The following is a 57671-nucleotide window of genomic DNA, read 5'->3' as shown; positions in this document are numbered from 1 at the left end:
CATGGTCGTCGAGCCGATCGGTCCCCCTTGCGTCATGACGGCAATGATATCAAAGACCTTGAACGTGGAGATAATCCCCGTTACCAGCAGGAAAAATGACGTCGGCGACAGCAGGGGCAGCGTAATGCGCCTGAACTTGGTCCAGCCGTTGGCTCCATCGATGTCCGCCGCCTCGTACAGATCCTTCGGAATGGATTGCAGGCCGGCGATATAAATAATCAGATTGAAGCCGATGGAGATCCAGATCGATATCAGCATGATGGAAATCAGCGCGAAATTGGGATCCGCGATCCACTTGGGCGGATTGGACATCCCGAGCGTCCGGAGTATTTCGTTGATCGGACCGTAGGACGGCTGGAACAGTACCTGCCATACGACGGCTACTGCCACGATGTTGGATATGTAGGGCATGAAGTAAGCCACTTTAAAATAGCCCTTCATATAGACAAACCGGTCGATCAAAATGGCCAGCGTCATCGAGATCATCATGTAGACCGGAACCGTCAGGAGAAACAAGATGTTGTTGCGTACCGACTTGATAAACATGTCATCCTCCAGCAGCTGGCGGAAATTCTGAAACCCGACCCACTGGATGCCGTCCCAGCCCTGCACGAAATTCCAATCGGCAAAACCCAGCACGAGCGTAGCCAATATCGGAAACAGCACCAAAATGATAACGCCGATCAGCATCGGGCTTACGAATGCGATCCCCCATAGGTTCTCTCCCCGCTGCAAGGATCCCCTGGACTTGTCCTCCCGAGTCGGCTGGGCGCCAGGCTTCTTCATCGTCTCCATTGTCTGTGCCATGTCGGACCCCCTCGATTCTTATTCGATGGGTTAAGTATAAAAAAAATACCGCCAACGTATTGACGGTATTTTGATCATATTCGCTTTCATTTTTACTTGATTAGACAGGGAACGCATCATGGAACTTGGCATGCCCGGTATTACAGGAACTTCTCCTTAAACCAGGCAGCGGCCATCCCGACCTCTGCACGGCTGAGCTGATGTCCCCCGTTCTCCCAATGCAGCTTCACGTCCGCGCCTGCCCCGCTCAATAGTTCGTTCAGATCCTCGCTCTCCTGCGGCGTACACATCGGATCGCGCCGGCCTGCCGCGATAAAGACCGGAACGCCGGTCAAATCCGGCAAGGTTTTATCCCGCATCGGAACCATCGGATGGTGGAGGATGGCCCCTTGCAGCGCGTCCCCTTCGTGGAACAGCAGGCTGGCGGCAATATTGGCGCCGTTTGAATACCCGACGGCCACGATGCGGCTGCGGTCAAAATCATACTCGGCGGCTGCCCAGTTCAGAAATTCATTCAGATCGTGCGTGCGTTTCACGAGATCCTCTACATCAAACACTCCTTCGGCCAGACGGCGGAAAAATCTCGGCATGCCGTTCTCCAGCACGTTCCCGCGGACGCCGAGCACATTCGACGTGGGCGAGATCATCTCGGCCAGCGGCAGCAAATCCTCCTCGTTCCCCCCGGTGCCGTGCAGCAATAGTAAGGTTGGTGCCTCCGGAGAGGTGCCCTGGCGGTAAATATGCATATGTTCCATATACTTATAGTCTCCCTTCGATTGGTGATATGGTTCAATTTCGAATCCGTTTGACACCATTAATGTTCGTTAGAATGCCCTGGAATAGCTCAATAGGACCAAAGACTGCCCTGAAAAACACATCATAAACTAGGCGGGAATCCCATCATAGGCTGCCCTAAAACCCGCCTAAATATCTTTAATTTAAGATTCTTTAAATACATCATACCATGGATTTTGAAAAATGCAACAGCTGCCCTTCTGCCTCGCCTTCCCGCCAGAGCTGCATTCGGAAACGCTATGTCCCCATTCTTCGCAATTCTTGACGAAACGAAAAGAGAGGAAGCCTCCACTATGGAAGACTTCCTCTCCTGTTTGTATTCTCTATATATGATTCCGTACGTGTTCCCCCGTAACATCACTCATTATATCAAAAGATAGGTATAATGTCAGTGGATGTTTTGGTATTTCTCACAATTTTTTTGTGAGAATGTTAGCGATTATTCCAGTTGATTGGATGAAAAACCATATATTTAGAAAAATTGTAACCGTTTGGTCAACGCGCCTCTCGGAACAGCGAAGGCCTGCGCGCGCTTGAAGTTCATTGGCGCTCCCCGTACGATCGTGAGCGCCTTGTAGTATTCAATGAACGGGAAGCCGTAGGTTTCCCCGCGCGCATAAGCGTACACGTTCATGGCTCTCACCCACGTTTCATAGGCTTCGTCCGGAATGTCGATGAAGACCTCGGGATGAAAATCGTACGGATCCTCCCAATTGTCCGCATAGTATAAATGCTGGGCATAGTGGGACGGAAGCTCGCGCTCAATCGTCTTCAAGCCCGCGTAGAAGCGGGCGTCCTCCACGATATAATGCGTATTGGAATGATCCTTATGAATGCTCTCCTTCCAATGCGTAATGATGATATCCGGCTTCACTTCCCGTATGACGTCGGCGACCTGATACTTCACTTCCTCGTCCAGCGGAAGCTCGGCATCCTTGTAAGCAAGGAACCGCACATCCGCGCCGACGATATCGGCAAATTGGTGAGCTTCGTCAATCTTTTGCTTTGCGTATTCCTCCGGCGTCAGACGGGGATGTCCCTTCTCTCCCGGCGTTAGATGAAGAAACGTCGCTTTGTGGCCAGCCTGCGTGTATTTGGCGATCACGGCCCCTGCCGTAAGATCCATGTCGCCCGCATGCCCGCCAATCGCCAAAATGTGATGCTGCTTTGCTTCCGTCAATATAATCTCTCCTTTGTATATCCATGTAGTCGAAGCTATCTATTGAAGCGGCTTGCTCATAATATCGAACCGGCGCGTCACGTCGAAGCCGGCTTTGCGGTACAGATGGCCTGCGGGACTCTGCTCGCCCGTCCAGAGGAACCAGGCACCGTGAAGTCCTTGAGCACGCATAAGGGCAAGGCAGTCATACAAGAGAATTTTTCCGAGACCCTTCCCTTGCATCGACGGATCCACGCCAAACGGACCGAATCGTTCAGCTACGCCCTCATATCCGCCATGCAGGCAGAAGCCCACCAGCTTCCCTTGATCGCGCGCGATCAGAATCTGATCCGTTGTTAATCGCTGCAGCAATCCTTCGCGAATCGCCCGGCCCCAATCCGGGTTAAACACGTCCGTCGCGAACTCGATCAGCTCCACTAGATCGCCGTCCTGAGCCGGCTTGAAAGCAAAGCCTTCATGCTCCCGCTGCCGCTTCAGCTCCGCAACCTCCGGCGGCATATGGAAACCAACCAGGGAGCGGTCCATCGCAACCGCCGTGTAATTGCGGGTAAACCCGCTGGCCGCAAGCCATGCCAAGCCCTCCGGATAGCGCTCCCCATCAATGCCCGGAACGATATAATTCGGGGCATACGAGGAGAAAAAGACTTTGCTGCGCCCATGATGACGAAGATAATCTTCGCCTTCCTGCAGCAACCGCGACGCGACCCCCGATCTTCGAACCGATGGATCGGTATAGAAGAAGGTGATCCAGCCGTGATCCGGGTCCAGCTCGGTACCGATCATCGGCAATCTCCGGCGCACCGCATACAGGACGCCCACTATGCGGCCCTCCTGCTCCGCGATCCGCAGTCCCTGCGGATCAAAGTTCGGGTCGAGCAGCACCAGATTTCGAAAACGAAGCCGGGTGACGGGATCTCCCGGCAGACAGGCGTTCCACAGAGCCGTTATCCCTTCCTCGTCTCCAGGCCGGTAAGACCTGTAGGTTAAACTCGCCATTGCGTTATCCCTCCTTATAGTCGTAAATCTTGGATCGGCAGCGATTGCCGCTTAACGGCATGCGACCGGTTGATCTCCACTCACCAATCCTCCAGGCTGGACGGAATATCTATGCAGCAGCTACCATAACTGTACCGACATCAGGTGGTGTTGCTTAATGTCCATCCGGCGTTAGCTCGGCTTCGGATTGCTGCCGCTGCGGAATCGAACGACACATATTTTGTACATCGTGCGCACTGCTCTCTATGCAAACGGTACGTCAGTCGGGGCATGCTTGGATGGCTGGACAACCATATGCCGTATTCCAGTCTTACCATGACACGGCTCCCTTCAAAGCGTTGTGGACCTGTGCGCGCAGCTGAGCCACGCTGCTGCTTCGCCCCCCATATACGCGGTTGGTCAGCAGAACGACCGCAAGATCAGACTCGGGATCGATCCACAGGCTGGTTCCGGTAAAGCCGGTATGCCCGTAACAGTATGGGCTCATCCAATCTCCCGAGGCGTCCATCTTATCCCCTTTCAGCACCCATCCCAAACCACGGCTCGAGCCCTGAATATGACTCGTATGGGGACGGGTGGCCGTAGCCGCCGCAGCCCGAGATAGGAGCCTCGGTTCGCCGGCTTTCGCCTTCGCAGCTTCCACCGCCGGAACCGCGCCCTGTGCAAGCCACATTCGGGCATACTGCAGCAGGTCCCCTGCCGTGGCAAACAATCCCGCATGGCCGCACACGCCGCCCAAAGCCCGCGCCTTCTCGTCATGGACGATCCCGCACAGATGATCCTGGATGGATTCATCATGCTCCGTTGCGGCATAACGGTGCGCCTGACCCGGCGAAGGAGTCAGCGTTGCGTGATGCATGCCCAGCGGATCCGCCACCCATCGCTTAAACGCTTGGTCCAAGGGCAGTTCGAGCGACCGTTCTATGATGCGACCAAGCGTCAGATATCCCAAGTCGCTGTAAATCACTTCGGTATTCGGCTTGGCTGCAAGCGGCGCTGAAAAAACGGCATCCCACATCTGCTCCCTGTCCCAGCCATGGGAATGCAGGTTCATATCCGCCTGGAGCCCGGAAGTATGCGTCAGCAGCTGGCCTACCGTTATCTCTTCTTTGCCTGCCGTTCCGAATGAAGGCAGCATATCGCTCGCTTTTGTGCTCAAGGTCAGAACTCCATCATCGATCAATTGCAGAATCAACGGGAGCGTGACCGCCACCTTGGTCAAGGATGCACAGTCGTACAACGTATCCTCGCTAACAGGCACAGGCTGGCCCTGCACCGGATTAGGATTGGCATAACCTGCTGTGTAGAACCATGTCCTGCCTTCATGCAGAACGCCCAGTACGGCACCCGGCATCGTACCCGCGGCTATTTCGCGTTCAATGGCGGCGCACGCCGCTCTCACTCCCTTGATTCCCAAGCCCAGCTGCTCTGCACCGGCCTTCACATGAGTCTCCACTGAACTTCCCCTCCTTTGCTTCCAGGCCTTGAGTTGGATCAACTGAACAACAAACACGCCATTTTGCATGAACATAATCTTCAAATTGTAAACGCTTGCTAAACCTATTATATGGCCTGTAAAATTTTGTTTCAATAATAAATAAGAACTATAAAATTTAATTTCATGTCATAAAATATTAATTTCCTTTTATTTGGATATTACATATTGACACCTGAATGCGCTTTCATTTACAATATTGTTGAAATCAAACACTCGCATAATTTAAGGGCCATGCATTCTATCACCGCACACCCGGTATGGAACAACCCCGGTTTCTCTTCAGGAGATGCCGGGGTTTTTTGTTGCCCTATCTTTGGTACAGGAGGTGATTCCCCGCAGCTTCGGTTTGCTCATTGAACCACCCCCCATTCAATAACTGTTACATAGGAGGAATACGATGAAAAAATTCTACAAACTGACAACCGCCCTTGCCCTTAGCTTGTCCCTGGCGCTGAGCTTGCTCGGCCCAGCCCATGCAGCTCCGGATACCTCTGTATCCAACAAGCAAAATTTCAGCACGGATGTCATTTATCAAATCTTTACGGACCGTTTCTCCGACGGCAATCCTGCCAACAACCCGACCGGCCCGGCCTTTGACGGTACCTGCACCAACCTGCGGCTGTACTGCGGCGGCGACTGGCAAGGGATCATCAACAAAATCAACGACGGCTACCTGACCGGCATGGGCGTTACCGCCATCTGGATCTCCCAGCCGGTCGAGAACATCTACAGCGTCATCAACTATTCCGGCGTGAACAACACCGCATACCACGGCTATTGGGCTAGAGACTTCAAAAAAACGAACCCGGCGTATGGCACAATCGCCGACTTCCAGAATCTCATCGCTGCCGCCCATGCCAAGAACATCAAAGTCATCATCGACTTCGCGCCGAACCACACGTCTCCCGCTTCCTCGGACCAGCCGTCGTTCGCGGAGAACGGCAAGCTGTACAACAACGGCACCCTCCTCGGCGGATACACGGGCGATACGCAGAATTTGTTCCATCATAACGGGGGAACCGATTTCTCGACGACAGAGAACGGGATTTACAAAAACCTGTACGATCTTGCCGATCTGAACCACAACAACAGCACGGTGGATACCTACCTGAAGGATGCCATTAAAATGTGGCTTGATCTAGGCATTGACGGCATTCGGATGGATGCGGTAAAACATATGCCGTTCGGCTGGCAGAAGAGCTTCATGGCCACCGTCAACAATTACAAGCCGGTCTTCACCTTCGGCGAATGGTTCCTCGGGGTGAACGAAGTGAGTGCCGAGAACCATAAGTTCGCCAATGAATCCGGCATGAGCCTGCTGGATTTCCGTTTCGCGCAGAAGGTTCGCCAGGTATTCAGGGACAACACCGACAATATGTACGGACTGAAATCCATGCTGGAGGGCTCTGCAGCCGATTACCTCCAGGTGGAGGATCAGGTCACGTTCATCGATAACCATGACATGGAACGTTTCCACAATAACAGCGCCAACCGCCGGAAGCTGGAGCAAGCGCTCGCCTTCACGCTCACTTCCCGCGGCGTGCCAGCCATCTATTATGGAACCGAGCAATACATGTCCGGCGGGAACGATCCCGACAACCGGGCCCGAATTCCTTCTTTCTCTACCTCGACTACGGCTTATCAGGTAATTAAAAAGCTGGCGCCTCTGCGCAAATCCAATCCGGCCATTGCCTATGGAACGACGCAGGAGCGCTGGATCAACAACGACGTGCTGATCTACGAGCGCAAGTTCGGCAACAACGTGGCCGTCATCGCCGTCAACCGCAACGTGAACACGCCGGCTTCCATTACGGGATTGGTAACCTCACTGCCGGCCGGCAGCTACACCGACGTGCTGGGCGGCCTCCTGAACGGTAACAGCCTGACCGTCGGCTCCGGCGGATCCGCTTCCAACTTTACGCTGGCAGCGGGCGGTACGGCCGTATGGCAGTACACCACGGCCGTGACTACGCCAACCATCGGGCACGTAGGACCGATGATGGCTAAACCGGGCGCAACCGTCACCATTGACGGCCGCGGTTTCGGAGCAACCAAAGGCACGGTATACTTTGGCACGACGGCAGTTACCGGCGCTAACATTACGGCTTGGGAAGACATGCAGATCAAAGTGAAAATCCCTGCCGTTGCCGGAGGCATATATAACATCAAAATCACCAACAGCGCCGGTGTTTCAAGCAATGTGCATGACAACTTCGAAGTGCTGACAGGGGATCAAGTCAGCGTGCGCTTTGTGGTGAACAACGCCACCACCGCGCTCGGCCAGAACGTGTACCTGGCAGGCAGCGTAAGCGAGCTCGGCAACTGGGACCCGGCCAAAGCCATCGGTCCGTTGTACAACCAGGTCATCTACCAATACCCAACCTGGTACTATGACGTCAGCGTTCCCGCCGGCAAAACCATCGAATTCAAATTCCTGAAAAAACAGGGCTCGACGGTAACATGGGAAGGCGGCTCGAACCATACCTTCACCGCACCAACGAGCGGCACGGCCACCATTAACGTAAACTGGCAGCCATAAGTACAAGAACATCTAGCTCTTATAGAAGAGCGGCACCTAAACAAAACCAGCTCCGGAGATGATCCCGGAGCTGGTTTTTATTCATGCAGTTCATAATTCCAGCAGGCAGTAGCTCGTTACGCACAAAGCACCTCAACATTTCCTCTGCACTGCATGAGCGATTCCCAAAGGGAGAGCGTGCTCAGCAGGCAGTAACTCACCAAGCAGATGGGGCAAAACTCAATGATCCTGTACTTGCGCTCCCGAGTAACACACCACCAGCAAAAAAGCCGATGAAGATGTTCCCCTTCATCGGCTTTTTTCCATCCCCCAACTATAGCGTAAATGGTTGTTCGCAAAGCACGACTTAGCGGAGAGGACGAATCGATTCCGGAAAAACGATAGTGGTCGCCTTTGCCCCCGATTTTCTACCGAAAAATCAACGTTCAAAGAAAATTGGGGGCAACAGCGATTGGAGGAACGATACGTACTCGCAGCGTCTCACTATAGAGAAAACCATTTACGTCCTAAACATCACCAAAGACTTACGCAAGCCCTCCGACAGCTCCTCCAATCGCGACGACAGGCCGACCAGCTTCTCGCTCACCTTGAACTGCTCGGACGACATCGAAGCGACCTCCTCCGTGGCGGCGCTGGTTTCCTGGACAATCGAGCTCGCCTCCGAGATGGAGTCGGTCAGCGCCAGCTGGGAATCGATCAGAACCTCCACCGCATGGGTAGACTCGCTGATCTCGGTTAAGAGCGCATCCATCTCGTGACGCACGTTATCAAAGACGCCCTGAGCTTCCTGCACCGAATGCAGCTGCTCGTCAAAGAGCGGCGATGCCGACGTCAAAGCATCCACGGAGCCCTGCACCTCGTGCCGAATGTCCAGAATCATCGCGCCTACGGTCTGGATCGACTCCTTGGAACGATCCGCGAGGCTCCGCACTTCATTGGCAACCACCATGAAGCCGCTGCCTGCCGCTCCGGCGCGGGCCGCTTCAATCGTCGCGTTAATGGACAGCACGTTGGTCTGATGCGTGATCTCCGACATCAGCTCCAATATTTTGTGAATCGATGCGGTATTATCCTTCAGCTTCTCCGCATTCTGGACGATCGCCCGGTTCACCTGGTTAATCCGCGTCGATTTCTCCACCAGGCTGTCCATATGCTGCGCACCTTCCCCCGTTACCCGGAGCACGCGATCCGCCGCGGCCGCAATCACCTGATTCGTATCGGACACCTTGCTCATCCGGACGCCGATGTTCTCGGCCAGCTGGTTCTCGCGTTCGGCCTCCATGGCCAGGCTTCCGCTTCCCTGGGCAATCTGTTCCATGGCGGCCGCGATTTCGCCGGCCGTAAGCGACGTTCCTCTTGAGGCTTCGGCCAATTCCTCGGCCGTAACCAGCACTTCCTTCGCCGACGCATTCGTCTGATCGACCAAAGCGGAGATTTGCCCCATCATCCGGTTGAAGCTCTGACCCAGACGGCCAATCTCATCGGCACGGCGGAATTCCGTCCGCACCCTTAAGTTCCCCTGCTCTCCCTCTTCCATCAGGCTGCACATCTGGTTCAGCGGTCGGCCGACGGTACGCATCATATAGTAGCCGATCAGAACAGCAACCAGAACCGCTGCCACAATGACCGCAAGCGTCACGGCAAGCAATTTGTCAGTGGCCTGCACGAAATCGCTAACGGGAGCAAAGCCGACCATATGCCATGGGGCAGTCTTCAAAGGCGTATATACCACCATCTGCTCGTCGGCGGTATAATAGATCCCCCCTTCCTCGGCATCTGAAGGAACCGTAATGACGGACGGCAGCATCAGCTGGGCCGGGTCCATGTCGTGCACGATCCGGTTATCCTCGGCCACGATCCGCATCTGTCCGTTATTCCCTATTTTTAGATTCGCCAGCACCTCGCCGACCGCCTCATCCTTGACATCCATCAGCAGGACGTACTGCGCATTCGGATTTTTCAGGTTTTTCAGCAATCTCCCCATCGTCATGGTGGCGGTATTCTCATTCTCCATAAAACCCTTGATCTCTGTCGGGAACCATACCGGTTCGCCATCGGCCTGAATAATCCGGTCGATCTTCGCCTTCACCCCGTCCGAAGAAGACATTCCGGAATAGCCCGTGGAGTTATAGGAGCTTTGAGCCTGAAGATTGGGCGCGACCAGACGCATGCCCTGCAGACGTTTATCCGAAGATGCCATCCCGTTCAGCTTCTCACGGATCCGGTTCTCGGCCTGGGTTTTGTCCCGAATGCCGATATCCGCCGTGCTGACCGTCACCAGATCTTCGCGAAGCACCGTGTCCAGCGCCCACTGGCGAGAGGCGGCTTCATACTGGGCTAACAGAAAATCCAGCTTGTCCGCCGCCTGCTTCATCTGCCCCGAGGTCGCTTCGGATACCTGATCCATTACCGTGTCCTTGGAGATCGAATACGACAATAACCCCAGCGCCGAAGATAACAGCACGATCGTTGTAAAAAAGATAACAAACAGCTTCATGCCGACCGCCTTGAATTGAAAACGCTTTGTCATGTTCATGTTATGTACCCCCTGATTGCATGCATACATGCAAAAAGACACAGCAAGGCAATTACCGGCTGTGTCTCTTCGCTGTTCTCTCTATCTATGTGTCTTATGATGAAATCGTGTGTTTGGCTATCCGTTTGTTGGCTTACCCTTTGCTTGCGCCGGCCGTCATGCCGTCGACCAGCAAACGCTGCAGGAACACAAACAGCAGGGTGATCGGCAGTGCGATCAGCACCGATGCCGCCGCGAATAACGTAAAGTTGCTGTCCTGGGTGGAGTTGACGAGATCCCACAGACCGACGGCAAGCGTCCAGTTTTCCTTCGTCCGGAGCACGAGCCGGGCGAAGATAAAGTCTACCCATGGGCCGACGAACAGCGTCAGGCCCATATACGTGATCATCGGCTTCGACAACGGCAGAATGATTTTGCGGAAGATCTGGAAGTTGGTGGCTCCGTCAATCTTCGCCGCTTCATCCAAGCTTCGCGGTATCGTATCCAGGAAACCCTTCATGATGAGGGTTCCGCCAAGCGGCGCCCCGGCCGCATACACGATGATCATCGCGGCATGCGTATTCAGCAGGTCGAGGGAGTTCAACAGGATATACAGGGCGATCATGCTCATGAAGCCCGGGAACATCCCCAGCACGAGAATGACCGATAGCGCATTCTGACGGCCTTTGAACCGGAAGCGGGATACCGCATAACTAGTAAGCAGGACAAGAATGGTCCCGATAATCATGGAGAACACCGCAATTTTCAACGTGTTCATGTACCATGTGCCAAACAGGAAGCTTTGGGACGTAAACAGCTCTTTATAATGACTGAGCGTGAAGGATTCTGGAATCAAGGATTTGCTGTACAACGACTTTCCGGGACGGAAAGAGGCCAGAACAATCCAGAGCGCCGGGTAAATACAGCCGATCGCGATGATGACAAGCGTGATGTAGCTTGCCGTCAGGCGGATCGCGTTTCTCATTTTAATTCCCATTATTGGATCATATCCTCCTCTTTGAATGATCTGGTACGACGATAATTGTAAATCGAGAAGGTCGCAATAATCATGAAGATGATAATACCGATGGCCGATGCCATGCTGTAACGCTGCTGATCCAGCGTCAGTTTATAGAGCCAGGTGACGAGCAGGTCCGTCGCTCCCGCGTATTGATAGTCGCCCACCACCGGGTTACCGTTCGTCAGGAGGAAAATCAAGTTAAAGTTGTTGATGTTACCGGCAAATTGCGTAATCAGCACCGGTGCCGTCGAGAACAAAATCATCGGCAGGGTAATGATCTTGAACTTCTGGAAGCCGGTCGCTCCATCCACGTCCGCCGCTTCATAGAGATCCTTCGGAATCGTGGTCAGAACGCTCATCACGAGAAGCATGGATACAGGGATACCGACCCACATATTAACGACAATAACGGTCACTTTAGCCCAGACCGGATCGGTCAGCCAAGGCAGTCCTTCCAAACCGAAGTACCTTAAATACTGGTTGATCGGGCCGAACTGTCCGTTAAACATATTACGCATGACAAGCAGCGAGATCAGCTGCGGGATCGCATATGGAATGATCAGGATGACGCGCCATACGCCTTTGAAGCGAATTCCTTTTTGTTGGATAAGCAGCGCCACGAGCACGCCGCCGAAATACGTGGTAACCGTTGCGAGCACCGCCCAGATGATCGTCCAGGTCAGAACTCCGAAAAAGGTGTGGCTCCACGATTTTAGTGCAACGAGATTGGTAAAGGTTTTGAAGCCAACCCAATCCACCAGGCTTGCAGGCGGCAGATTGTTTGGAGCGGAATAGTTCGTAAACGCCAGCAGGACCATGAAGATGATCGGCATGACCGTAAAAAACAAAATACCGATTGCCGGCAGTGTCAGGAAAGATTGCGCAAATTTCCATTCGAAAATATAGTAAAGGGTCTGTCTGAAATTGTTGGGCGTTACACCCTTTTCCCTTAGTTTTCCAGCGTTATATGCGTTTTTGATATTGGCATAGTAGCCAATAAGAAAGAGCGCAAACATAATTAAGGTGATAAGTCCTTCAATCAGGAGATTGATGGAATGGTCACCCGCTACCATTTGGGTCAAGCCGTTGACTTTTTCTAAATGGCTCCCCTGTTCTCCCAATGTTACCATTCCCCAGATGGCATCACCCAGGTTGTTAATGAAGTAATACAGACTGAATACGCCTACGATAAGTAAAATAACGCCTTTGATCCATTGCCGATTGTAAAGCTGACCCAGACCCATGCAGATGGCTGATAATACGGCCGCTGTGATACGATGTTGACGCATGCTCCCTCCATTCTCCTCTCCGTATAATCGAGGAATCACCCGCCGGTTGTTCGGCGGGTGAACTTCTTCATCTGTCTCGTATTATATAAGAACGCTATTACTCGCCAGCTCCACCACTGTTGAGGTCTTTCACTTGAGTTACAGCTTTATCCAGCGTTTCTTTCACGTCTTTGTTGTTGTCCCAGATCTCAGCCAGCGCAGCGCCTACAGGAGACCATACGTTAGCCATTTCTGGAACGGATGGCATCGGTTGGGAAGATTTGAACTGCTCCGTGAATGCCGATACATACTCGTCGTTCTTGATTTGATCGTCTTCTTGAGCTTCGTTGTTGGTCGGAACCGAACCAACCAATGCGCTCAATTGCAATTGTGCTTCTTTGGACGTTGCGAAGTCGGCGAACAGACGAGCTGCTTGCGGATACTTCGTGAACGAGCTTACGTACCAAGCTTTGATACCGGAGAACGATACGGCAGGCTGACCGCCGATCGTCGGGATTGGAGCAACGCCGAGCTTGTCGCCAAGCGCTTCTTTGTATCCGCCAAGCTCCCATGGTCCGTTAATGTCCATCGCCAGATCGCCGGCCGTGAACAATCCGCGTTTGATATCAGGCGTAATATCGCCGGATTTAACCGGAAGGATTTCCTTAAGGCTTGCATATACTTCCATGCTCTTCACTGCGCCTTCGTTGTTCAAGCCGATATCGTTGACGTCGGCACCGCCGTTACCGAAGATGTATCCACCGTTGGAAGCAAGGAACGGATAAGCGAAGTACAGGTTGCCTGTCTCGAACATGAATCCATACTTGTTCTTGGATTTGTCGGTGAAGGTTTTGCTGAATTCGATAACCTCTTCCATCGTTGTCGGAACTTCTTTTACCAAGTCCTTGTTGTAGTACATCAGGTAAGTTTCCGCAGCGCGAGGGTATCCGTACAGAACGCCGTCATAGCTTACGCCTTGGATGGCAGCTTCCGTGTTGTTGCTTTTCGTTTTTTCTTCATAAAAATCGTTAGGCAGAACCAGGTTTGTCGCTACGGCTTTACCCAGGTTATCGTGAGGGAACAGTACGACGTCGGCAGCCAAGCCGGATGGTCCGTCTTGCGCAAGCTTGGTTACTTGATCAGTTGGGGACAATTCTTCAATGGTCACTTCAACGCCGTATTTCTCGGTAAATTCTTTGGCGACCGCATCGGTGTAAGCTCTTTCGTCCCGGCTTTCCCATACGACCAATTTCGCGCCTTCTTCTGGCTTAAGTTCCTGTGTCTCTGTATTTTCGGCCGGCGTTTCCTGTGCTGGCGGAGTCTCAGCAGGTGCCTCCGTAGCTGGAGCGGCCGTATTTCCTCCGCACGCTGTAATGGAGAACGCCAACGTGAAGGTTGCAGCTAGCGTAAGTAACTTCTTCATCTTCATTCCATGATTACCCCTCTCAATAAATGATCAGAAAATGTTGGAAATCTGCGCAAACGATTTCAGAAAATTTTCAGCGTCTCTTTTTCTATGTAGCATCTGGCGAGATACTTAGGAAAAATCTCGTTGAGAAAGCGCTTCATTCACTGAAAACATCATACAACATTTAATATCGAATGTAAAAACGTTTGCACAGATCATTTTTCCCCGTTTTAGGCATATAATCTTCTATTACCTTCGGTATTCACTGTATTTCGTAAGTTATCATAAAAATAGTTGTGCAGATACTGTGCAATCCGGTCATTCTGCACGTTATTTGAGACAAGAAGCCATCATAAATGCCTGCTTGTTGAACAAACGTTTGCACAATAGTGGGAAATAGAAACAGATGTGCCCGGGTCTGCCATGAGCGGATCTTGCCTCTAAGCTTGGCTTCCCCATGCATTTCCGATAACAGCAAGAAAGGACTACCGCTTGTGATCTTTAGAAACCGATCTGCGGCAGTCCTTTATTTTTACGTATGGTTGTTAGTGAATGAGCTTGCTTATTGCAGTGCTTTCAGTGCAATATCCGTCCGGTTAAACTTGCCTTCGAACGCAATCGCTTCTGCCCGTTCATAGGCTTTCGCGCGTGCCGCAGCGATATCTGCGCCTAAACCGACAACGCCCAGGACACGTCCCCCGTTCGTTCTCCAGGTTCCATCAGCATCACGAGAAGTGCCCGCGTGAAATACGATCGTCCCGTCCTGCTCATTGTCCAGACCAGTGATCGCGATTCCTTTCGGATACGATGCAGGGTAACCGCCGGAAGCCAAAATGACGCATACGGCTGCTTCATCGCCCCACTCCAACTCAAGATCAGCCAGGGTTCCGTTCACGGCAGCAAGGAAAACGTCAAGCAGATCGGTCTTCAGGCGCGGCAATACAACCTGCGCTTCCGGATCGCCGAATCTGGCATTGAATTCAATGGTCTTCGGTCTGCCGTCCGGCGTGATCATCAATCCGGCAAACAGAACGCCGCGGAACGGACGTCCTTCGGCAACCATCGCTTTTGCCGTAGGCTTGATGATCGTCTCAATGGCCTCTTCGATGATGGACGGCTGAATATGAGGCAATGGAGAATACGTTCCCATTCCTCCGGTATTTGGCCCCTGGTCCCCGTCATAGGCCGGCTTGTGATCCTGCGCGGCTGACATCGGCTTCACGGTTTCTCCGTCCACAAAGGCGAGGATCGACATTTCCTGGCCTTCCAGGAACTCCTCGATAACTACGCGGCTTCCGGCATCGCCAAACACCTTCGATTGCATGATGTCGCTGAGTGCCTGCTCGGCTTCCTCGATGGTCCGCGCAACGGTAACGCCCTTGCCTGCTGCGAGCCCGTCCGCTTTCACGACGATCGGCGCGCCTTGCTGGCGCAAGTAAGCAAGCGCCTCTTCGTAATTGTCGAACTTCGCGTAAGCCGCTGTCGGTATGCTATATTTATTGAGCAGATCCTTCATGAAGGTTTTGCTGCCCTCGATTTCGGCCGCGTTTTTGCGCGGACCGAATACCGGGATACCCGTAGCGTCAAACGCATCCACGATGCCTTCCGCCAGCGGATCATCCGGACCGACAACAATGAGACCCACCTGCTTCTCTACGGCGAAAGCCGCCAGCTTATCAAATTCCGATACCGCAATCGGCACGTTTTCGGCCAGCTGCCCGATTCCGGCATTGCCCGGCGCACAGTAAATGGTGCCTGCTTTCGGGCTCTTTGCCAGTGCCCATACGATGGCATGCTCTCTTCCGCCGCCTCCGATAACCAAAATATCCATGGTTTACCCCTCCCGAATCATTTCATATTGCCCGCGATATCGTTTCACCACATGAAATCATTTACGGGGCAAAGCGATAAGTCGACCTTTCGCCCCTTAAACGTAAAGGCGGCGCGCGCTAAGCGCGGCGTCGCCTCTATATGTTGCTGAATCAAAGGTGATCCTTCAGCAGCAGCCTGACGGCTGTAGCAAAGCTCCCTTTATATGCTCATGAATTAGTGCTTGAAATGTCTCACGCCGGTAAAGACCATGGCGATCCCGTATTCGTTGGCAGCCTTAATGGATTCCTCATCCTTAATGGAGCCGCCCGGCTGAATGATGGCGGTAATGCCGGCTTTCGCCGCAAGCTCCACCGTATCGCCCATTGGGAAGAAGGCATCGGAAGCGAGAACCGCGCCTTTGGCTTTCTCTCCCGCCTGCTCCACCGCAATGCGCGCGGAACCGACACGGTTCATTTGACCTGCGCCTACGCCAACGGTCATGTCGTCAGCCGCCAATATGATTGCGTTCGACTTGACGTGCTTAACCACCTTCCAGCCGAAGAGCAGCTGCTTCAGCTCGGCTTCGGTCGGCTCGCGGTCCGTCACGACCTTCAGGTCAGCCGCATCGAGGGAATGCACATCGCTTTCCTGCACGATCATGCCGCCTTCGATGGTTGTTACGGCAAGCGTGCTTTGGCGCTCCTTGGCCGAGCCGAACTCGCCCATCTTCAGCAGACGGATGTTTTTCTTTTTCGTCAGAATCTCCAGTGCCTCCGGCGTGAAGTCCGGTGCCAGGATAATTTCAAGGAAAATATCCTTCAGCAGATCGGCCGTCGGAGCGTCAATCGTCCGGTTTGCGGCCACGATGCCGCCGAAGATGGACGTCGGATCCGCATTGTAAGCTTTTTGATAAGCTTCCAATACATTCGTCCCGATGCCGACGCCGCAAGGATTCATATGCTTCACGGCCACCACGGTCGGCTCGTCGAATTCCTTCACGATCTGCAGAGCCGCGTTTGCGTCATTGATATTGTTGTAGGAGAGCTCTTTGCCGTGCAGCTGCTCGGCGGTCGTCAACGTTCCCGCAGGAGCCAGCGGCTTCCGGTAAAATGCCGCCTTTTGATGCGGATTTTCGCCATAGCGAAGATCCTGGATCTTCTCGTAGGTGACGCTAAAGCGCTCAGGAAGCGGATCCCCTGTCACATTCGACAAATAATCGGAAATGAGCGTATCGTAGGCAGCCGTATGACGGAATACCTTGGCTGCAAGGCGCTTCCGGGTTTCCAGCGTCGTATCGCCGCCGCCGCGGATTTCCTCGATCACGCTGCCGTAATCCGCCGCATCGACAACCACGCTCACAAAAGCATGGTTTTTCGCAGCCGAACGCAGCATCGTCGGCCCGCCGATGTCGATATTTTCGATCGCGTCTTCATACTCGACATCCGGCTTCGCGATCGTTTCCTGGAACGGGTACAGGTTCACCACGACCAGATCGATGTAATCGAGGCCCAGCTCCTGCATTTGACGCTGATGCTCCTTGCTGTCGCGAATGGCAAGCAAGCCGCTGTGCACCGCTGGATGAAGGGTTTTGACGCGTCCGTCCAGAATTTCCGGGAATCCGGTCACATCGGAAATGCCGATGACAGGAACGCCTTCTTTTGCAAGGAGATTCTTCGTCCCTCCTGTCGAAATGATCTCTACACCCAATGAAGACAACTCGCGGCAAAATTCCACGACGCCGGTTTTGTCCGACACGCTGACCAAAGCTCTTTTGATACCCACGTTCATACCCCCTATTTTGAATGAAAATCTACTAAGTTAGGCCTGTCTTGATACCGTAGATGCTGTCGAAGATCCATAATTGCAAATTATTTCCCGAGAAATATCGAACATGTCGATTCACTGTAAGACCTTGTCCGCTTTTATTACAAAAGCCTATTGGGCAATCGTCACATTCCGCCCGTTCAGCGAAATCCGCCCCTGGGCAAACCAGGAAACGACTTCAGAGTATAACTTCTGCTCCACGGCGTGAATGCGTTCTGCCAGCGTTTCCGCCGTATCGCCGTCCTTGATTTCAACGGCCTTCTGAGCGATAACCGGCCCGGTATCCATGCCGCCATCCACGAAATGCACCGTGACGCCGGTCATCTTCACGCCATACGCAAGCGCTTGGCCGATCGCGTCTTTGCCTGGAAAAGCAGGCAGGAGCGAAGGATGAATATTGATAATCCGTCCGTTATAGAACTCGACAAAGGAAGGACTCAATAGCCGCATATATCCTGCAAGGACAATTAATTCGACACCGCGCTGCTGAAGCTCTGCCGCAATTTCCCGTTCGTAATCTTCCTTTGAGGCATATTCCTTCGGCTGAAAGGCGAATACATCCACATTCGCTGCTTTAGCCAGCTCCACTACGGGAGCCTGAGGCTTGTCGCATACCAGAATGCTGATCTCGCCACCCATGGCTCCGCTTTGCTGCGCATCGACCAAAGCCTGAAAGTTGCTGCCTCTTCCGGAAGCGAACACCGCCATCCGAAACGCTCTCATTACACCTCAGCTCCCGTGAAGGTTACGATGCGCTCGCCTTCGGTCACGCGGCCGATCGCATAAGCCTCTTCGCCTGCGGAGCGGAGGAATTGAAGCACCCCGTCTGCATCCTGCTCCTTAACGACAAGCACCATGCCGATCCCCATATTAAATGTCGTAAACATGTCCTTGTTCGAAATGTCGCCTTTTTCCTGCATCAGCTTAAAAATCGGCAGAATCGGCCAAGAGCCGTATTCGATATCGACGTTGACGCCATCCGGCAGCATGCGCGGAATATTTTCGATAAATCCGCCACCCGTGATATGCGCCATGCCCTTTACTTCGATCTCTTTCAGCAGTTCGAGCAGCGGCTTCACATAAATCTTGGTTGGTGCGAGCAGTACGTCGCCAAGACGTCCGCCCAGTTCCGGGAGTTCCTGCTGCAGCGAGTAGCCGGCATCCTCCAGAAGCAGCTTGCGGACGAGCGAGAAGCCGTTGCTGTGCACGCCGCTGGATGCTAAGCCAATCACCGTGTCGCCTGCCGCGATATTCGACCCGTTGATCATTTTGCTTTTGTCGACAATGCCCACGGTAAAGCCCGCGATGTCATACTCGCCTTCGCTGTACATGCCCGGCATCTCCGCCGTCTCCCCGCCGATCAGGGAACAGCCCGCTTGATTGCATCCGTCGGCGATCCCTTTGACGATGGATTCGATTTTGGACGGAATGACCTTGTCGCACGCTAAATAGTCGAGAAAAAAGAGCGGTTCTGCGCCCTGCACCACGATATCGTTCACGCACATCGCTACCGCATCGATGCCGATGGTATCATGTTGGTCCATCGCGAATGCAAGCTTCAGCTTTGTGCCGACGCCATCCGTGCCTGAGACGAGTACCGGCTCTTCATATTGGTCTTTATTCAGCTTGAACAGTGCGCCAAAACCACCGAGGTCCGTCATGACTTCCGGTCTGAAAGTCGTTTTGACATGCTTTTTCATCCGCTCTACCGCTTCGTTGCCTGCAGCGATATCCACGCCTGCTTGTTTGTAAGTATCAGACACGCGCTCAACACTCCTTTTTCGTTATGACGAAAGTATCAGTTCAGTTCACACATCATTTATGGGCTTAATCAATAATCAGCTTAAAGAGGTTGTTCAAACCAACCTTCTCGGTGCTGAAAACCGACCTTTTTGAACACGCACTTAATGGGTGTATCCGAGAAAAAATGGCTGTCCGCTGCAGAATCAGCAGCTGCAGCCCATCTTCTCTTCCCCGTTGAAATCAATCTGCGTCGGGTATTCATTATCAAAGCATGCCATGCACAAGCCGCCTTTAGGGCTGTGCTCATCATAACCGCCAATGGCGGATATCAGTCCCTCCGGACTCAGGAACGACAGGGAATCCGCATTGATCTCACGGCAGATTTCCTCGACGCTTTTCTCGGAGGCGATCAGCTCCCTGCGGTCCGGCGTATCGATGCCGTAGAAGCATGGGTTCTTGAACGGCGGCGACGTAATCCGCACATGCACTTCGGTCGCGCCCGCTTCCCGAAGCAGATTGACGATCCGGCGGGACGTGGTTCCCCGTACGATGGAATCATCGATCATGACCACCCGTTTGCCTTCGACCACGCGTCGTACCGCGCTCAGCTTCATCTTCACGCCCTGCTCGCGCAGCTCCTGGCTCGGCTGAATGAACGTCCGGCCCGTGTATTTGTTCTTGATCAATCCCAGCTCGTAAGGAATGCCCGTCTGTTCGGCATAACCGATGGCGGCCGAGATGCTGGAATCCGGTACGCCCGTGACCACATCTGCATCCACGAACGATTCCAGGGCCATTTTGCTGCCCATCCGTTTGCGGGCCGAATGCAGGTTGGAGCCGTTCAGATCGCTGTCCGGACGGGAAAAATAAATATATTCCATTGCGCACAACGCTTTGCGTCCCGCTTCCGTGTAACGCTCTTCCCGAAGCCCGTTCCGATCGAGGATCAGCAGCTCCCCAGGAGCGACGTCGCGAATCGCCTCAGCTCCGATAACTTCAAGCGCACAGGTCTCGGAGGTGAAGATGTACGCATCGCCCAGACGACCCATCGTGAGCGGACGGAGTCCGTTCGGGTCCGAGGCGACGAGCAGCTTGTCATTGGTCATGAGCAGAAACGCAAAGCCGCCCACCAGGCGCTGCAAGGCATCCTTGGCAGCCTCGACAAAATCCTTCGGCGAACGCGCGATCAGATGCGCAATGACCTCCGTATCGCTAGTCGTTTGGAAAATGGAGCCTTCCATCTCCAGCTCGCGCCGAAGCTTCGGCTCGTTTACGATGTTGCCGTTCGTAGCAATCGCCAGATTGCCCTCACGATATTTAAAGACGAGCGGCTGCGCATTCGTCAGCCTGCTGTCCCCGCTGGTCGAATACCGGACATGCCCGATCGACATGCTGCCCTGCAGCGATTCCAGCTTGTCTTTATCAAACACTTCTTTTACCAGCCCCATACCGCGGTGATAATTGAAATTCTCGCCGTCGGCCACGCAGATTCCCGCGCTCTCCTCGCCGCGGTGCTGGAGGGCGTGAAGCCCGTAATAGGAAAGGGAGGCGGCATCGGGATGCCCAAACACCCCGAATACGCCGCACTCTTCTTTTAAAGTATCGAAAATATCGCTCTGACCTGTTCCCTCATTGTAGTAATCCCCTGTCCACAGTCCTTCGGGTATCAGTTCATGAGACATGGAATGGCATCCTCCCAGACGGATTTCAAAGCCTCCACGGATTCTTCCAACGCAGAAGCACCGTTAATGTTAATGCTAAGCTTGTTTCCGCCGACTACGCCAAGCGCGGTAAATGGAACGCCCGCTTCTTGCAGGAGCTTCTCCAGCGCATTCTTGTGATCAGGAGACGCGGACAGCACGATCCGGGATTGGCTCTCGCTGAACAGCGCCACGTCGTTGCGCAGATCGGTTGCCCATTTCACGCTCGCGCCGATGCCGCCGCTGATGCAGCTCTCCGCCAGCGCGGCTGCAAGTCCGCCCTCTGACACGTCATGCGCCGATTGGACCAGACCCGATTGGATGGCTTTCAGTACGCCGCCCAGCAGTTTCTTCTCGATATCCAGGTTGAGCTCCGGCGGTCTGCCTTCCGACACCCCGTGAATAATCGCTTGGAACTCGCTGCCTCCCAGTTCGGCAAGGGTATCGCCCAGCACATAGATGGCATCGCCCTCCGCCTTGAAGGCTTGCGTCGTAATATGATCCGTATCATGGATCAGGCCGACCATGCCGACAACCGGCGTCGGATAAATCGCGCCTTTGGCATTCTCGTTGTAGAGGCTGACGTTTCCGCCGATGACCGGCGTTTCAAGCTCACGGCAAGCTTCCGCCATGCCGTCCACGGCTTTTTCCATCTGCCAGAAAATTTCCGGCTTCTCCGGGCTTCCGAAGTTCAGGTTATCCGTAATTGCCAGCGGTTCGGCACCGGAGCACACGATATTGCGCGCCGCTTCGCTGACCGCGATTCTGCCGCCGAGCTCAGGGTCGAGGTAGACGTAACGTCCGTTGCAGTCCGTTGTCATCGCCAGGGCTTTACGCGTTCCATGCACCGTTACGACGGCTGCATCCGAGCCCGGACGAACGGCCGTGCTGGTGCGAACCATATAATCGTATTGGTTGTAGACCCATGCTTTGCTCGCTAGGCTTGGCGAAGCGAGCACCTTCTTGAGGGCGCCGCCCAAGTCCTTCACTTCTTCATAACGGAGCGTATCCACCGCAGCCTGCTCTTGATAATAAGCCGGTTCTTGGGATGGTTTGTTATAAATCGGGCACTCGTCGACGAGCGCTTTAACCGGCATGTCGCCAACCACCTCGCCGTGGTGGATCAGCTTCAGGCGGCCATCGTCCGTTACCTTGCCGACTTTGGCGCAGATAACGCCCCAGCGCTCGAAGATTTCGCGCGCTTGCGCTTCATGTTTCGGCTCAACGACGAACAGCATGCGCTCCTGGGATTCCGACAGCATCATTTCATAAGGGGTCATACCCTCTTCGCGCTGAGGCACCTGATCCAGGTACAGCTCCAGGCCATTGCCTGCTTTGCTTGCCATCTCGGCACTGGAGCAAGTCAGTCCGGCTGCGCCCATATCCTGAATGCCCAGCACGATGCCGGAATCGATCAGCTCGAGGCAGGATTCCATCACGAGTTTCTCCATGAACGGATCGCCGACCTGAACGGCCGTACGGTTCGCTTCGGATTCCTCCGTCAGCTCAACGGAAGCGAAGGTTGCTCCATGAATGCCGTCTCGGCCTGTCGGAGGCCCGACATAAAAGACCGGATTGCCTACCCCTTTTGCAACGCCGCGCTGAATCTTGTCATGGTCGATAACGCCTACGCACATCGCATTGACCAGCGGATTGCCTTCGTAGCTCTCGTCGAATACCACCTCGCCGCCTACCGTCGGGATTCCGATGCAGTTTCCGTAGCCGGCTATGCCGGATACCACGTGTTCAAACAAATATTTAACGCGATCGCTCTCCAGCTTGCCGAAACGAAGCGAGTTCAGAATCGCTACCGGTCTTGCCCCCATGGAGAATATATCGCGGATTATGCCGCCTACGCCCGTAGCTGCGCCTTGGTAAGGCTCTACAGCGGAAGGGTGGTTATGGCTTTCGATTTTGAATACGACCGCTTGGTTGTCGCCGATATCGACGATCCCTGCGCCTTCGCCCGGTCCCATCAGGACCCGTGGGCCGCTTGTCGGGAAGCCGCGAAGCAGGGGCTTGGAGTTTTTGTAGGCGCAGTGCTCGGACCACATGACGCTGAATACGCCGATTTCCGTGTAATTCGGCTTGCGTCCCATGAAGGAACAGATCAGCTCATACTCGCTGTCCGAAACTCCCATCTGCTTGTAAATCTGATGCTCTGCGATCTGTTCTGCCGTCGGTTCCTTAACGGACGTTTGCTGCGCCATGAGTATCCCTCCATGCCTGTAATATGGATGTAAACATTGCTTTACCGTCATCCGAGCCGAGCAGGCTGCTCACCGCGCGCTCCGGATGCGGCATCATGCCGATCACGTTGCCGCGCTCGTTGCAGATGCCCGCGATATCCTCGATCGAGCCGTTCGGATTGTCTTGATACGTAAATACGATTTGCCGGTTGTCCCGGAGCTTTTGAAGCGTTTCTTCATCACAGTAATAGTTGCCTTCGCCATGCGCGATCGGAATGACAATCTCTTGTCCCTCCGCGTAATCGCGGGTAAACGGCGTTGTATTATTGTTCACTTTAAGCACCGTGTCATGGCAGCGGAATTTCATCGAATCATTGCGCCGCAGGGCTCCCGGAAGAAGTCCGGCTTCCGTCAAGATCTGAAATCCGTTGCAAATGCCCAGAATATACTTGCCCTCTTCCGCCGCTTTCGCCACTTCGTTCATGACCGGGGCGAACCGGGAAATCGCACCACACCGCAGATAGTCTCCATAGGAGAATCCGCCGGGCACCAAAATACAATCGTATGGGGAAAGGTCCGTTGCCGTATGCCATACATAATCCACCGGCTGACCGATCGTCTCTTCTACCGCCTTATAGCAGTCAATGTCACAGTTGGAGCCAGGAAAGACCAGCACTGCAAATCTCATTGGTTTAGCCCTCCAATTCATAACGGTAGTTCTCTACCACCGTATTGGCCAGAAGCTTCTCGCACATTTCTTTCACTCGCAGCTCGGCTTCCTCACGGTTGTCCGTACCCAGCTCAAGTTCCATATATTTACCGATCCGCAGACTCTCCACTTCTTTGTACCCAATCGAATGAAGCGCCCCCTGCACCGCTACCCCTTGAGGGTCCAATACGCTCTGCTTAATCGTGACGTAGACCTTTGCTTTCAACATTGTATCCTGTTCCTCCTCGGTATATATGAATGAAATGGTTTATCAAAGCTTACAGGCTAACACCCGTGATTCGGCTGTAAATATCGCTGTAGCGGCGCGTCGTCTCCTCCACCACGGCTTGCGGCAGCGGATCCGGCTCACTGTTCTTATCCCAGTCGGACGAAGCAAGATACGTGCGTACCGGCTCCTTATCCATACTGTCGATCTCAATGTCGAGCGCATAATTCTTCTCATCCCAGAAACGGGAGGAATCCGGCGTGAAGATCTCGTCGATCAGAACGATCTCTCCGTTGATCAATCCGAACTCAAACTTGCAATCGGCCAAAATAATGCCTTGTTTGCGGCAGTAATCGCGGGCAAACTTGTACAGCATCAGGCTTTTGTCCTGCAGCTGCAATGCCAGTTCCTCGCCGACAAGCTCCTTCATGCGGGAAAGCGGGATGTCCTCGTCATGACCGACATCGTTCTTGGCCGCCGGCGTGAAGATCGGCTCCGGAAAAGCCTCGTTCTTGCGCAGGCCCTCCGGCAGCTGAATGCCGTTGACCTCCCCCGACGACTGATACTGCCTCCAGCCTCCGCCGGTGATGTACCCGCGCACCACGCATTCGATATCGATGCGCTCGGCCCTCCGGCACACCATGATGCGTCCGTCCAGCAGGTCCTTGTCCTTGACGGCATCGCCCAGCAGGTTCACGTCGGTATGCACGACATGATTGCGGATGAGCTGCTCCGTTTGTTCGAACCAGAAGGCGCTCAGCTTGTTCAGCACGGTTCCTTTAGCCGGCACGGGCGGCTCCAGCACATAGTCAAAAGCGGAAATGCGGTCGGTTACTACAATGAGTACGTGCTCGCCCAGGTCGTACAGTTCACGAACCTTGCCCTTGTACAGCAGCGGTACGTTGACCAGATGAGTGGCGGTCGATAATGCCGGTAATGTCATGAGTTCCTCCCCTTAGACTAGAGATTGTCTGCATATCATCACTACGAATGCGGATTATTTATCCGATCCCTGTTGCCCCCAGATTCCCTTGAAAATATGATTCAAAGGTTGAAATCCGGGGGCAAAGGGGACCGCTAACGCTTCTACAAAATAATTCCGCCTTCTCCGTTGCAGAAAATGATCTTCTCAAGATCTTTTATGAATGCGGATTTATCCGTTTCTAACCCTACTCCAACCCCAGCTTGGCAAAAATCGTATCCACATGCTTCAGGTGCCAGCTTGGATTGAAGGCATCTTCGATCTCTTCGGCGCTGAGCACCTCGGTGATCTCAGGCGTGGATTCCACGATCTCGCGGAATTGACGCTGCTCTTCCCATGCCTGCATGGCGCGTGGCTGAACGGTGTCGTACGCTTGCTCGCGGCTGAAGCCCTTGTCGATCAGCTTCGTCAGGATCCGGCCGGAGAAAGGAACACCATATGTGCGGGCCATGTTGCGCTTCATGTTCTCCGGGAAGACAGTCAGGTTCTTCACGATGTTTCCGAAGCGGTTCAGCATGTAGTTCAGCAGCATCGTAGCGTCCGGCAGGATGATACGTTCTACCGAGGAGTGGGAAATATCCCGCTCATGCCAGAGCGACACGTTCTCGTAAGCGGAAACCATGTGGCCGCGAATGACGCGGGCAAGGCCCGAGATGTTCTCCGAACCGATCGGATTCCGTTTATGCGGCATCGCGGAGGAACCCTTTTGTCCTTTGGCGAATGCCTCTTCTACTTCGCGAACCTCACTCTTCTGGAGCGCGCGTACTTCGGTAGCGAATTTCTCGAGCGAAGTAGCGATAAGGGCAAGCGTCGCCATATATTCCGCGTGACGGTCACGCTGCAGCGTCTGGGTCGAGATCGGCGCCGCCTTCGTGCCGAGTTTGCGGCAAACGAATTCTTCGACCGAAGGATCGATATTGGCATACGTGCCGACAGCACCCGAAATTTTGCCGTACTGCACGCCGTCAGCCGCATGGCGGAAACGCTCCAGGTTGCGGATCATTTCTTCATGCCACAGCGCCATTTTCAGACCGAAGGTCGTCGGCTCTGCATGCACGCCATGCGTTCTGCCCATCATCGGGGTATGCTTGTAAGCCAATGCCTTCTCTTTCAAAATACCGATAAAGCGCAGGATGTCCTGCTCCAGAATATCGTTGGCTTGCTTGAGCAGATATCCCATCGCGGTATCCACCACATCCGTCGAAGTCAAGCCGTAGTGGACCCATTTGCGCTCTTCGCCAAGGCTTTCCGACACGGCGCGGGTAAAAGCGATGACATCATGGCGGGTTTCCTGCTCGATTTCATAAATCCGATCTATATTGAAGGTCGCATTCTGGCGAAGCTTAACGGTGTCCTCCTTCGGAATGACGCCAAGGTCGGCCCATGCCTCGCATGCGCACAATTCCACTTCCAGCCATGCTCTGAACTTGTTCTCCTCGGTCCAAATCGCCCGCATTTCCGGTCTGCTGTAACGTTCAATCATCGTTTAATCCTGCCTCCAAATATTCATTTTCTCTACCCATTCGAGCGCGTCATCGACGTCCCCGCACAAGAGGTTGATATGTCCCATCTTGCGGTTAGCCTTCGCCTCGCTCTTGCCGTAAAGATGAAGCTTTGGCACAACGCCGAGAGACTCTGCAAGCGCGTCGTGCTCTCCAAAACGCCATACCGCTTCCTCCAGATGCTGCCCCAGGAGGTTCACCATGACGACCGGGCTCAGCAGCGTCGTGTCCCCGAGCGGCAGATCGCAAATCGCTCTCACATGCTGCTCGAATTGAGAGGTTGAGCATGCCTCCATCGTGTAGTGCCCCGAGTTATGCGGACGAGGCGCAAGCTCATTCACGAACAGCTCCCCCTCCTCGGTCACAAACATCTCGACGGCCAGCAGGCCAACAGCTCCCAAACCTTCTGCCACGCGTTCCGCGAGCTGACATGCTTTGCGCTTTACTTCGCTCGGCACGCGCGCAGGCACAATCGACAAGTGCAAAATATTGTTGACGTGCACGTTCTCTGCCGGCGGGAAGCTCTTCACGATGCCGCTAGGCGTACGCGCCGCAATGACGGAGATCTCGCATGCGAACTTGACGAACTTCTCCAATACCAGCTCAGTCCCGCTGGCAGCCAGCTCCTTGTAAGCCGATTCGAGTTCATCTTCGCTGCGGAGAACCGCTTGCCCTTTACCATCATAACCTCCCGTGGCGGTCTTTAGCACGCACGGAAGTCCAAGTTCGGAGGCGGCGGACAACAAATCTTCCAAGCTTGTTATTTCACGATACGGTGCAACCGGCACGCCGGCCGCTTCGATCGCGGCCTTCTCGCGCAAGCGGTGCTGCGTAGTGTACAGCAGCTTGCTTCCCTGAGGAACATAAGACTGCTCCTCCAGAAGCTGGGCCACGCCCGCATCGACATTTTCGAATTCGTAGGTAATGACATCGGCTTTCGCCGCGAGCTGCCGGGCAGCCTCGACGTCGTCGTAACGGGCCGTAACCTGCTCGGCCATCTGGCCGAGCGGAGAGTTCGGCGTCGGATCAAGGGTGACGAACGAATATCCCATCCGGATTCCGTCCAGCGCGATCATTCGTCCGAGCTGCCCGCCGCCGAGTACGCCAATGACGGAACCCGGCAAAAGCTTTCTGCCGGATGCTCGCATCTGCTGTGCTCCGTTCTCCATCATAGGTTATCGCTGCTTTCCAGCACTTCGTCCCGGATCCGGTCCCGGCGCGCTTGCACTCTTTCGCGAATCCCTGCATCCGAGGTGCCCAGAATTTGGGCTGCGAGCAACCCGGCGTTCGTGGCTCCGGCTTTGCCGATCGCTACGGTTGCTACCGGAATGCCCCCTGGCATCTGTACGATCGACAGCAATGAATCCAGACCCTTCAGCGCTTTCGATTTAACCGGAACGCCGATGACCGGCAATACCGTCTTCGAAGCGACCATCCCGGGCAGGTGGGCGGCTCCGCCGGCTCCGGCGATAATGACGCGAAGCCCCCGGCCCTCCGCTTCCTCGGCATAACGGAACATCAGGTCCGGCGTCCGGTGAGCGGATACGACTTTTTTCTCATAAGGAATTTCAAGCTCGTCTAGCACCTGGCATGCATGGGACATCGTATCCCAATCTGATTGGCTTCCCATAATGACTCCTACTTGTGCTGTCATGAGTTACCCCCGCTTTCTGCGAAATTCGACATTCATATGACTGCTGAAAAAAAAGTCCGATCCCGTAAACACAAAGTTCTGTGCAGGTCTCGGACATACAAGGATTACGAACGCTGCCGCCTGCGTCAAGCAGAAGAGCCTTGCGCATCCGCCGCCTAAGAAGCAAACATGAAGCCAAGCCCCGTCGTTGCCGCACCGTTTGTATTCCCTCGTAGTCCGAAAATTTACGGTTTTCGGGTAGAGACTTCCGGGCCATATCCCCGGCTTTATACGAGACATATTCAATTTCATCAATCATGCTTCATAAGTTATTTTGAACCTCAACATCCTCAGTTTATCAATTTCTGACACCTAATGTCAACCTAAACACGAACAATCGGATTTACAGAAAAAATAATGTTCGTATCTGGCAAGTGAGCAATGCAGCAGCAAAAAGTATGTGCAGATGAAAGCCGCTGATTCAAAACTTCCGGGAGACAGCGGCATTAAAAAACGTAGACAACTACTGAACATTAAAGGGCATGAGCTGTGCATGTGGAGCATAGTCGGCGCTGCGCTGACGCATCGTGATTCCGATCGGCTGTTAAACACGGGAAACTGGATTGAACTATAATGGATGTTTCCCGTGTTTAAAGGCGAACGCTGGCGCTTCTCCATCCACGATTCGTCCGCTCCGCTGGAGCGAGAACCTTTTTTGCTGCTGCATTGAGGGTAAGGGAAAAGTATTATCGCAGAATAAAATAAGATCGGATTCTGCTCTCTAATTGTAATTACTTGCAAGGAAGATGGAGTCGAGTGTCGAAATCTTAACATCCGTCAATAGAATTTAATACGACGAATCATCTTATCCGACGTTTAAATTTGAATCTCGCAAAATCAGAATCTATTTTCTAAGGAGGAACCAATGGCTATCTATTTCGTAAGGCATGGTCAGGACGAAGAAGGGTATCGCGGAGGATGGAGCCAGCGCGGGCTCATCGATGAAGGGATCAGGCAAGCGGAGAAGCTGGGGCAGTACTTGGATGAACACAAGCATGATTTTAATATCCACCGGATCATTTGCAGCGATCTGCAAAGGGCTTGTCAGACAGCCGCAATCATTGCTGATAAACTTAGCCTGCCCTTGAGCGGCTCCGAGGATTGGCGGGAGACCAACAACGGTCTGCTCGCCGGAATGCCCCACGCATTAGCGGAAGAGAAATTTCCCGGGCTGTATTTTTCCAGCTTACGGATGGACGAGAAATACCCTGGAGGTGAGAGCCCGCTAGAAAATTTCCAGCGGATCAAGGATACCTTCACCAAACTATGCCAGGATCAGGAATCGGCGAATCATCATGAAAATGTATTGGTGGTTACTCACGGCGGAGTGATTAACATCATTTATCATCTAATCAAGGATATGGCATGGACCAATAAGAATCCGTTCTTTCCGGCGGCGAACACCGGGCTGCACCGAATCGAGTCTCGCGACGGGCGATGGGAGCTTACCATGGAGAATGCAACCCCTCATTTGTAATCGAGCATCGGACATTTTCCGTCATGCCTGTTCTACCGTTCCCCATGCTTGATGGCATCTACATATTGTTTGGCTTCAACCAAAGACAATCCCAATTCTTCTCTTACGGTTTTAATTGCTTTAATATCCTGCCCATCCTGCACCAGCCGTTTGACTTCCGCAGGCACCGGCCGCTCGGGTATTCCTAAATGGCTTGCGATTTGGTTCAACGTGGCCTGCTGCCGTTTCATTCGCTTCTCCAAGTCCGTCATTCGGCTGGAAGCCATAAGTCCGACCAGAACGACCAAGATGATAAGAAGTATAATTTCCATAGGAGCCTCCTCTGACCAAATAATCACGAACGAACACCCAACATGAACTGCGCTATAAGAAAAAAATCGATCGACGGATCTCATAAGAAGATAGACCGCATTTGACGGAATTTTTTTCTTGCGAGATCAGGAGGGTGAGTCGACTGAAGTGTATACGTTCCTATCAAAAAGGGACGCCTTCGCGTCCCTTCCACATTATTTTACGACAAGTACCGGAATCGTTGCATGCTGCACCACGTTATGGCTGACACTGCCCAGCACGAACTCGCGGATGCCGCCAAGACCGCGGCTGCCGATGACAATCAGGTCACTCCCGTTCTGATCCGCATACTCCAGGATGACTTCGGCCGGAGGACCCTGGATCATCTCCACTTGACCGTTAACGCCCGAATTTTCGATCCGCTCGCGGATTTCCTCCGTCGTCTGCACGGCCAGATCGTAAACATCTTTATTGAGTGAAGCTGGAATCGGGGCAAGCCCTTCCCCAACGAAGAAACGAGGAAAATCGTAAGCATGAATGACATCCAGCGTTGCTCCCGGCGTTACCTTGGCAAGTTCCACCGCACGTCCGAGCGCTTTATTCGCTGCTTTGGAGCCGTCGTAAGCTAGAAGAATTTTAGTAAAAAGCATACAGGCCACCTCTTTCTGTTGTTAAAAGACCTACTACTTATTATTAAACAGCTTCATACCGGTATGAAACGAGCTTGCCGACTAACTGTCGGCGACATCCCTATGTAAATCATGGCAATGAGGCTAACCCCAGAAATACGTATATAATGCAACGTTTACGACTAGCAGCAGCGGTACTCCGACTTTAAATGATAAATGCCTCGTCTTATGACGCTTGCGGTACATCGCGATCCATACGCCCAAAGCCCCGCCTATGGCGGCCAACAGAAAAAGCGTCCTCTCCGGAACGCGGTCCCGTCCCAGCCGGGCACGCCGCTTATCCTCGGACATGACCAGATAGGCTACCGCATTGATAAAAATAAACCAAACGATCAGTGCAGGTCTCACGTTGGTTCACGCACCCCCATTTCTACTGATCGATCTTGCCAATCAGCCATTAGCTATACGTTCTACCGCTATTATAAAACCGCATGCTGATGAAGACAATGCCCGGCCATGCCTTAGGGGCATGACGCCAAGCGCTGTCCTTGATGCCATTACGAGGACACCGGCCGGCGGTCGTAAGATCCGACGGGCCCGTGCCCGGCATAATGACAACCCAAACATTTCTTAACCGCCACGAGCCATCAAGATTCGTTTTTGGATATTTCGTTCAGGCTCGGAACATAGTCTGCAGCCTTTTTCGGCTTGAGGGTTTTGCTCTCCTCCAGAATGCTTGATTTATTCTGCTGGTTTTCGGTCTTTCTCGCTTTATGGTTCGGCATGCAAATCACCCCCTGTCCGTAGAATGGGCCATTGCACCCGAGGTTATGCTAACAACGGCAAGAAAAACGCAATCCATCTTAGCCCTATGAGATTAACGCTCGAGAGACTATTCCTTCCCCTTCTGCTCGAGCGCTGCCTTCAACAGATCACCCAGGTTGGAACCGATCGACTCCTGCTTGCTGTACTGCTGCACGAGCTTCCGCTCCTCGCGTTTGTTCACGTGCTTGGCGTCCTTCTTCAGCGTTTCCGTAATGCCGCAGCCAAGGCACTGCACGAACAGCCCCGCCTTGCCTTCCTTCATCTCCATCTTCTTATGGCACTGCGGACAGCGGCGGTTGGACAGGCGTTTCTCGCCTGAGCGCTTGTACCCGCAATCGTCACTCGGGCAGACAAGCAGCTTGCCGCGCTTGGTCTTCTTCTCGAGCAGCCGTGTGCCGCAATCCGGACAGTGGCTGTTCGAAACATTATGCGGCTTGTATTCCGCTTCGCTTCCCTTCACGTCCGTGACCAGCTTCTTGGTCATATCCCGTATGCCGCGCAGGAACGGTTCCGGCTTGCCTTGCCCCTTCGCGATCCGCTCGAGCTCGGCTTCCCACCGCGCCGTAAGCTCCGGCGTCCGCAACTCCGGAGCAACCAGCTCGATCAGCTGCTTGCCTTTGCCTGTCGGATGGAGGGTTTGCCCCTGCCGTTCGATCGTGTCGGAGCTGACCAGCTTCTCGATGATGTCGGCCCGGGTTGCCGGGGTTCCAAGGCCGTGCTTCTCCATCTGGGAAAGCAGCGCCGCCTCGTTATACCGCTTCGGCGGCTGGGTCCGTCCCGGCTTCAGCACGCAGCGGACCACCTTCACCGATTCTCCTTCTTTCAGCTCCGGCAGGAGCTTGCCCGAAGAAGATGGGCCCTGACCATCGTCACTCTCGTCGTCCGTGTCATCCTCATAGTCGCCGCCATACACCTCGCGCCATCCGCTGTCCTTGATCGTTGTCCCTTTCGCATAGAGCTGTTCGCCTTCAATCTGCACGGTCACCGATACGTTATCGTAACGGGCAGGAGGATAGAACAAGCTGATGAACCGGCGCACGATGAGATCGTACAGCTTGCGCTCATCGACCGACAGCTGATTCAGCAGCACGGTCTGTTCGGTAGGAATGATGGCATGGTGATCCGTAACCTTGCTGTCGTCCACGACCCGTTTGCCTGGCGACAAATTCTTGCGAAGCAGCGGGCGCGCAATGGACGCATACGGTCCGATCGCAATGCTCGACAGCCTTTCCTTCAACGTCCCGACCATATCGGATGTCAGGTAACGGCTGTCCGTGCGCGGATAGGTGACCAGCTTATGCTGCTCGTACAGGCGCTGCAGCACATTCGAGGTCTGCTTGGCCGAGAACCCGAATCGGCGGTTGGCATCCCGCTGAAGCTCGGTCAAATCGTATGCCAGCGGATGCGGTTCGGTTTTCTCGCTCTTTTTCACGCTCACGATTTTTCCCGTGCTGCCTTCCAGCTTCTGCTTCAGCTTGGCGGCCTTGTCCTTCTCGAATAAACGGCCGTCTCCGCCGGCCGGACGCCACGAAACCTCAAAGCTTCCGAGATCCGCCTGCAGCGTCTCATATTCCTGTGAGCGGAAATTCACGATCTCCCTCTCGCGGTCCATGATCATTCCGAGCGTCGGCGTCTGAACCCGGCCCGCGGACAGCTGCGCATTGAATTTGGTCGTCAGCGCGCGCGTCACGTTCAGTCCAACCATCCAATCCGCTTCAGCCCTGCAGCGTGCGGACTCGTACAACCGGTCGAACTGCTGCCCCGGCTTGAGGGATGCGAAACCTTCCTTGATTGCCTTATCCGTCTGGGAAGAAATCCATAACCGTTTGAACGGCTTGTTCCACTTCGCCATTCTCAGGATCCAGCGCGCAAGCAGTTCCCCTTCGCGGGCGGCATCGGTGGCAATAATCATCTCGCCGACGTCCGAACGCTTCATCAGATGCTGCACCGTCTTGAACTGGTGGCTTGTTTCCTTCAGCACCTTAAGCCTCGTGTTGTCCGGCAGGATCGGCAGATCCTCCAGCGCCCAGGTCTGGTACTTCTTATCATAATCCTCGGGTTCGGCAAGCCCCACCAAATGTCCAAGCGCCCAGGTCACAATATATTTCGGTCCTTCAAAATAATTCTTCTGCTTCTCGCGGCTGCCCATCACTCTCGCAATTTCCTTCGCAACGGACGGCTTCTCAGCCAATACTAATACTTTCATAGCCCTCCCCTTCCTCTGTTCCCCTATTATAACCTCCCAGCGATTGATTCCACAAAAACGAATCAGATCATTTTCTTCGCCAGCAGGGTGAACGCATGATGGGCACATGCCGGACAACCCTGCTTCTTCAAATCCTCAATCGTGGTAAAATCGCCCTGCACGCCTACCTGCAGCTCGCTCTGACATTGGGTGCATCGGTAAGTTCGGACGGTCCGCCGAACCTCGCCTGTATAAAGCTCATCCTCAAAAGAACCCTTCATCGGCGGATCCGTATATTCCGTCGTTGTCAGCACGATCATTTGGCCGCTATTGCCGATCATCTGCGCTCCGATATATTGATTGAAATGAAGCTGCACCTGTCTGACCGACAACCCCATGCGGACGAATTCGCGCTGCATGGACCATGTGAAGTCGGGTGATTTATGCGCAAACGAGAGAAAGATGGGGCAGCCCTTCTCAGGCTTCAACGCGCTGAGGCCACGGGACAAGAACAAGGTCAAGCCTTGGAGCGTATACGGCGGATCCGTGAAAAAGCAATCGTATTGCCCTTTCCATTCCTGGGGCAGAGGCTGTCTGAGGTCGACATGCCTGCATGTAACCGATACATCTTCCCTTGCAGCCACGTCACCGATAAACCGCAGGAAGCGTTCATCGATATCCATCACGGTAAGGCCCGCTCTCTGCTCCTTAGCGTTCGGGAAGAGCCGTTTCAGCAGCAGGCCGAGCGAAATGCTCACGAGATCGTCGTCGCCCACGCACAGGATGTTTTTTCCGATCAGGCTGTGCTCCCTCAGGCACAGAATCGCCCTCCGGAGACTCGTCTCGACCGTGCATTGGGATTGGTCGATTTGAACATCGACCTGCGGGCGCTGCTCCAGAATCTCCGTTAGCCTAGCCAGCACATCGGAAAGCTCCGTCCGCCAATCGGCTTCGCCGGCCAGCAGCGTATGATACAGATCGATATCGATGCCTTCGTATCCCAGCTTTCGTTCGACATAGAGCTTTCCGGCAGAGGTGCAGCGTACTCCCCGCTCTTGAACGAGTGCTCCGGCTTTGATGAGCTCCTTCTTGATCGCCGCAGCGACCGGAATCGGCAGACAGGTATGGCGTCCCAGCTCTTTGGTGGATATGCCCGGGCGCATATAACTTGCTGTCAGCAGCTGTTCGATCACCTGGGTACCTTCTTGCAGGGAAACCTTCTTTTTTACCTCTTCTATATATTGGATCATGTGAAATCACGCTCTCTTCCTGAGTATGGGTTGCATTTCCCTGGAAAAGAACACACATGACCCCCTGCGTGCTGATAAACCGACATGAAAAAGGGACAGAAGTCCATGAACCATCGTCCACCTTCTGCCCCTTCAGCGGGAAGCCGTACCCAGGGTACGGTTATGTACAGTCAATATGATTATGGATGGCTGTTGTGTTCTTAACCAGGTGGACTCCAGCTCGAGCCATCGCAAATAAACCTCGCATAAGTAAGGTTTTTTCGCAAAGCGCTTGCCAGAGTCCTATAAAATTTGGTTAGTTAAGAACACGCACCGACATCAAGACAACTCCCCTATTTCAATCGAAATATCAAACCGCTTAAAACTTGTTGGACATAAAAATAATGTCCTGCTTCACTTCAAAACCATGCTTCCGATAAAAATCTTCGGCCGGAAGCCCCTTTCCCGTTAGCAGTACCATGCAACGAATGTTCATCGAATGTAAGTAGGCCTTTATTCCATTCATGAGCGCCGAGCCTAAACCGCTGCGCTGCAAACCGGTATCGATGAAATATTCCTGGATATGGTACTCCTTGCCGCTGTACCAGCTCTTTGTATGGCCAAAGGAGGCTCCCAGGATGCTGCCCTCCTGTTCGATAACGAATCCCAGGAACACCGGATTGTCCATAAATTCCTTAAGGTATTGCTGTACATGCAGCACAGAGTCCCACTGGTCGAACCAGGGTTCGCCGTTAAAGACCTTGAGCATCAGCTCGGAGCATGGCTCAAGATCGGATTCGTCCATCCATCTGACATTCGGATTCTTTCCCATTAAGCGGCTGCCCCCCATGATCCTTGCATCATGTTGAAGTCGGCAAGCCTTCCCGCCGGAATCGCATTATATATAGGAGCAAAGTCATTCAGACTCGACTCCTTACATACTATCGGGTCATGGCTCACGTTCCTTTCCGTGGAGGATTCCAGTCTTTCCGCCAATATGGCGCGCGCCCGGTGCAGACGGGATTTCACCGTTCCTTCCGGTATACCTATCATCTTGGCGATATGGTTGATCGGTATATCCCGATAATAGTGAAGCTGAATAACTCTGCGTAAATCGTCTTCCAGATGGGTCACGGCTTCGTTGAGTTCGATCGCTTCATACGGCAGTGTATCGGCACCCCCATTGGCAAGTTCAACCGTCCGCAGCCGCTGCTGGGAGCGCAGCAGTTGCAGGCATTCATGAATAAGGATACGGGACAGCCATGTTTTAAAATAAGCAGGCTGCTTTAAGGTCGACATCGCTGCGAAGGATTTAACGATCGCTTCCTGTACGGCATCCGCGCAATCCTCTTCCCGCCTCAGATACAAACGGGCTAAGCCATACAAATTACGCTCGCAAGCGTGGACCAGCCTGCTAAAGGCTTCGCGATCCCCATGCTTGGCAAGCTGGACATCGCCTTCTATATTGGATTTCTTGTTCACATTGGGAGACCTCCTTTGCAGCACTTCCTTGGCCTTACATAAGTTAGATGCCTGAGAGCGTGCTTAGGTTCACGCCAGTTCATCTTTTTTTTAAAAATCTGGTGTTTCCATCACTTTCATTTTCGCACAAATCCGTTAATTTCCATATTGACAGCCGAAACGTTCGAAGACCATTCGCACGTTAGTTGAATGAAAATGGTTCCAAAATCACTTTCCCTATGTGACCACTTTGTTGTGTTTCTATAATTGCTTTCTCATATTCCCGTAGACTAAAACGCGTTCTTGGTGCTTGAATAGTCAATTCCCCATCTATCACCAATTGGAATACATCACCAAAAGTTTCATGCCACCGAACATCGGAGATACCTTCAATCCATCTCCTAAGCCAATATGGTTTCACTCTGATATTAGAATGTTTATGGTGTATCCGAGCCCAATTCAATTGAGTTCCTGACATAAGACCAATATTTAATACTGTGCCACCTGGACGGATACACTCAATCAGGTCGTGTCCATCTTGCCCGCCAATGCTATCAATACCCGCCGTCGCCCCCATCTCACAGGTCAATTCCAAAACTCGATGGACAAGCAATTCTTTAGACGTGTCAATTACCGCCCAAGCACCAAGCGAATACAGTTCCTGGGTATGGCTATCATTTCTTACCACCGCAATCAATCTGTATCCAAACACCTTTGAAAACTGTGCAAAAATACGTCCTATAGCAGAACCGCAAGCATTTACAATCAACACATCATCAGACTTTAACCGCAATTCTTCTGCACAAATAAGCCACGCTGTCATAGGGTTAATGTACATTTGGCTTGCTGTTTCGTTATCAATTTCAACGGGAACCCGAATTGCAAGATTGGCTTTCGTTTTCACGTACTGTTGCCAAGTTCCTTCACCACGTAGAGGCAGTACCCGTTTACCTAAAAGGGATGCTGTTACGGATGAACCAACAGCTTCAACAACACCAACCCCTTCATATCCTGGTACTGCTGGCAGCTGAATTCGATGTTTATAGGCACCCCGAATCGGAATTAGGTCAGAAGGATTAATTGGACTAAGAATCATTCGAACCACTATTTCGTCGTGCTGAAGTTGTTTATCGTCTACTCGTTGTTCTAATTCCAACACTTCAAGAGGATGTCCAAACTTCTTATACTGTAAAGAAATAAACTCCTTAATGTGTATCACTCCTTACTGAATGATCCATGGCAGCCCGTCAGTTTTCCTTACTTGATGCTCAGATATTCTTTAATTCCATCGACAATAGCTTGAGCAGCTTTGTATTGTACGGTATTGGATAGCATTGCTTTTTTAATCGGAGATGTTACTCAGGAATCCAATTTCCAATAGGACCACAGCCATTTTCGTTTCTCTAATGACTTGGAAACTTTTATCTTTCACACCGCGGTCTTTCAGCCCCATTGCTTTGATTAAGCGCTTGTGAATAGCGTTAGCCAGCTGTTTACTGCTGCTTGGCTGAAGTCTATGTACCATTGGCTTGAGGTGACTCAAGAACACTGTTTCCATGTATAGATACAAATACGTCGGCATTTAATGTATTGGCAAGCTGCACACGTTCTGTTCGGGTAGGGTACACATCACTATCGCGGGTCATCAATACTTCGATTTCAGGCTCCTTCAACAGGAGTTCTTGCACTTTTAGAGATAAAGCAAGGTTAAAATCTTTTTCATGTTTATTAGAAATACTTGTCGTTCCCGGATCATCCCTCCATGTCCAGGATCGATCACTACAATCCTTTTCCCCCGCTCACCTGCCAAGGGTTCTTAAATAGGAGAATCGAAATCGCATGTATCATTTAAATCAATAATCAGTTGATCACCGATAAACTCATGATTAACTTGAATTATACTATCTCGATTCATTTCAATGACGATTCTGATTTGATCTGGATCACGATTAAATAACGAATATCTCACTTCCGATACATTGGGTTGACCACTAACATCCAACTTAGCCATAGATCCCGAGGCTAGTGGTTGTGATAAATCACCAAACGTTGTTTGTGTGTTTCGACGTAAAACCACATTTATGCGTGCAAGCAGCTCCAAAATTTCAAAAGGTTTAATAATATAATCATCCGCGCCGAGTTCAAACCCTGTAATACGGTCATATAGTACTACAAGTTCTTAAGCTCCGTAGCTATGAATATAAGATCTTCTCGCATGCCTAGTATAAGAATTATATCGATAAAATAAAAAATACGCGATTAACTTTGCCGGTCTGTTCAACTGTCTCATATAAAAAAACACCGCAAGGTCATCGCCCTCACGGTGTCTCGTTCAGCCTATAAAACGTTCATATCATGAAACGGATGATTGATCCGTTCTCATTCAATTTGGTTCCTTTTCCACATACCGACCTTGCTCGGGAACGGCCAAACGGTCAAAGTCCCGGCCCAACCGCGCAAGCGAAGTCGTCAGCTCTTCACCGCGCATGGAGACGCCGTGCCCCGTGACCAGAATTTCGGGATTCAGGCTTGCCAGGCGGCGAACCGATTCACGCGCCAGATCCCAATCCGGAGTAAAATACATCGGCGGACCGTGAAGCTCCTTCTCCTGCCCGATGACGGCAAGCGCCGACTCCTGCTTCACCGTAATGACCGCGTCTCCCGCTACGAGGACCCGGTCCCGTTCGCGGTACAGGGAGATATGTCCGGGGCTATGACCCGGCGTCGGCAGCCATTTGAATTCGGGAAGACCGGGCACGCTTCCGTCCTCCGGCAGCGGTCGTATCCTCGATCCCAGATCGATGGCTTTGTTCGGATACATGGGAGCAACGCGGGCCATCAATCCCCCGCCTACGCTCGGATCCCCCGGAGGATAGTCTTCTTGTCCCGTAAGAAACGGCAGTTCGCTCGGGTGTGCGTAGACGGGAACGTTCCAGCGATCGGCCAATTCCTTCACATTGCCCACATGGTCGAAATGGCCATGCGTCAGCACGATGGCCACCGGCGGCTTGCCGAATCGGTTCTCCGCTTCTTCCGCAATGGAACCTTCGAAATTTCCGAGTCCCGTATCAATCAGCACCCAGTCACCGGTTCCCGGCGTACCGATCATTTGGACGTTCACCATGACGGTACGCAAGGAAAGAATATCGGTCGTAACCTCTTCGGTCTCTACGGCACCCGTCTTTAACATGCTGTGATCATTCATTATGGAATCGCCCCCATTTCTCGTTGTGAAGTGCTTCTTGTAATAACATACCCGTTTTGGCCCTTTTCAACGAAGAAATGGCGGTTTTTACTGAATGATTTTGTTGAGACGCTCCAGATAACGCCAGCGAGTAATAAAGAAATACATGATCTGGATGCTCAGGAAGAAGATGAAGATCTTCAAACTATGCCCTACGATCGAGAAGTCTACCAGCTGCTGAAGCGCAACAAAGGCAACGCCGCTATGGATGAGTGCGATTAACATCGGCAAAAAGAACATAATGACAAGCTGCTTGGTAATGATGGTGCCAAGCTCTTTTTTGCTGAGTCCCACCTTGGCAATCATGCGATACTGCTGTTCGTCCCGGGCAAGATCCGCGTATAGCCGGAAATATACAAAGCTTGCCGCGAAGGTAAAAAACACGATGCCGACCAGGCCGCTAACCATAAGCAGAATGCCGTTCTGCTGCTGAGCGCTTTTCCAATCCAAGTACAATGACTTGAGATAATAGCTGTAGTCTTCCGGCTCTTTAAGACGTTCCTGAATCGATCTGGACACATCCCCTGTATTCTTCCAATCCTGAACGTAAAACGTATGGAATGCCGCATAACCGTATTCCTGATCCTGTTGTGTCTGGAACACATCCTCGTACAAGCGGTCGGATACGACCAGCGTATCGCCGTAGGTCGCGGGTACGGCAATAAACGTTTCGGCTTTGAGCACCTTGACGATTTCCGATTTCTTGCCGTTTACTACCTCGAACTGATCATTTAAGGGACCGTCTATTCGGTAGCTGTTCTTCTCCGAGACCGTTCCCGGAGTCAAGATCCCTTCCAGGTCGTCTAATGCTTCTGCCGGGTAACCCAGCGACTGAATGAGACTGTTATATTCGCTAAGCTTGATCAGCTTCACCCCGTTATCCGAGAATATCGGAGTAACCTCCGCCTCCTTGTACTGAAATCCGCCTTTCTTGAGCTCCTCCCTGATCATATCAAGATGACGATTCCCTTTATCAGCGTCCTCCTCATACATGGTGTACGTATAGGCATAAGGATTTTCCATGGCCGACAGGCCCGGATCTCCGATCGCAAGCGTGGTTCCGATCCCGGTAAAGGCGGATGCCGAGATGACCGATACGAGGAAGAACATCACCGCATTGTCCTTGATTCTGTACAGCAGCTCCGAGATCGTCAGCAGATTGGTTCGGCGGAAGAAGAACCGTTCTTTCCTCTGCAGATACCGCATGAAAAACACGCTGAACTGGGTGAAGAGAAAATAAGTGCCGATGATGACGAATACAACGCCTCCAAGCAACAGGAACAGATTGAAAATTTGGAGAATCGCAAAAGCCATCACCATGCCGTATCCGGTTCCAATCAGCAGGACAGCCAGCACGGCCAGCCAAGGCGATGCTTTGGGCTGCGGCTTCGGGCTTTCCTCTGCTTTCACCAGGGCGAGCAGCGTGCCCTTCCGCAGCATGAACGAGGAAAACAACGCAATCAGCAGGAACAAAACGGCATAAGCCGCAGCCGTAATGATCAGCGATTCGAGCGGAAAATAAAACGGAAGTCCCTTATCCACGGCCAGCAGCTTGGCGCTGATTAGCAGAATCAGCTTGGAGAACAGCAATCCCGTTCCGATGCCGACTACAATCGCTGCAGCGCCAATCAGGATATTCTCGATGAACAGCATCCGGTTCAATTGCTTGCGGGACATGCCGAGGATCAGCAGAATGCCGAACTCCTTTTTCCGAACCTTGATGAAAGCCCCCACCGAATACAGCAGAAAGAAAAATGAAAAAACGAATACGATGTACTGGGATACCGTCATGCCCATCGTACCCAGCATGGACATGGTACCGCTGGAGGAGACCAGGCCGTCCTTCAGCTGTGGGTGAAACGATAGCAGCCCGTAGGTAAAGAAAATCATGACTGAAAAAGCACTGCTCAGGAAGTGGGCAATATATGTGCGCTTGCTGCGCAGGACATTGTTAATGGCGAACTGGCGAAAATTCATGTCCCGAACCTCCCAGCAGCGATAACACATTGATGATTTTTTGATAAAAGGCCGATTGGCTGTCGCCGTACGTGATTTCGTTGTACAACTGCCCGTCCTTGATAAACACCACCCGATTGCAGTAGCTTGCGGCAACCGGGTCATGGGTGACCAGCAGCATCGTCACTTGGTCTTCCTTGTTTCTCCGGTCCATCATTTCCATGACGTCGCGGGCCGACTTGGAGTCCAGGTTGCCTGTCGGCTCATCGGCCAGAACCAGCTTCGGTACGTGGATCATGGCCCGCGCTATCGCCGTCCGCTGCGCCTGTCCCCCCGATATTTCATAAGTCCGCTTATCCAGTATCGATGTGATGCCCAGTTTATCGGCCAAAATACCGACCCGGCGGTTCATCTCATCCAGATCCACGCCGTCCAGCGCCAGGGGGAGCAGGATATTCTCTTTCACCGTCAGCGTATTCAGCAGGTTAAAGGACTGAAAGACAAACCCCAGCTCACGCCGGCGGAACATGGCGAGTTTATCCTGGGATAATCGGAACGGGTCCTCCCCGCCGATGGTGATCTCCCCGGACGTAGGTCGGTCGATGGTGGAGATCATGTTGAGCAGCGTCGTTTTTCCGCTGCCGGAGGGGCCCATGATGCCGACGAATTCCCCTTGGTTGATGCTCAGATTGATATTGGAAAGCGCCTCGTGGGACACTGCGGCCTTATAGACTTTGCCCAGATTGCGCACGTTTAGTATTTCCATCTTGTTGTAAACCTCACTTTCGTTATTTCGTTCCTGTAAGGTTAGTGTATAGCATCCGGCGGGCCATCTCCTATCGATCACTCTTTCGCCAACCTTACATCGGTGTAAGATTCATGCGCAGACCCGCTCTGGGTACGTCACGGTCGCAATCTAAAGGGCGCTTCGAGTGCGTAACGGTTGCGATTCCAGAGGTGCTCCGTGTACGTCATTGTTGCTATTCTAAAGGTCCTCCGTGTACGTCACGATTGCGATTCTAGAGGCCGCTACGAGTATGTCACTGTTGCGATTCTCAGGCCGCTACGAGTACGTAACGTTCCTACGATCGCTGTTGCCCCCAAATTTTCTGAACGATTACACCGAGGTGAAAATTCGGGGGCAAAGGCGACCGCTTCGCTTCTTCGGAATCGTTTCGTCCTCTTTCGCTGGTGCGTGCCGATACCTACTCATTATTTAAAACAAAAGAAAGAACCTTACCTCAGGGCTTCATGATGGGTCAACATCCATCATGAAGCCCGTGATAAGGTGCTTTCGGTAACGTATTTAGGTGATGCAATCCAAAGTTCAATAAGAGATTAAACCAAATCTTACTAGCCCATGCTTTACTGCCTTATATAATTTCAATGTCGTGAATGTCACCTACAACAGCCATAATTGAACTCTGCCTCCATGAGACGTCTGTACAAAGCAGATCTCACCCCGAGAAAATCAGCCTCACCGTCGTTCCTCTTCCCGGCTCGGATTCCAGCTCGATTTGGTGGTTCATTTTATGGACCACTTCTTTGACGAGATACAAGCCCATGCCGGTGGATTCCTTGAGCTTGCGGCCGTTTTCCCCGGTATAGAACGGGTCGAACACCCGCTTCATGTCGGATGGCGGTATGCCCATTCCCCGGTCCGTGATCTCCAGTACCACATGGCGGTGGTCCTCCGTCCGGCGGGCCTGCATCGTCACCTTAAGCCCGGTTCCGGCAGAATATTTAATGGCGTTGGACAGCAGCTGCAGCATGATGAACCGAAGCCATTTGGCATCCGTCTGAACGGTGAGATCCGAATCGATCCGGACCTCCGGATACACATGACTGTGAATAAAATAACGCTTGTTCTCGTGCACCGCCTCGACTGCCGCCTCCTGAAGCTTCACGGGCTCCACGCTGAAATCCTGCTCGAAGGTTTCGAGCCTGGACATGTAGAGCACCATCTCCAGCCCGCGCCGAATCCGGTCGGATTCCTCGGATAAACTCTTGAAGGCGTCGTTGTCATCCTCCTGCGTGATCATCTCAATGACGGACAGCGGCGTTTTCATCTGGTGCACCCACTGATTCATGAAGATCATATGCTCTTTCCGCCGGCGCTCCCACTCTTCCATGACCGTGCGGTATTGACGGTACTGCTCTTCCATAAGTTCGCTAAGGGCCGTAGGCAGCGGGGCCGACTCGTTATGCTTGATCGATTCCTCCAACGACCTGATGGGCTGCGACAGCCGCTCATAGAAATCCCGGTGCGTGAAATACCGGAATGCCAAGTACCCGCCAAGAATAGTCAGACCGAGGAAAACGGCATAAGCCGCTGTCACCGGATGATCATAGCCGTCATACCAGAAAACGAGCAGCACCACGAACAAGGCCGCGGTTACAAACAGAATGAGGGGCAAATGCTCACGCCAAAACAGCTTCTTCATAACCTACCTCTTCCATACGGTATGCAGCCTGTACCCCGAACCGCGAATCGTTTCCAGCGCATTCTCAATCCCTAACTCCCCTAACCGTTTCCTCACCCGGTTAATATTCACGCTGAGCGTATTATCGTCCACGAACGTATCGTCCCACAGCTTCTCCAGAATCGTCTCGCGCGTCACAAGCCGGGGGCTCCGGCTCAGCAGCGTTTCCAGAAGGACCGTTTCTTTTTTCGTGAGCACGGATGTCTGATCGTGAAGAGTCAGCTCCATCCGTTCGGGATAGAGGACAAGCCCGTCCTTCTCCACCGTACGCTCGGCGGATGCTGCCGCATAGTCGCCGTATACGCGGCGCAGCTGGCTGTGGATTTTGGCGATGACGATATCGTAAGCAAACGGCTTGGTGATATAATCATCCGCGCCGTTCTCCAAGGCCCGGAGCTGATCCGGCGTCCCGTTACGGGCCGAGATGAAAATAATCGGGCAGGTCGATACCGACCGGATCTGGCGGCACCAATAATATCCGTCAAAGCTTGGCAGGTTCACGTCGAGCAGAACGAGATGCGGCTTCATCTTATGGAACTGCTCCAGCACATGATCGAAATCCTCGACGATGTTTCCTTCATTTCCGTACCGTTCGATATGCGATTGCAGCAGCCCCGCCAGCTTGGGGTCATCCTCAACGATCATGATTTTGTACATCCGTTCACCCTCCATGAAGCGTCAGGCCGCTCTTTCCCCTCCGAAAGAACAACCTGATGGTTTATGATTCCCTAACGATAGCCGCTTCAAAAAAGTTGGTTCCGTCCGGCGATGTGCCCTGCACGTACACCCGATTGTTCTCCTCGGCCGAACGCTTGATCAGCATCGTATCCTTCAGTCTGGCCTCGTTAAGGTATGTAATCTTGAAGCCGGTCACTAGCCCTTCCCGAAGTTCCTGCTCATCCAGCACGTCAAAGCACAGATCCGCATACCGGGCGTTATTCAAATGGCCGTTCGTATCGATTCCACTATACCGGACCGAATACGTATACGCATCATCAAGCTGTACCCCTTCCGGCAATACGGCTTTGCTTGGCAGCTCTCCAACCGTTTCCTGACCGATCGGCACCTCGTACGGAAACATGGACGGACGCAGAATTTTCCTTTTATGAATGTCCACCAGCGCCCATACCGAGCGGCCCTCGCCCAGCAATTCCCCATCGCCGTTCTTGATCCGATAATCCCGATGCCACAGCGCCCCTTTGGACCCGCGGCTCCAGGTGTCCACATATACGTTTTCCATATCCCTTGGCATCCGCCGCATCTCAAGCTCCAGCGTAATCAGCATCCAGCCCATGCCACGCTCGATCATTTCCTCGCGGCTGATCCCCAGCGCCTCAATATGCCGGTCAGCCGCTCTCTGCAAAATACTGAGCAGCGAAGACCATCGGCAGTCTCCCTTAAAGTCTGCGTCAACGGATTGAATTGTATATTCTTCTGTCCATTTGTCTATCATGAGTTCCATGCCAGCTCCTTTATTTTCTCAACCTAACCACTCTCTTCAAGCATAATCAAAAAAATCGCATTTATCAAAGAACGAAGAGGCATATCATTGCAATGGAAAATAATGATTTTATCCAAGTTGCTGGTCAACCCGGTTTAAAAGTCACGTCTTTGGTTAATAGTAAGGCACAAACAACTATAACTTATACGAGGTGATTAACATGAGTTTTCTTTGGTCATTAATCGTTGGCGGTATCATTGGATGGATTGCTGGTTTGATTATGGGCAGAGACATCCCCGGCGGTATCATCGGTAACATCATTGCTGGTTTCGTCGGTGCTTGGCTGGGCGGTCTTCTGCTTGGATCCTGGGGACCGGAAATGGGTGGATTCTACATCCTGCCTGCATTGATCGGTGCCGTCATCCTGGTCTTTATCGTCAGCCTGATTATGGGTTCGATGAGACGCGGCCGCTCATAACCACTTGAAATTGAACGTTGATGCGTAGTTTCTGCGATGTTCCGCTATGACATGGTTTAGACGTACTAACAGCGGTATTCGCAAGTGCAACGGACAATTTCCGTAACCAAAGAGGGTGACCTATTCGCCATCATGGCATAGGTCACCCTGTTTTACATGTTTAAGTAATGGGAAGTCCCTGCTTCTTCGCGTAATTGCCCCAATGCGGCTTACGCCCGTCAATGTCGCTAAACCCGTATTCATCCGATAAGTCCCAGCTGGTCAGCGCCTTCCCGCTCTTGTCGGCTACATCCGGATCGGCTGCCAGCGCCGCAACCGCCTGCCCAAGAAAATATGGGGTCTCCGATTCGATGAAATGCGGTTCTTGTGCCGTGGCATCCCGCCAATTTTCTTCCGTAACGCCGAAGTGATCCAGCATTTGCTCCGAGCGCAGAAATCCCGGCGTCACGGATAGTGCGGTTACCTGATAGGGACGCAGCTCTTCCGCCATGGCTGCCGCCAGATGAATCGCCGAAATTTTTGCCAGGCTGTAATACAAATTCCCGCGATACCGGTACGTCGAGCCGTCCGTGACCTCAATGACCAATCCGCCGCCGTTCTCCACCATCAGCGGAACGCCGTAATAACTGGTGATCATGTGCGTTGTCACTGCTCGCTCCTGCATCAGCAGTCCATCGGACAGAAATTGCTCCCAGAACGGAATATTCCAATGCGTCAGGTTCTCGCCGCCCCATATATCATTGACGAGGATGTCCAGCCGGCCTTGCTGCTCTTCACGAATGCGTTCAAACAACGCTTTCACTTGCTCTTCCACGGTATGGTCGCATTGCACGGCAATGCCGGTGCCGCCCCGGTCCGTCACCATCTCCGCCGTGTCGTCAATCGTCTCCGTACGCTTGATATCCGACGCTTGGCCGCGTACGCTCCGTCCCGTGCAATACACCGTTGCCCCCGCGGCACCCAGCATCACCGCAATGGCGCGGCCTGCTCCCCGGGTCGCTCCGGCCACGACGGCGATTTTTCCTTGCAATGGCTTAGGATCATTCTTATTCATAGCGCTACCTCCAACTATATACTGAAGTATCTCAACGCCTTCATCGTATCAGACATATATGACATCCGTTGTCTTATATCCATGCTACAATACAATTAACTTCTATAGATACAGAGAGGTGACATAACTTGAGGGCGGATCGTCTATTATCCATTATGCTGATGCTTCAGAACGGGGGGAAGAAGAACACCCGTTATCTGGCGGAGCAGCTTGAGGTATCGGAGCGAACGATTATACGCGATATGGAAAGCTTGAGCTCGGCGGGCATCCCCGTGTATGCGGAAAGAGGATCCCAGGGCGGGTGGGTGCTGGAGGAGAGCTATCGAACGAACCTGACCGGCATGACGCCGGACGAGCTCATCTCCCTGCTGGTTTCCAGCCACAGCCCGCTGATCGGGGATTTGGGGATCCGTAAACAATTTGATGCTGCCTATCAAAAATTATTGGCTTCCTCCCCACGCTCCATTCGGCAGGATGCCGAAATCATTCGGGAGAAGATCCATATCGATGGCGCAGGCTGGCACTCCTACCGCGAATCGCATCCGTATCTTACGGTTTTGCAGGAGGCGCTGTGGTTGGATCGCATCATGGATATCCAATACATGAAAGGAGAGGAACGAGTCGAAAGAAGGATTCATCCGCTCGGGCTGGTTGCCAAACGGAGTACCTGGTATGTGGTGGCCGAATCCCAAGGCGAGCTGCGAACCTATCGCGTATCGAGAATCGTGGATGCCGTCATGTCCGAGGATACATTCCAGCGTCCGGCCGGTTTTAATCTAGCCGAGTATTGGGAGGAGTCGCTGGCACGGTTCATGCAAAATCTCCCGCAGTATCCCGCACAGGTTCGCATGACCGTCCATCTGATCAAACGCTTTGAGCGGGAGCGGTACGTAAAAATACTCCGATGCGATATGGATAACCAGCACGACGGGTGGATAACGGCCGATTTGGAGTTCAACACCCTGGAATCGGCTTCGGCATTTCTTCTAAGCTGCGGGGCGGAAATCGAGGTGATGGCTCCCCAAGAGCTTAGGGAGCATGTCAGCATGGCGGCAAATGCCATATCGCGGCTATATGAATAGATCAAATTAAAACACCGGGCAATCGCCCCAAAAACAGAGGCTTACCCGGTGTCGTGTGTATTGCGTGCGCGATGTGCGCCATCTTTATTGAATCGTATGGAGAGGCTTCAGGTTGGCTTCGATCTGTTCCCGCTTCGGCTCCAGAAACGGCGGCAGCGCAAGGGACTCGCCGAGATGGTCGATATGCTCATCCGTGTCAAAGCCCGGACCATCGGTAGCTACCTCGAACAAAATACCGTTAGGCTCCCGGAAATACAAGGAACGGAAGTAAAAGCGATCGACAAATCCCGAATTCGAAAAGCCCACATCGCCGATCCGGTCAATCCAGGACCGAAGCTCCTCCTCATCCTCGACGCGGAATGCAACGTGATGAACGCCGCCGCGGCCAAGCCGCTCCTGCGGAAGATCCGTTCGTTCCTCCACGTGCACTTCCGCTCCCGTACCGCCTTCTCCCGTCTCGAAGACCAGGATATCCGGCTGCCCGTCCACTGGCGAAGCATAGTGCCCTTTGTAGCGGAAGCCCATCAGCTCCGTCAATACCTTCACGGTCTGCACGGGATTAGGCACGGTCAGCTGCACCGGGCCTAAACCGATGATGGCGTATTCCGCCGGAACCGGCCCCTTTTCCCATGGAACGCCGCCTGGAACTCCCTCGTTATGTTCATCCGAAACGAGAATGATGCGCTGGCCCTCGAAATCCCTGAAGAGAAGGGTCAATCGGCCCGCACGTTCCTTGATCTCCTCGCGTTCTACGCCGTGCTCGTCCAGCCGCCGGGTCCAATATTCCAAGGCGCGGTCGTTCGGCACGCGCAGGGATGTCGCCGATATGCTGTTGTTTCCCTCACGGGTCCGGCCGGCCATCGGAATTTCAAAGAAGGTAAGCTCCGTGCCGGGATTTCCTTTTTCATCGCCGTAAAACAGATGGTACACCGACACATCGTCCTGGTTCACCGTTTTCTTGACCAATCGCATGCCCAGAACCTTTGTATAAAATTCGAAGTTCCGCGAAGCCGCAGCCGTTAAGGCGGATACGTGATGAATTCCTTTAAACTTCATGACTTCAACCTCCATTTATCGTTTTTTTCGTTATTAATAGCATGTTAACCATCTTCAATATTCATATTTGCCGTCTGATTCGGGAGCAGCTTCGTTCTTCGCTGGCTTCTTTACGTTTGCTTAATCTCAGTTTAGTATTTAAACCTTAAATCGTCAAGTCTTAATATTAAGATATTTAAAATAAAAATAACAGAACTCCTTTTCCCCGATCGAACCCGGAAAAATGGATCTGTTATTCATTCCCTCCTATGTTAAACCCTATCCGCAAAATATCCGATTTCGATATCATGGGATCAAGGTTCATTCTATGTCTTGGAGACCGCCTCTTCCCGATACTCGGATGGCGTTTTCCCCGTGATTTTCTTAAATACCTGGGTGAAATATCGCGGATCCTGATATCCTACCAGCGGCGCTACCTGGTACACCTTCACGTCCGTATTCAGCAGAATGCTCTTGGCCTTCTCGATCCGGCACTCCGTTAGGTACTCCAGAAACGTATAGCCCGTCGTTCCCTTAAACAGCGTGCAGAAATGACTGATGCTTAAGTCCGCTAGCTCCGAAACCTCTTCGATGGTCAGATCCTTCTGGTAATTCTCCGCGATATACTCCTTAGCTTTGCCCATCACGGCTTGAACATTGTCTTTGGCCTGCCCGGACCGACTCTCGGCAATCCACTTGCTGAAGTGGCTCTTGATGACGTCCATCAGCTGCTGAAGCGTGCCGGATGCATGAAGCTCCTGCAGCAGTTCCTCCAGCGACCACTCAAACAGCACCTTCATATGCTCAAATTGACGATACAGCACGACGCTCATCTCCAGCAGCACCCGCTCGGTCATCTCCCTGCTGAACCCATGCTCCTCGATATAAGCCTTGGTTTCGTCAAAAAGCTCCAGAAGCCGCTCCTTATGAAGCGTCCGGATGCTTTCCACCATGAGCGACTCCAGATGCTTCGGATACTTCGCTTCGCTGGCCGTTTCCAGCACCGAATCGGGCGTCCCGAGAAACACGCCCTCTTCCCCGGAATAAAACCGCTGGTACAATGCGCGCACGGCCGTCTCGTAAGCCGTTCCCAAGCGGTCGATGCCGGCCATGCTGGGACTGAAGCCGACCGAGCAGGACAGCTTCGTGTTCCGCTTGATCAATTGTACCAGATCCCGGCCGATATCCTCCTGCCGCTCCTTCGTCAGGTTCGGAAACAGCAGCACCCATTCCCCGCTGCGGAAAGGAAATACCGTCAGCCCGCCATGCTGCAAGGACCACTCCTCGAGGACGTTCCGTACGGCAAACAGCCACAGGCGCTTCTCGTCCATGCTCCACAGCTCGTTAAGCCGCAAATATTGATCCAATTGAATGACGGCCATCGTGTATCCATGCTCCAGCTCGCTGTCCTCCAGCCACTGCATGTGCTGCAGGGGACTACGGTTCCCTTCGATGAATTCGGTCAGCATCCGCTCCCGGGCCAGCAGCGACAGAACCTTGATCGAGTGGAGCATCTGGTCATCCGCAATCTGCTTCTCCAGGGTTCTGGCCGCCCTGGCAATCGTTTCGGTCAGTTCATCGTGGTCGATCGGCTTCAGCAAATAATCGAAAGCCCCTTCGCGCAGCGCTTCCCTCGCGTATTCGAATTCGCCGTACCCGCTGATGAAAATAATGATTCGCCTTGCCTGATCCGCCTTCAGTTCCTTCATGAGCGTAATGCCGTCCATCCCCGGCATCCGAATATCGCTGATAATGATATGCGGCGATACTTCGCGCGCCAGCTTCAATGCGCCGTCTCCGCTCTTGGCCTCCCCAACGACCTCCAGATCGAGCTCATCCCATGGAATAGCCGCCTTCAGGCTGCGCAGAATGATCGGCTCATCATCGACCAGCATGACTCTGAATTTGCCTTCCGATCCGCCCATGACGTTCCCCCCTGTCTCCTGTTTACTCTGCTGCCGTATTCCGCCTAAGCTTCCAATACCTTACCGAGGACTTCTGAATTTGCTCCAATGCGCCGGCAGCATCGATCCGTCCTCCAATCATATCCTCGATCACCTTAAGGAACGAACTGTTCACCTCGGGTGATAACGTGTTGTCGTAAGGCAGAAAGGTGCTCGCGGATTCCTCCATCAATTCCGTGACTTGGGCAAAAACCGGCCCGGTTTTCTTCGAATCATAGTCAATCTTCATCGAAGGGACGCGCAGCCCTTCATACACCAGCCGAGTCTGCACCTCCGGGGTATAGAACATGCCCAGCAGCTCCAGAGCCGATTGCTTTTTCGTTTCATCCAAGTCCGATGACAGCCCGATGCCGATCGTATATCCCCCTGCCAAGGAGCGTTCTTCGCCGGGAAAAAGCGACGGAAAGGGAATGACGCCGATCTCATTCTGAAAATCCGGGTAATCCTCATTCTGCAGCAGCGTGATATCCCAGCTGCCGTTCATATACATCGCCGCTTTTCCTTCCGTGAACTGGGCAATCGCTTCTTCCGTAGAAAGATCGTTTGCGTTCGGACTGAACGCCCCTTCTTCGATCCACAGCTCCAAGTGCTCAAACGCCTCCAAATACGACTCTTGCACAAAGCTGGCCTGATCATCGCCTTCAACCAGCCGGTCAATCAGTTCCGGCCCGGCGTAGCGATCCATGAAATAATGGGCAAAAATTCCCGCCGGCCACCTGTCTTCGTTGCCGACCGCAAAGGGGATGATGTCGTTCTCCCGAAGGACACGAATAGCTTCGTCCATCTCTCCCAGCGTCTTCGGAGGCTCCAGCTTCAGCTGCCGGAATAAAGCTCGGTTATAATAGATCGGCTCTGCGTGTCCCTCGAAGGGCAGGCCATAGATCCGGTCCTCGAAGGTCCAATGGTGCAGATCCTTGAACTGCTCCTTCAATCCGGTATCCTGCAAAAAATCCGTTAAATCCATCAACCGGTTGGATCTGGCATAAGGCACGATCTCGGCCCCTCCGAACAAAACAAACATATCCGGCGGCGTACCGGTTACCATCTCGCTCTTCAGCTTTTGTTCCCGGTGAATCGTCTGATCGATGCTCTCGAAGTTCACCTTTACGTTTGGATGCGCTTTCTCATAAGTGCGGACGATGCTCTCGAATACGGCCAGCACCGGCTTGTCATGCTCTTTGTTCCAGAAATGCCGGAACGTTAGCGTGATTTTCTCGGGCTGTTCCTCCTGGGCCGGTCCCTGATTCTGTACCGTCACCCACACGACAGACAGCGCCAACAGAGCGGCGTATCCGACGATCCAGCCCCAATTCCAAAACCATCTCACCCTGCAGCCCCCCCTGTCATGTCAGTATTTTCGGTATTCGAATTCGTATCAAGGAGCCGTAACCTGGGGAGGAACAGATCATCAGGCCGTAACGGCTGCCAAACCGGATCCGCAGCCTTTCATGGACATTCTTCAATCCGACCCCGTTCTCGCGGTACTTTTTGAGCTGTCCCGGATCCGAATTCCACAGCTTCATCAGCGTTTCCGGATCGAAGCCCGGACCGTTGTCCTCCACGTCAATCACGATATCCTCGCCGTTCTCGGACACCTTGATGGAGATGAGTCCGCTCTCCTCCATCGGCTCGATCCCGTGATATAAAGCGTTCTCAACAATCGGCTGAACGATCAGCTTTTGCGTAACGTAGTGCCTCAGTTCATTCGGAAGCTCAATGCCGTAATCGAATTTTTCCTCGAACCTGAATTTCTGTATCCGCATGTAATGCTGGACATGCTCCAGCTCCATGCTGAGGGGGATCAGCTCATGATGCTCGCTGATGCTGATACGCAGCAGCTTTCCAAGCGAAATCACCATCTTGCTGATATCCTTATTGCCCTGAAGCACGGCCATCGAATTGATCGATTCCAGTGAATTATAGATGAAGTGCGGATTGATCTGAGCGACCAGCGCCTGCAGCTCCGCTTCCTTTTTTCGTGCTTGCTCCGTCTCGACCTGCCCAATCAGCTCCTGGATCTGGGTGCTCATCCGGTTAAAGCCGTCGATTAACAAATCCGTCTCGTCCTCCGCCACGTTATGCGACGGGATCGGAACGAAGATGCCCTGCTTGACGCGCTTCATCCCGTTCACCGCGCTAATGATGCTGCGCACCATTCTGCGCACAAAAAAACGGTCGAACAGGAACGCCGACACGAGCGAGATCAGTCCCAGGATCAAGGCCAGGTTGCGAATCGGGACCGATTCGGCCGAAATCAGTTTGCTTGGCGTGATGGCGACCAGAAACCAATCTTTATTATGGGAAGGTGAATATGTGATCAGCGATTTTTCGCCTGCATATTGATCGATGTAGTAGCCTTTTCCATTCGTCTTATAACTATCCGAGAGAAACGGGAATTCCGTCCGCTCCCCGATATGCCCGCCTGACTTGCTGAACACGATGTGCCCCTGCTGGTTGACCAGCAAAATATCTCCCTGCTTCAGCGTTGCCGCCTCCCAGAACACCTGATCCAGGAGATCCGGCTTCACGTAGATCACCACGGTTCCGATATCCTCCAGCGAGTAATAGTCCTTGATGACCCTGGATTGAATCAATACGGGAGCGCCGTCAGCCGCGGAGCCGTTCTCGCCGGGTCCGACCCATACGGGACGCCCCTCCGCCTTCTCCACCGCTTCATACCATGCCTGCTGCCTCAGTTCCTGAAGCTCCATTCCGCCATTCGTGTTATACATCAACCGGTCATTCGAATAAAAAGCAAACGACGCAATCATCGGATGATTGATCAGATTGTTGATCTCCTGCCGCCGTTCATAGGTAACCGCGTATTCCGGCTGTTTCAGCATCTGCTGAACCGATTGCTGGGTAATCGCCGAGTTCGAAATCGTCGTGATTTCGTTCAAGGCGAACTTCAGTTTCCGATCCGTTTCCAGGAGCGAAATCCAGTAGAAATCATTCGACTTCTTCTCCATCGCTTCCGAAAAGCTGTAATAGGATACCCCGCCCAGCGCGATGACCGGAATGAAGACCAGAAGAATAATAGCCAGCAATATCTTTCGGCGGAGTTTCATGGATCCTTCCTCCCTCCACTCTACTATGTCTATTATTCTTCATGACAGGCCGCATTCCTTGTCGACTTCACCTTGCTTGTTAACTTTTTATGGCGCCTGATGTCAATCCGGCGATCACCCATCGGCTGAACAACAGAAATACGATGAGAAGCGGCAGCGTCGCCGTGAAGGTGGCCGACATGATCATGCCGAAATCAAGGCCGTCCTTATTGGTGAACAATTGCTGCAGCGCAATTTGAATGGTGTAATTCTCCCTGTTTTTCAATACGACGAGCGGCCAGAAGAAATCGTTCCACACGTTCATGAAGTTCAGAATCCCGAGCGTGGCCATCGCCGGGGTAACAACGGGAATGGCAATGTTCCAGAAGATCCGGAAATGTCCGCCGCCGTCGATCCGCCCCGCTTCGATGAGCTCGGTATGAACGGCAGAGGCGATGTACTGCCGCATCCAGAAGATGCCGAAGGCATTGACCATGGCCGGCACGATCAGCGCTTTGTAGCTGTCGATCCAGTGCAGCTTGGCCATGATGACGTATTGTGGAAGCACGCCCAGCTGGGCAGGCACCAGCATCGTGGCAATGACAAAAACAAACAGCGTCTTTTTCAGAGGAAACTCATACTTGGCAAAAGCATAACCCGCCAGCGTGCAGAGGAACACAACGGACAAGGTCACGGCCGTAGACACCACCACCGAGTTCATCAAGGCCCTGAAAAAATCCGTCCGCTCCAGCACGCGCGCGAAGTTATCGAAAAACTGCGTGCCGGGCGTAAGCAGCGGCGGAATGTGAAATGCCGCATCCTTGTCATTGGTGGCCACGACGAACATCCAGTAGAACGGAAAGACTGAGACCAGCGCGCCAAGGATCATGAAGAGATAGAAAAAGAATTTCGCGACAACACCGGGTTCATCCGGCTTTTTTCGGCTTATGGCGACTGTGCTCATGCTTTTTTACCTCCCGAATCTTTGCCTTCGCGGCCCAATATCATATTTAATACCGAGAACAGAATGGTGGCGATGAACAAAAGAACCGCCGTTGCCGCAGCCGTACCGAAGAATCCGTTCTTAAATGCTTCGTTATACAAATAAGTGACCATCGTGACCCCTTCCTGACGCGTAGAACCCGTGCCGGACTGACCGAGGAATACATAAGGCTCCGTAAACAATTGGAGCGCGCCGATCGTCGATACCAAGGTGACGAACAGAATGAATGGGCGAAGAAGCGGCAGCGTGATATAGAGCAGCTGCTGGCCTCGGGTGGCCCCGTCGATTTTGGCCGCTTCATAAATATCGGTCGGAATGCTCTGCAGCCCCGACAGAAAAATAATGGCGTTATAGCCCATCCACCGCCACATGACCATGGACGATATTGCGATTTTGACTCCCCACCAGCCGGAGTTGAACGGCACGCTTTCCGCACCGAAGGTGTTCAGCAGCCAGTTGACCATCCCGTTGTTTCCGAACATCGTACTGAACACCAGCGTCACCGCAACGATGGAGGTGATGTTCGGCATGAAATACAGGATGCGGAACGTGTTCTTGAATCTGTTCAAGGCCGAGTTGAGTATAACCGCAACAAATAATGCCACAATCAGCTGCGGCACGGTTCCCATCAGAGCCATTATGAGCGTGTTGCTAAATGCGATCCAGAAGGTCGGGTCGCTTGTAATAAGCTCGTAATTCTTGAAGCCGACGTATTTCATCGGTCCGAGCGCATCCCATTTGAAGAAGGACAAATAGATGGTAAACAGGATCGGATACAGACCGAAGATTGCGAACAATATAAAGAATGGCGATATAAACGTATAAGCCGTAAACCGGCTTCGCACGGTCTCCGTCAACAAGCGCCGCCTTTGCGGCACCGGCTGCGGCGATTCTGCCGTTGCTGTGTCAGCCATGATGCACCTCCAGGTAGGTAAGGATAAATCCGAACCCGAGCGAAGGGCGCTTTATCCCTTCTCGGGTTCGGACGGTTATTGGATATGAACGGGCTAGCTGGAATGATCCGTCTGTTTAAGCTAGCTGCGATCGACCAGCGTCTTGATTTGCTTCATTGCGCTTTCCCATTCTTTTTGCGGGTCGGCCTTTTTCTCCAGCACGTTTTTGAGCGCGTTTTTGATGATCGTGTCGGTCTGGTCATGAAGCGGTCCGTAGTAAACCGGCTTGATGCGTTCCGCCGATTTGGCATACGCTTCGGAAATGACCTGGCCGCCGAAGAATTCGTCCTTCTCTTCCGTGAACGAAGGCTCGCTGTACACCGCCGGGATGGACGGGAACAAACCGCTGTCCTTAAACGATTTCAGCTGATTCTCCTTGTTCAGCACCCACGAGATGAATTCGTAAGCTTCCTTCGAATGCTTGCCTTCCTTCGGCAGGGTCAGGAACGAACCGCCCCAGTTGCCTGCTCCTTCAGGAAGCTGGGCAATCTGCCATTTGCCTGAAGTGTCTTTCGCATTGCGGATGGTACCGGCAATCCAAGCCGGGCCGAGCATGACGCCGAAGTCGCCGTCATTGATCGCTTTTTGCCATTCAGGAGACCATAGAATCCAGTTGCCGATCCAGCCTTCCTGAATTCCTTTTACCGTAAAGTCGTAAGCTTTTCTCACTTGCGGGTTCGTATCTCCGATAAAAGAGCCGTCCTCTTTGTTGAAGTAGATTTGATCCGGGGATTGGTCACGCACCCCGTTGTAGACCAGGTCCGTCAAATCGGCGAAAGGCTTTCCTGTTTTGCTTGTGAAATCCTTGGCCACGCTGGCGAATTTGTCCCATGAATCGATCGCAGCGCTGAAGCCGTCCGGATCGGTTGGCAGTCCTGCTTGCTCAGCCAGATCCGTACGGTAATAGACGACTGTAGGGCCGATGTCTGTTGGCAGACCGAGTTGGAAGGTGCCATCAACCGATGTGGCCTGCTTCCATTTCCACTCCAGGTAGTTGCCCTCTAAGTCTTTGGCGCCGAGGTCGTACAGGTTATAGAACTTATCCTGGTTATTGATGAAGCGCTCCATGAAGGCAATTTCCAGCTGGAAAATGTCGGGTGCGCCAGAGCCCGCGGACAACGCCGTCGTCAGATTGTTGTGGTGCGCCGTTTGGTCCGACGTATTCTGGAATTTGAACGTGATGTTTGGATGCTCTTTCGTATATTCCTTTGCCAGATCTTCATAATTGGTCGTTCCGAGCGACCAGAAGGAGAGCTCGATTTTCTCTGTGGATTCGGTTCCTTCTTTCGTATTGTCCGTCCCTTCATTGCTGCTGCCTCCCCCCGGAGATTCAGCCGTACTGCTTCCGTTCCCGCCACCGCCTCCACATGCGGCCAGCGTGAACACCATGATGACACTCAGGAGCAGCAAGCTCCATGATTTAAACC

General features: G+C 52.9%; 50 protein-coding genes and 1 riboswitch (2 of these 51 running past the window's edge). Of the genes, 4 read left to right on the top strand and 46 right to left on the bottom strand.

From position 1 onward, the window contains the following. The 5 genes from GYMC10_RS04790 to GYMC10_RS04765 all read right to left on the bottom strand — a co-directional run. Positions 1-807, bottom strand: partial view of a carbohydrate ABC transporter permease gene (locus GYMC10_RS04790; RefSeq protein WP_012819106.1) — the 5' portion only. The gene continues 141 nt to the left of window position 1, outside the view; only the first 807 of its 948 coding nucleotides appear in the window; it begins with the start codon at positions 805-807; the stop codon falls past the left edge of the window. A gap of 140 nt (positions 808-947) precedes the next feature. Further along, a complete protein-coding gene (locus GYMC10_RS04785) occupies positions 948-1562 on the bottom strand; it encodes an alpha/beta hydrolase (RefSeq protein ID WP_012819105.1) in 615 nt (204 codons plus the stop codon). Between the two features lie 512 nt (positions 1563-2074). Further along, positions 2075-2782, bottom strand: coding sequence for a PIG-L deacetylase family protein (locus GYMC10_RS04775; RefSeq protein WP_009592358.1), 708 nt, complete (start codon positions 2780-2782; stop codon positions 2075-2077). Between the two features lie 39 nt (positions 2783-2821). Then, positions 2822-3778 carry a GNAT family N-acetyltransferase gene (locus GYMC10_RS04770; protein ID WP_012819104.1) on the bottom strand — a complete coding sequence of 319 codons (957 nt, stop codon included), beginning with the start codon at positions 3776-3778 and terminating at the stop codon, positions 2822-2824. Positions 3779-4088: 310 nt separating this feature from the next. Next, positions 4089-5234, bottom strand: coding sequence for a serine hydrolase domain-containing protein (locus tag GYMC10_RS04765; RefSeq protein WP_012819103.1), 1146 nt, complete (start codon positions 5232-5234; stop codon positions 4089-4091). Positions 5235-5673: 439 nt separating this feature from the next. On the opposite strand from GYMC10_RS04765, the gene GYMC10_RS04760 reads away from it, so the two are divergent. Beyond that, positions 5674-7815 carry an alpha-amylase family glycosyl hydrolase gene (locus tag GYMC10_RS04760; protein WP_012819102.1) on the top strand — a complete coding sequence of 714 codons (2142 nt, stop codon included), beginning with the start codon at positions 5674-5676 and terminating at the stop codon, positions 7813-7815. A gap of 499 nt (positions 7816-8314) precedes the next feature. On the opposite strand, the gene GYMC10_RS04755 is transcribed toward GYMC10_RS04760, so the two are convergent. The 16 genes from GYMC10_RS04755 to purE form a co-directional block, all read right to left on the bottom strand. Beyond that, entirely contained in the window at positions 8315-10351 is a 2037-nt protein-coding gene (locus tag GYMC10_RS04755; protein WP_012819101.1) for a methyl-accepting chemotaxis protein, read from the bottom strand. A 133-nt stretch (positions 10352-10484) separates the two neighbouring features. Further along, positions 10485-11327: a sugar ABC transporter permease gene (locus GYMC10_RS04750; RefSeq protein ID WP_009592355.1), complete on the bottom strand. Its 843-nt coding sequence runs from the start codon at positions 11325-11327 to the stop codon at positions 10485-10487. Continuing rightward, a complete protein-coding gene (locus GYMC10_RS04745) occupies positions 11327-12640 on the bottom strand; it encodes a sugar ABC transporter permease (protein ID WP_009592315.1) in 1314 nt (437 codons plus the stop codon). The genes GYMC10_RS04750 and GYMC10_RS04745 overlap by 1 nt, the downstream gene beginning before the upstream one ends. Positions 12641-12737: 97 nt before the next feature. After that, entirely contained in the window at positions 12738-14048 is a 1311-nt protein-coding gene (locus GYMC10_RS04740) for a maltose ABC transporter substrate-binding protein (protein ID WP_009592303.1), read from the bottom strand. A 541-nt stretch (positions 14049-14589) separates the two neighbouring features. Further along, complete coding sequence (gene purD, locus GYMC10_RS04735) at positions 14590-15858, bottom strand: phosphoribosylamine--glycine ligase (RefSeq protein ID WP_012819100.1); 1269 nt, start codon at positions 15856-15858, stop codon at positions 14590-14592. Between the two features lie 215 nt (positions 15859-16073). Then, positions 16074-17621: a bifunctional phosphoribosylaminoimidazolecarboxamide formyltransferase/IMP cyclohydrolase gene (gene purH, locus GYMC10_RS04730; protein ID WP_012819099.1), complete on the bottom strand. Its 1548-nt coding sequence runs from the start codon at positions 17619-17621 to the stop codon at positions 16074-16076. Between the two features lie 153 nt (positions 17622-17774). After that, a complete protein-coding gene (gene purN, locus GYMC10_RS04725) occupies positions 17775-18386 on the bottom strand; it encodes a phosphoribosylglycinamide formyltransferase (protein WP_012819098.1) in 612 nt (203 codons plus the stop codon). Continuing rightward, on the bottom strand, positions 18386-19426 hold the full coding sequence (purM, locus tag GYMC10_RS04720) for a phosphoribosylformylglycinamidine cyclo-ligase (protein WP_012819097.1): 1041 nt from the start codon (positions 19424-19426) through the stop codon (positions 18386-18388). The genes purN and purM overlap by 1 nt, the downstream gene beginning before the upstream one ends. Before the next feature lie 183 nt (positions 19427-19609). Beyond that, positions 19610-21088, bottom strand: coding sequence for an amidophosphoribosyltransferase (gene purF / locus GYMC10_RS04715; RefSeq protein WP_009592356.1), 1479 nt, complete (start codon positions 21086-21088; stop codon positions 19610-19612). Continuing rightward, positions 21073-23316 (bottom strand): phosphoribosylformylglycinamidine synthase subunit PurL, encoded by a 2244-nt coding sequence (purL, locus tag GYMC10_RS04710; protein WP_012819096.1) that lies wholly within the window; start codon positions 23314-23316, stop codon positions 21073-21075. Before purL ends, purF begins: the two co-directional genes overlap by 16 nt. Further along, complete coding sequence (gene purQ, locus GYMC10_RS04705; RefSeq protein WP_012819095.1) at positions 23294-23983, bottom strand: phosphoribosylformylglycinamidine synthase subunit PurQ; 690 nt, start codon at positions 23981-23983, stop codon at positions 23294-23296. Before purQ ends, purL begins: the two co-directional genes overlap by 23 nt. Before the next feature lie 4 nt (positions 23984-23987). Then, on the bottom strand, positions 23988-24233 hold the full coding sequence (purS, locus tag GYMC10_RS04700; RefSeq protein WP_012819094.1) for a phosphoribosylformylglycinamidine synthase subunit PurS: 246 nt from the start codon (positions 24231-24233) through the stop codon (positions 23988-23990). Between the two features lie 49 nt (positions 24234-24282). Then, positions 24283-25173, bottom strand: coding sequence for a phosphoribosylaminoimidazolesuccinocarboxamide synthase (locus GYMC10_RS04695; RefSeq protein ID WP_012819093.1), 891 nt, complete (start codon positions 25171-25173; stop codon positions 24283-24285). A 226-nt stretch (positions 25174-25399) separates the two neighbouring features. Next, on the bottom strand, positions 25400-26695 hold the full coding sequence (purB, locus tag GYMC10_RS04690; protein WP_009592336.1) for an adenylosuccinate lyase: 1296 nt from the start codon (positions 26693-26695) through the stop codon (positions 25400-25402). Between the two features lie 3 nt (positions 26696-26698). After that, positions 26699-27886, bottom strand: coding sequence for a 5-(carboxyamino)imidazole ribonucleotide synthase (gene purK, locus GYMC10_RS04685; protein WP_012819092.1), 1188 nt, complete (start codon positions 27884-27886; stop codon positions 26699-26701). After that, entirely contained in the window at positions 27883-28368 is a 486-nt protein-coding gene (purE, locus tag GYMC10_RS04680) for a 5-(carboxyamino)imidazole ribonucleotide mutase (protein ID WP_009592351.1), read from the bottom strand. Before purE ends, purK begins: the two co-directional genes overlap by 4 nt. 192 nt (positions 28369-28560) lie before the next feature. Next, a riboswitch (purine riboswitch) is annotated at positions 28561-28662 on the bottom strand. A gap of 610 nt (positions 28663-29272) precedes the next feature. Between purE and GYMC10_RS04675 the strand changes: the two genes are divergently transcribed. Next, complete coding sequence (locus tag GYMC10_RS04675) at positions 29273-29884, top strand: histidine phosphatase family protein (RefSeq protein WP_012819091.1); 612 nt, start codon at positions 29273-29275, stop codon at positions 29882-29884. Positions 29885-29916: 32 nt separating this feature from the next. Here GYMC10_RS04675 and GYMC10_RS04670 read toward each other — a convergent pair whose 3' ends face one another. The 17 genes from GYMC10_RS04670 to GYMC10_RS04600 form a co-directional block, all read right to left on the bottom strand. Next, a complete protein-coding gene (locus GYMC10_RS04670; RefSeq protein WP_012819090.1) occupies positions 29917-30195 on the bottom strand; it encodes a hypothetical protein in 279 nt (92 codons plus the stop codon). Between the two features lie 195 nt (positions 30196-30390). Further along, positions 30391-30825, bottom strand: coding sequence for a universal stress protein (locus GYMC10_RS04665; protein WP_012819089.1), 435 nt, complete (start codon positions 30823-30825; stop codon positions 30391-30393). A gap of 123 nt (positions 30826-30948) precedes the next feature. Beyond that, entirely contained in the window at positions 30949-31212 is a 264-nt protein-coding gene (locus GYMC10_RS04660; RefSeq protein WP_012819088.1) for a DUF1294 domain-containing protein, read from the bottom strand. 239 nt (positions 31213-31451) lie between these two features. Beyond that, a complete protein-coding gene (locus tag GYMC10_RS32450; protein WP_012819087.1) occupies positions 31452-31589 on the bottom strand; it encodes a hypothetical protein in 138 nt (45 codons plus the stop codon). Positions 31590-31696: 107 nt separating this feature from the next. Then, on the bottom strand, positions 31697-33835 hold the full coding sequence (locus GYMC10_RS04655) for a DNA topoisomerase III (RefSeq protein ID WP_012819086.1): 2139 nt from the start codon (positions 33833-33835) through the stop codon (positions 31697-31699). Positions 33836-33897: 62 nt separating this feature from the next. Beyond that, entirely contained in the window at positions 33898-35064 is a 1167-nt protein-coding gene (locus tag GYMC10_RS04650) for a bis-aminopropyl spermidine synthase family protein (RefSeq protein WP_012819085.1), read from the bottom strand. A 358-nt stretch (positions 35065-35422) separates the two neighbouring features. After that, positions 35423-35875, bottom strand: coding sequence for a GNAT family N-acetyltransferase (locus GYMC10_RS04645; protein WP_012819084.1), 453 nt, complete (start codon positions 35873-35875; stop codon positions 35423-35425). Continuing rightward, positions 35875-36525, bottom strand: a complete 651-nt coding sequence (locus GYMC10_RS04640; protein WP_012819083.1) for a sigma-70 family RNA polymerase sigma factor — start codon at positions 36523-36525, stop codon at positions 35875-35877. The genes GYMC10_RS04645 and GYMC10_RS04640 overlap by 1 nt, the downstream gene beginning before the upstream one ends. 181 nt (positions 36526-36706) lie before the next feature. After that, positions 36707-37723: a zinc-dependent alcohol dehydrogenase family protein gene (locus tag GYMC10_RS04635; RefSeq protein ID WP_012819082.1), complete on the bottom strand. Its 1017-nt coding sequence runs from the start codon at positions 37721-37723 to the stop codon at positions 36707-36709. Between the two features lie 123 nt (positions 37724-37846). Then, positions 37847-38029: an N-acetylmuramoyl-L-alanine amidase gene (locus tag GYMC10_RS33255; protein WP_410002338.1), complete on the bottom strand. Its 183-nt coding sequence runs from the start codon at positions 38027-38029 to the stop codon at positions 37847-37849. Continuing rightward, the gene (locus GYMC10_RS32860; protein WP_251500049.1) at positions 38019-38240 is read right to left on the bottom strand and encodes an N-acetylmuramoyl-L-alanine amidase; all 222 of its coding nucleotides are present in this window, start codon (positions 38238-38240) and stop codon (positions 38019-38021) included. The genes GYMC10_RS33255 and GYMC10_RS32860 overlap by 11 nt, the downstream gene beginning before the upstream one ends. Before the next feature lie 647 nt (positions 38241-38887). After that, a complete protein-coding gene (locus GYMC10_RS04625; RefSeq protein WP_012819081.1) occupies positions 38888-39709 on the bottom strand; it encodes an MBL fold metallo-hydrolase in 822 nt (273 codons plus the stop codon). 87 nt (positions 39710-39796) lie between these two features. Further along, positions 39797-41725 carry an FtsX-like permease family protein gene (locus GYMC10_RS04620; RefSeq protein WP_012819080.1) on the bottom strand — a complete coding sequence of 643 codons (1929 nt, stop codon included), beginning with the start codon at positions 41723-41725 and terminating at the stop codon, positions 39797-39799. Next, complete coding sequence (locus tag GYMC10_RS04615) at positions 41700-42470, bottom strand: ABC transporter ATP-binding protein (protein ID WP_012819079.1); 771 nt, start codon at positions 42468-42470, stop codon at positions 41700-41702. The genes GYMC10_RS04620 and GYMC10_RS04615 overlap by 26 nt, the downstream gene beginning before the upstream one ends. Before the next feature lie 691 nt (positions 42471-43161). Beyond that, complete coding sequence (locus tag GYMC10_RS04610) at positions 43162-44148, bottom strand: sensor histidine kinase (RefSeq protein ID WP_012819078.1); 987 nt, start codon at positions 44146-44148, stop codon at positions 43162-43164. A gap of 3 nt (positions 44149-44151) precedes the next feature. Then, entirely contained in the window at positions 44152-44844 is a 693-nt protein-coding gene (locus tag GYMC10_RS04605; RefSeq protein ID WP_012819077.1) for a response regulator transcription factor, read from the bottom strand. Positions 44845-44905: 61 nt separating this feature from the next. Beyond that, positions 44906-45640: an acyl-[acyl-carrier-protein] thioesterase gene (locus GYMC10_RS04600; protein ID WP_036662001.1), complete on the bottom strand. Its 735-nt coding sequence runs from the start codon at positions 45638-45640 to the stop codon at positions 44906-44908. A gap of 208 nt (positions 45641-45848) precedes the next feature. Here GYMC10_RS04600 and GYMC10_RS04595 point away from each other — a divergent pair, with 208 nt between their 5' ends. Then, positions 45849-46106: a GlsB/YeaQ/YmgE family stress response membrane protein gene (locus tag GYMC10_RS04595; protein ID WP_009592319.1), complete on the top strand. Its 258-nt coding sequence runs from the start codon at positions 45849-45851 to the stop codon at positions 46104-46106. Positions 46107-46266: 160 nt separating this feature from the next. Here the strand turns inward: GYMC10_RS04595 and GYMC10_RS04590 are convergent, their stop codons facing one another. Next, entirely contained in the window at positions 46267-47160 is an 894-nt protein-coding gene (locus GYMC10_RS04590; RefSeq protein WP_012819075.1) for an SDR family oxidoreductase, read from the bottom strand. Positions 47161-47288: 128 nt separating this feature from the next. Between GYMC10_RS04590 and GYMC10_RS04585 the strand changes: the two genes are divergently transcribed. Continuing rightward, entirely contained in the window at positions 47289-48242 is a 954-nt protein-coding gene (locus GYMC10_RS04585; RefSeq protein WP_012819074.1) for a helix-turn-helix transcriptional regulator, read from the top strand. 84 nt (positions 48243-48326) lie between these two features. Here GYMC10_RS04585 and GYMC10_RS04580 read toward each other — a convergent pair whose 3' ends face one another. The 7 genes from GYMC10_RS04580 to GYMC10_RS04550 all read right to left on the bottom strand — a co-directional run. Continuing rightward, positions 48327-49298 carry a ring-cleaving dioxygenase gene (locus GYMC10_RS04580; RefSeq protein ID WP_012819073.1) on the bottom strand — a complete coding sequence of 324 codons (972 nt, stop codon included), beginning with the start codon at positions 49296-49298 and terminating at the stop codon, positions 48327-48329. A gap of 305 nt (positions 49299-49603) precedes the next feature. Then, entirely contained in the window at positions 49604-51202 is a 1599-nt protein-coding gene (locus tag GYMC10_RS04575; protein WP_012819072.1) for a response regulator, read from the bottom strand. 22 nt (positions 51203-51224) lie between these two features. After that, the gene (locus GYMC10_RS04570; RefSeq protein WP_012819071.1) at positions 51225-52568 is read right to left on the bottom strand and encodes an ABC transporter substrate-binding protein; all 1344 of its coding nucleotides are present in this window, start codon (positions 52566-52568) and stop codon (positions 51225-51227) included. A 16-nt stretch (positions 52569-52584) separates the two neighbouring features. Further along, positions 52585-54309, bottom strand: coding sequence for a sensor histidine kinase (locus tag GYMC10_RS04565; protein WP_012819070.1), 1725 nt, complete (start codon positions 54307-54309; stop codon positions 52585-52587). A gap of 79 nt (positions 54310-54388) precedes the next feature. Next, positions 54389-55252: a carbohydrate ABC transporter permease gene (locus GYMC10_RS04560; RefSeq protein ID WP_012819069.1), complete on the bottom strand. Its 864-nt coding sequence runs from the start codon at positions 55250-55252 to the stop codon at positions 54389-54391. Further along, entirely contained in the window at positions 55249-56205 is a 957-nt protein-coding gene (locus tag GYMC10_RS04555; protein WP_012819068.1) for a carbohydrate ABC transporter permease, read from the bottom strand. Before GYMC10_RS04555 ends, GYMC10_RS04560 begins: the two co-directional genes overlap by 4 nt. A gap of 120 nt (positions 56206-56325) precedes the next feature. Beyond that, on the bottom strand, positions 56326-57671 hold the 3' portion of the coding sequence (locus tag GYMC10_RS04550) for an ABC transporter substrate-binding protein (RefSeq protein ID WP_012819067.1). It continues 7 nt past the right edge of the window; 1346 of the gene's 1353 nt are visible here — the last part of the coding sequence; the start codon falls outside the window, past its right edge; the stop codon is at positions 56326-56328.

Source organism: Paenibacillus sp. Y412MC10 (assembly GCF_000024685.1).
GTDB classification, from domain to species: domain Bacteria; phylum Bacillota; class Bacilli; order Paenibacillales; family Paenibacillaceae; genus Paenibacillus_AQ; species Paenibacillus_AQ lautus_A.
Note: the sequence above shows the minus strand (reverse complement) of the source record. Positions and strands in the feature narration are given on the sequence as shown.

Excerpts from the sequence above, each read along its gene's own strand:
- GYMC10_RS04785 (WP_012819105.1), bottom strand. The coding sequence starts at position 1,562 with ATGGAACATATGCATATTTACCGCCAGGGCACCTCTCCGGAGGCACCA.
- GYMC10_RS04770 (WP_012819104.1), bottom strand. The coding sequence starts at position 3,778 with ATGGCGAGTTTAACCTACAGGTCTTACCGGCCTGGAGACGAGGAAGGG.
- GYMC10_RS04760 (WP_012819102.1), top strand. The coding sequence starts at position 5,674 with ATGAAAAAATTCTACAAACTGACAACCGCCCTTGCCCTTAGCTTGTCC.
- GYMC10_RS04755 (WP_012819101.1), bottom strand. The coding sequence starts at position 10,351 with ATGAACATGACAAAGCGTTTTCAATTCAAGGCGGTCGGCATGAAGCTG.
- GYMC10_RS04750 (WP_009592355.1), bottom strand. The coding sequence starts at position 11,327 with ATGGGAATTAAAATGAGAAACGCGATCCGCCTGACGGCAAGCTACATC.
- GYMC10_RS04745 (WP_009592315.1), bottom strand. The coding sequence starts at position 12,640 with ATGCGTCAACATCGTATCACAGCGGCCGTATTATCAGCCATCTGCATG.
- GYMC10_RS04740 (WP_009592303.1), bottom strand. The coding sequence starts at position 14,048 with ATGAAGATGAAGAAGTTACTTACGCTAGCTGCAACCTTCACGTTGGCG.
- purD (WP_012819100.1), bottom strand. The coding sequence starts at position 15,858 with ATGGATATTTTGGTTATCGGAGGCGGCGGAAGAGAGCATGCCATCGTA.
- purN (WP_012819098.1), bottom strand. The coding sequence starts at position 18,386 with ATGAGAGCGTTTCGGATGGCGGTGTTCGCTTCCGGAAGAGGCAGCAAC.
- purF (WP_009592356.1), bottom strand. The coding sequence starts at position 21,088 with ATGTCTCATGAACTGATACCCGAAGGACTGTGGACAGGGGATTACTAC.
- purL (WP_012819096.1), bottom strand. The coding sequence starts at position 23,316 with ATGGCGCAGCAAACGTCCGTTAAGGAACCGACGGCAGAACAGATCGCA.
- purQ (WP_012819095.1), bottom strand. The coding sequence starts at position 23,983 with ATGAGATTTGCAGTGCTGGTCTTTCCTGGCTCCAACTGTGACATTGAC.
- purS (WP_012819094.1), bottom strand. The coding sequence starts at position 24,233 with ATGTTGAAAGCAAAGGTCTACGTCACGATTAAGCAGAGCGTATTGGAC.
- GYMC10_RS04695 (WP_012819093.1), bottom strand. The coding sequence starts at position 25,173 with ATGACATTACCGGCATTATCGACCGCCACTCATCTGGTCAACGTACCG.
- purB (WP_009592336.1), bottom strand. The coding sequence starts at position 26,695 with ATGATTGAACGTTACAGCAGACCGGAAATGCGGGCGATTTGGACCGAG.
- purK (WP_012819092.1), bottom strand. The coding sequence starts at position 27,886 with ATGATGGAGAACGGAGCACAGCAGATGCGAGCATCCGGCAGAAAGCTT.
- purE (WP_009592351.1), bottom strand. The coding sequence starts at position 28,368 with ATGACAGCACAAGTAGGAGTCATTATGGGAAGCCAATCAGATTGGGAT.
- GYMC10_RS04675 (WP_012819091.1), top strand. The coding sequence starts at position 29,273 with ATGGCTATCTATTTCGTAAGGCATGGTCAGGACGAAGAAGGGTATCGC.
- GYMC10_RS04670 (WP_012819090.1), bottom strand. The coding sequence starts at position 30,195 with ATGGAAATTATACTTCTTATCATCTTGGTCGTTCTGGTCGGACTTATG.
- GYMC10_RS04665 (WP_012819089.1), bottom strand. The coding sequence starts at position 30,825 with ATGCTTTTTACTAAAATTCTTCTAGCTTACGACGGCTCCAAAGCAGCG.
- GYMC10_RS32450 (WP_012819087.1), bottom strand. The coding sequence starts at position 31,589 with ATGCCGAACCATAAAGCGAGAAAGACCGAAAACCAGCAGAATAAATCA.
- GYMC10_RS04655 (WP_012819086.1), bottom strand. The coding sequence starts at position 33,835 with ATGAAAGTATTAGTATTGGCTGAGAAGCCGTCCGTTGCGAAGGAAATT.
- GYMC10_RS04650 (WP_012819085.1), bottom strand. The coding sequence starts at position 35,064 with ATGATCCAATATATAGAAGAGGTAAAAAAGAAGGTTTCCCTGCAAGAA.
- GYMC10_RS04645 (WP_012819084.1), bottom strand. The coding sequence starts at position 35,875 with ATGGGAAAGAATCCGAATGTCAGATGGATGGACGAATCCGATCTTGAG.
- GYMC10_RS33255 (WP_410002338.1), bottom strand. The coding sequence starts at position 38,029 with ATGGTACATAGACTTCAGCCAAGCAGCAGTAAACAGCTGGCTAACGCT.
- GYMC10_RS04625 (WP_012819081.1), bottom strand. The coding sequence starts at position 39,709 with ATGAATGATCACAGCATGTTAAAGACGGGTGCCGTAGAGACCGAAGAG.
- GYMC10_RS04620 (WP_012819080.1), bottom strand. The coding sequence starts at position 41,725 with ATGAATTTTCGCCAGTTCGCCATTAACAATGTCCTGCGCAGCAAGCGC.
- GYMC10_RS04615 (WP_012819079.1), bottom strand. The coding sequence starts at position 42,470 with ATGGAAATACTAAACGTGCGCAATCTGGGCAAAGTCTATAAGGCCGCA.
- GYMC10_RS04610 (WP_012819078.1), bottom strand. The coding sequence starts at position 44,148 with ATGAAGAAGCTGTTTTGGCGTGAGCATTTGCCCCTCATTCTGTTTGTA.
- GYMC10_RS04605 (WP_012819077.1), bottom strand. The coding sequence starts at position 44,844 with ATGTACAAAATCATGATCGTTGAGGATGACCCCAAGCTGGCGGGGCTG.
- GYMC10_RS04600 (WP_036662001.1), bottom strand. The coding sequence starts at position 45,640 with ATGATAGACAAATGGACAGAAGAATATACAATTCAATCCGTTGACGCA.
- GYMC10_RS04595 (WP_009592319.1), top strand. The coding sequence starts at position 45,849 with ATGAGTTTTCTTTGGTCATTAATCGTTGGCGGTATCATTGGATGGATT.
- GYMC10_RS04590 (WP_012819075.1), bottom strand. The coding sequence starts at position 47,160 with ATGAATAAGAATGATCCTAAGCCATTGCAAGGAAAAATCGCCGTCGTG.
- GYMC10_RS04580 (WP_012819073.1), bottom strand. The coding sequence starts at position 49,298 with ATGAAGTTTAAAGGAATTCATCACGTATCCGCCTTAACGGCTGCGGCT.
- GYMC10_RS04575 (WP_012819072.1), bottom strand. The coding sequence starts at position 51,202 with ATGGGCGGATCGGAAGGCAAATTCAGAGTCATGCTGGTCGATGATGAG.
- GYMC10_RS04565 (WP_012819070.1), bottom strand. The coding sequence starts at position 54,309 with ATGAAACTCCGCCGAAAGATATTGCTGGCTATTATTCTTCTGGTCTTC.
- GYMC10_RS04560 (WP_012819069.1), bottom strand. The coding sequence starts at position 55,252 with ATGAGCACAGTCGCCATAAGCCGAAAAAAGCCGGATGAACCCGGTGTT.
- GYMC10_RS04555 (WP_012819068.1), bottom strand. The coding sequence starts at position 56,205 with ATGGCTGACACAGCAACGGCAGAATCGCCGCAGCCGGTGCCGCAAAGG.